We start from the raw sequence: 57671 nt of genomic DNA, 5'->3' as shown, positions 1-57671 counted from the left end.
AAAAGAGCTAGGCGCGTTTTTTATATCGGATCATAGAGCACCCTCGGTGTATGTCCACTTCTCGGTGCCCCAAGCGTGCATACGTAGACAGCCATAAAATCTGCGCATGCCACAATAATCCGGAAGCGTTTCCGTAGAACCGCTAAGTATGAGAATTTATCAGGGAAAAGAATACGGGACGGGCTCGAGTCAGAGCCGTCGGCATATGCCGGGAAACTATACGCATGTACATCTCCTCTGGAACTGAAGATAATTCAGTCCCTGTAGGTCCATCGTGTATACGTCCCCCGTATATCTGTTCTTAATCATACACCCTGGAGGGGGTGTGTCAAAGCTGAGAAGGGTGCCGTCACCGTGCTTCCGGTCAGATGGATTTGATGAAAAGATTGCTGGCCTCGGGCAGAGCGGTTTGCGCATCTCCGCTCCTCCTGGCTGAAGAGGACAAGCGGCACGTGCCTACTAAACAAGCTACCTGCTTGCTTGAATCAATAGGGTAGCTCGCATTGTTTCGTCGGGTCTATTTTCTAGGGGCGCCCTTGAATATATTGGGCCCTCAGAAACCGAAGGTATGTTCATTCTTGGACTTCAAAATCCAGGCATAACCACTTATTGGCATGAATATGACTGACACCTAGACGATGATCCTCGGCTGGGTACATCTTCAGTTGCGAATATTTCAACAGAAGAGTGTTATTGGTCCATAAATGATCAACCGTTGGCCTCAGATCTCTTATTGATGTTACTCGGCAGGCTGCTCCTTGTTTTCTCTCTTTTCCTTTCTGATCAAGTGCAAGTATCTATACACCGTTGGTGCTGAAATGCCCAGTGCACCAGCCACGGTATCTATTGCACCCTTGATCAGGAAGATACCCGAATCGTCAAGGTCGGTGATGAGCTTCAGTCGTTCTGATTTGTTCATCCGCTCGGGCTGAACCCTGTGTTCCGCTACAAATGTTTGGATGTGCTGGTTTGTCAGATCCTCCGCGTTCACGGATAGGGTTTCATGCGTCCCATCGGTGACCGCCTGCTGAACAGATGCATCATTCTGAATTATTGCATTGCCATGCTCATCGGGCGTATCCACAGTTTGTGTGTCAGAATCCGATTGATCTCTCATGATGCGATGTGTAGGGAATGGGGATCCGCTGGAACTGATGGAATCCAGATAGTCGCTAGCTGTTCGCAGAGCTTTACTGGTCTCTTTGAAGATGGAATTGTCAAAGTTGATGCAGAGAAAACCGATGACCTGATCTCCTGTATTGCGCAGGAAAAAGGTGGAGGAGACAATAGGGCGGCCTTCATGCGTGTAGCCAGCATAACGGACCAGGTAGTTTCGATGTTCGTATTCGCGGTTCTGCCAGATTCTCAGAACCAAGTCGGTGGCGGGACTGCCTACTTTGCGTCCGCTGACATGTCCGTTGGCGATTGCAACGACTGAGTGTGAGAAGTCCTTTACGTCCTGCAGAACGACCTCGGTGTCATGTCCCAATAGCTCGCCTAGGAAGTCTACCAAGGGAATAAAGGGTCGTAGGGATGTTGAGATGTTCTCTGCTCCGTTCATATTGCATTCCTTTCCCCCTGACGATCTGTATTTGCAACAGGAAACAATGCCGACATGTAGAAGGAATTCTATCACAATACAAAAAAGCTATTTTGTTAAAGACAAAATATTATTGATGTGATAAAATAATATAAACAACTCAAGGAGGAGGTGCTGCACATGAGTAGATCTGATTCGCAATCCAGTTCGGCCGAGAAATATGAAGATGAGGATTTGAAACGCAGCCTCAACACTCGGCAGATGGGGATGATGGCGATTGGCGGGGCAATCGGAGTCGGCCTATTCTACGGGTCCTCCGGGGCGATATCTTATGCTGGTCCATCCGTTCTGCTGGCATACGCACTGGCAGGCGCTGCTATATTTGTAGTCTGTCGGGCAGTGGGCGAAATGGCCACTGCTGAACCGGTATCAGGTGCAACCGTATCGTATGCCAGTAGATATATTCATCCTTTCGTGGGGTATGCAATAGGTTGGACCAGTCTGCTCGGCTGCGTGGCTGGTTCAGGAGCGGAATTTACAGCATTGGGGAAATATGTCCAGTTTTGGTTTCCCTCCTTTCCCATATGGGCCAGCGGCTTGATTGGCATGGTGCTGATGGGGGTCATCAACCTGATATCCGTCAGCTTCTATGGCGAGTCGCAGTTTTGGCTTTCGGCCGTGAAGGTAGTCACCATCGTCGTTATGGTCATCGGTGGCCTGATTATCATCTTCACCGGCATTGGCAACGGCGGGCATCCAGTCATGCTTAAAAACCTGACAGTCGATGGATTCATGCCGAATGGCCTGTCCGGGCTGCTGTTTTCTGTGGTCATGGTGGCTTTTGCCTTTGGAGGCTCGGAGTCGGTCGCCTATACGGCAGGTGAAGCAAAAGATGTCAAGAAAACCATGCCTCGCGCCGTCAACGGGGTGTTTTGGAGCATTATCCTCTTTTACTTGGGATCCACTTTTGTGATCCTGTGCATGTGGCCCTGGGATAAAATGAAGGGTGTGGGTTCTCCCTTTGTCCGTGTCTTCGCGTCATTGGGTATCCCGGCTGCGGCCTCCATCATCAACTTTGTCGTCATTACCGCGTCCCTGAGCGCCGTAAGCAGCGGCATCTTCATGTACAGCCGTCAGCTTTACAACCTTTCGCTCCAAGGCAGCGCTCCCTCTATACTCTCCAAGGTGTCAAAGAAGAAGATTCCATACGTCAGCGTGCTGACTGTAGTGCTTATGCAGCTGGTAGGCATAGCGCTGATGGCTGTTCTTCCTGAGCGTGCATTCGCACTTTTCTCATCGATCACGGTCTTCATGCTGGTCTTCAGCTGGGTGGCAGAGCTTGTCAGCGAGTATCACTTCCGTTCGATAAAGCGCCGTGAGGGCAAAGAGGACGAGCTGACCTTCAAGCTGCCTCTGTACCCCTTCAGCAATTTCTATGCGCTCGCATTCATGGGGCTGGTCATGATAATGATGGCAATAATGCCGGAATACAGAATCAGCTACCTGGTGACCATACCCTGGATGATTCTCCTTGCAGTTTTGTTCGTTCTTCAACGCAGAAGCAGCAACAAGCAGACTGAGACAACTTCGGATGAAGACTTGGGCAAACCGGCGCCCACTATCGGAGAAGCGGATTTGGACGCTACACTTTCAGGCGAGGGTCATGAGGCCATGGCGGATTCCTGATCGTATCGCCGAGGATCTGGCTAACTGAAAAAGACGGTCGGTTCGTCCGGCCAAAACATGGAAGGAATACAATGACCTACGATTTTACCAGCATCATGGATAGGCATGGCAAGGATGCCATTGCGGTTGACGGTCTGGGCGCCCAGCCTGGTTTCGCTCCCGAACCGCCCAAGGAGGGGTTCGATGTCATTCCCATGTGGGTGGCCGACATGAATTTCCCAACTGTGCCGACCATTCCCGAGGCCATCATTGAGCGTGCCAAGCATCCGGCTTTCGGCTACTTCGATCCGAGTGATGATTACTACAATTCAATTATCAACTGGCAGCGGACCCGTAACGGCGTGGAGGGCCTGACGGCCGAAGCCATCGGCTATGAGAATGGGGTTTTGGGCGGAGTGGTTTCCACCTTGACCGCCTTTGCGGCTCCTGGCGATGCTGTGCTGCTTCACAGCCCGACATATGTCGGCTTCACGATGTGCATCGAGAACAACGGCTACCACATCGTGCACAGCCCCTTGAAGAAGGACGAGCAGGGCGTCTGGCGGATGGACTTCGAGGACATGGACCGCAAGCTCAAGGAGAACAACATCCATGTGGCGGTCTTCTGCAGCCCGCACAACCCCTGCGGCCGTGTCTGGGAGAAGTGGGAGATCGAGAAGGCCATGGAGGTATATAAGGAGAACGACTGCGTGGTCATCTCCGACGAGATATGGTCAGACCTGATCCTGGCAGGCAACAAGCACATCCCTACCCAGTCGGTCAGCGAGGATGCCCGCAACAGGACGGCTGCCTTCTATGCGCCCAGCAAGACCTTCAACCTGGCCGGGCTGGTCGGCTCCTACCACATCATCTATAACAAGTACCTGCGCGACAGGATTGTGGCCAAGGGATCCAAGGCCCACTACAACGACATGAACGTTCTGTCCATGCATGCCCTGATCGGAGCCTACAAGCCCCAGGGCCAGGAGTGGGTGGACGAACTCCGGGAGGTCCTGACCGGAAATGTGGACTACGCCTACGATTACATCCGGCAGCATTTCGAGGGAGTCGAGCTTTCCAAGCCCCAGGGCACCTACATGCTCTTCCTCGATTGCACGCAATGGTGCAAGGACCACGATCTGAGCTTGGATCAGCTGCTCAAGCGTGCCTGGGATGTGGGTGTAGCCGTTCAGGATGGGCGGCAGTTCAAGGCTCCCTGCGCCATCCGCATGAACCTGGCCCTGCCTTTGAGCCGCGTCCAGGAGGCTATGGACCGTCTGGACAAGTACGTCTTCAACGCCTGAATGATCATGGACCCTCGCTGTCGGGCGGAACCGATCAGCGGGGGTCCATCATATGTGAGCGAATCCTTGCTGCAGACTCACTGGAATTGCATGCCGCCGTCCACAATCAGGGTCTGGCCGGTGATGTAGTCAGAGTCGTGCCCGGCCAGGAAGGCCACGGCATTGGCCACGTCCTCCGGTTCGGAAAGCCGTCCCAGGGCGATGCCGTCCGAGAAGGTGGACATGCCCCACTCGTCATCCTTCCCGGCGTTGACCCCCACCTGATGAGCGATGTCCATCATCATGGGCGTCTTGACAATGCCGGGGGCGTAGGCGTTGGCGGTGATGCCCTCCTTGGCCAGATCACGCGCAGCTACCTGAGTCAGGCCTCGAATGGCGAACTTGGTGGAGGAATAAAGCATGAGGTTGGGGTTGCCCACCACGCCGGCCTGGCTGGTGGCGTTGATGATCTTGCCCCCGTGGCCCCGGTCGCGGAAGGCCTGAACAGCGGCCTGCATGCCCCAGATGGTTCCTGCCACATTTACGTGGTAAACCTTGTCGAACAGCTCGGGGGTGATGGATTCGATGGGGGTGGTCGGACCCAGACCGGCGTTGTTGACGATCACGTTGAAGTCGCCCAATGTGGTAGCGGTCTTCTCGACGGCCGAGCGCACCTGGACACGGTCGGTCACGTCCAGGGTGACGGCCATGGCCCGCCCGTGCGATTGATTGATGGAGTCGGCCACAGCCTGGGCCTTGTCTGTATTCATGTCCGCCACGGCCACGGCGAACCCGTCCTTGGCGAGCCGACGGGCAATAGCCTCGCCGATCCCCTGAGCCGCCCCGGTAACGAACGCTACTTCCTGCTGCATTGCTGCCCTCCTTTGTTGCCTTGTCGGGCCGGCCGGTCCGACTGTTCGATTCTAAAGGAAGCTCGACTGGCTGCTCCGGGTTGGTGGATTCGGCGTGTGGCGCAAGGGGGTCGTATTTTCCCCGGGTTGCGCTAGACTATTACGCGGTTGCCGGTTCACGTCCGCCACAGGGGCGGTCGACCCGGGGCCCTTGAATCTAGGAGTAACCATGAAGCAGGGAATTCATCCCGATTATCATCCCGTTGAGGTCACGTGCTCGTGCGGCAATACCTTCATCACCCGTTCGACCGCTCCCGGCGATCATATGACGGTTGATGTCTGCTCGCACTGCCACCCCTTCTACACCGGCAAGCAGAAGATTCTGGATACCGGTGGTCGCGTGGCTCGGTTCGAAGCCCGTTACGGCAAGAGGACCAAGTAGCACTTCCAACGCCAGTCCCTTCCGGGTCGCTCTGCTATGCCCGGTGGGGACTGGCGTTTTTTATGACTTGAACCATGCGGATGAGCGGACGGGAAGGGTGTAGATGAGCGAGGAGCAGTTTCCGGCGGCGGTGGCTGCCGTCGAGGAGTACGGTCGCCTGGAAAAGCAGATGAGTCAGCCCGAAACGGCTTCAGACCCGGCGCAGATCCGCAAATTGGGCCGCAGACATGCTGAACTCGCTCCCATCGTTGAAGCTTATAAGGCCTACCAAAGCGCCTTGGAGGACAGTCAGGCGGCCGAACAGATGGCACGGGAGGATCCTGACTTCGCCGAAGAGGCCAAAGCCGTGGCTGACCGGATACCGGACCTGGAGCAGAATCTGCGTACAGCTCTTATTCCGCGTGATCCCGATGACAGCCGCGATACGATTATGGAGATCAAGGCCGGCAGCGGCGGCGAGGAGGCGGCCCTCTTCGCCGGCGATCTGATGCGCATGTATGTGCGGTATGCCGAAAAACGTGGCTGGACCACCGAGATCATGAGTGAGAACCGCACCCAGCTGGGAGGAGTCAAGGATGCCCAGCTGGCTATCCGCGCTCGCGGTCAGGTAGCTCCTGCCGACGGCGTCTGGGCCTCGCTCAAGTACGAGGGCGGCGTCCATCGGGTCCAGCGCATTCCCGTCACCGAGTCCCAAGGCCGCATTCAGACTTCAGCCGCTGGAGTCATCGTTTTTCCGGAGGCCGATGAGGACGACGACGAGATCGAGATTGACCCTAAGGATCTCAAGGTTGACATCTTCATGAGCTCCGGCCCAGGAGGACAGTCCGTCAATACCACCTACTCCGCTGTGCGTATGACCCACATCCCCACCGGCATCGTGGTCTCCATGCAGGACGAGAAATCCCAGATACAGAATCGTCAGGCTGCCCTGCGGGTACTCAAGTCCCGTCTTCTGGCCATGAAGCACGAGGAGGAGGCTGCCCAGGCCGCCGACATGCGTCATTCCCAGGTTCGTTCCCTGGATCGGTCCGAGCGCATCAGGACCTACAACTTCCCCGAGAGCCGGATCGTGGATCATCGCACCGGCTACAAGGCCTACAACCTGGAACAGGTGCTGGACGGCGACCTGCAGGCTGTCATCGACTCCGATATTCAGGCCGACGAGGCCCGCAGAATGGCATCACAGGAGTGAATCAGCAGGAGCACGGGGCCAGTCTGGCAGAGCTGGTTGATAGGGGCCATCGCCTGCTGGCCCAGGCGGGTGTGTCTACTCCGATCAATGATGCCAGGCTGTTGCTAGCCGATGCTTTGCGGTGTGATTTGCACCAGCTGGATCAGGCTCTGCTTATGGATTGGACTGCTGAGGAACTGCTGACGAAAGGTGCTGGTCGCACATACACTGATGGTTCCCAGTCGGCGGCCCTTGAACGTTATCAGTCCTATCTGCAAAGGCGAGCCGGACGCGAACCCCTGCAGTACATTCTTGGCCATGCCTACTTCCGTTATTTGGATCTTCGCCTGGGACCGGGGGTCTTTATCCCTCGTCCTGAGACTGAAACGGTTGTCCAGGCGGGAGTGGATGCCTTGGCTGGAATGGATCATCCACTGGCGGTGGACCTGTGCTCTGGCAGCGGGGCCATCGGGCTGTCTCTGGCCATAGAGGTTCCAGGGGTGCGGGTCCGGGCCGCGGAGGTAGACGAGCAGGCATATCGGTGGGGTGCAATGAACGCCGCCGCTCAGGAGGCTGCTATCCGGGAGGCTGGATCCGATTATCAGCTGCTGCTGGCTGATGCCACGGATCCCGCCACCCTGTCTGATCTGGATGCCCATGTGGATCTGGTTATCAGCAACCCACCCTACGTCCCCCTGGATGCGATTCCTAGCCAGCCCGAGGTGCGTGACTGGGATCCAGATCTGGCCCTCTACGGTGGTTCGGCTGACGGGTGCGCCTTGCCCTGCCGCATTCTGGACAGGGCCAAAATCCTGTTGGCTCCCGGTGGTCTGCTGGTTATGGAACATGATGCCTGTCAGGGACCGGCCATGGTTGCTGCCGCACAGGAGCGAGGGTACCTTGAGGCATGCACCCATCAGGATCTGGCCGGCCGAGACCGCTACCTTACCGCTCGGCGGCCAGTCTTTGCTTCCTAGCGGCCTGCCGTGGTCCTGGGATAGATTAGTAGCTGGTCACATGAACATGTCGAGCCGAAAGGTCGTGATGCAGGGTATGAGCCGGGTGATGACCTATGACAGTCGGTCGCCGCAGTTGCTGGCCCGGGTGGTGGCTGCCGGGGGGCTGGCGGTCATTCCTACCGACACGGTTTATGGCATCGTCTGCGATCCATGCAACGATGCGGCCATCGATCGGCTCTTCCAGGCCAAGCATCGTCCCAGAACAAAGTCAATCCAGGTGCTTTTGGATGGAGTGGAGGCCATGGATAAGCTGGACCTCCGCTTGCCCGCACCTCTGGATCGCCTGGCTGGTGCGCTCCTACCGGGGCCTTTTTCGCCCATTGCCCTTGTAGGACAGTCCTGCCCTCTGCGCACTCCTCGGATGGAGCCCGATGGTCTTACCCAGGCCGTCAGAGTGCCTGACTCGCCCATCTGCCGCGCACTCCTGCAGGTGACCGGCCCTTTGGCGGCTTCCAGTGCCAACAGATCGGGCAATCCCAGTGTGGAGACCGTCCAGCAGGCCAAAGCCGAGCTGGGTGATAGCGTCGACCTTTATCTGGACGGGGGGCCGACCCCTGGCTCAGTGGCCAGCACAGTGGTGGAAGCCGATAAGACTGATCCTGATGGGATACATGTGCTGCGGCAAGGCGTAATCGGCGAGGCCCGGGTCCGTGCACTTCTGTCGGACCAAACCGACGTAGGGGAGGGCCAGTGAGGGTATACCTGTTCATCGCTGCCATAGCTGGCGGGGCCACCTGGCTGGTCATGCCCATGGTCCGTCATCTCGCCATTCGGGTTGGTGCCGTGGGCGTGGTTCGCGCTCGCGATGTACATAAGGTGCCCACCCCTCGGATGGGCGGCTTGGGCATGTTGATCGGCTTTGCCGTGGCTATGTGCTTCGCATCCCGCATTCCCTTCATCACGGGCCTCTTCCAGTCCGGGCATCAGGCCTGGATTATTCTGGCCGGGGCAGTCGCCATCTGCCTGCTGGGTATAGCCGATGACCTTTGGGACCTGGACTGGATGCTTAAGCTGGCTGGCCAGCTGCTGATTTCAGTCTTCGTCTCCTGGGGCGGTATCCAGATCATCTCCCTGCCTTTGGGATCCCTGGTGGCGGCCTCGCCCAGCTTGTCCATGGCCATAACGGCATTCCTGATCGTGGCATCCATCAATGCGGTCAACTTTGTGGACGGACTGGATGGCCTGGCTGCAGGCATTGTGGCCATCGGGGGCATTGCCTTCGCCATCTACTCCTATATCATCGCCCGCATCTCGCCCGACTACGCCTCACTGGCCACCTTGATCGACGTGGCCATGGTGGGCATTTGCGTGGGTTTCCTCCTGCACAACTGGCATCCGGCCAAGCTCTTCATGGGCGACTCAGGATCCATGCTGCTGGGATACCTGATTACCTGCGCCTCTATTGTGGTCACCGGCCGATTGGATCCGGCCACTATTCATGCCAGCATCTATCTGCCGGCTTTCATGCCGATTCTTCTGCCCATCCTGGTGCTTTTCCTGCCTGTACTGGACATGTGCCTGGCCATCATCCGACGGCTCAGCCACGGGCAATCACCCATGCATCCCGACCGCATGCACCTGCACCACCGTATGCTGCGCATCGGTCACACGGTTCGTTCCGCTGTCCTTATTCTTTGGGGCTGGGCCGCCCTGATCGCCTTCGGTTCGCTCTTTATCCTGTTCTTCCGTCTGAGATATGTCCTGATTGGTCTGGCACTGGCCGCCATACTGCTGACCTTCGCCACCCTCTACCCCTATTACCGCCGTCGACTTCCCGAAATCAGGCGCGAGAACGCCCTTCTCGCCGCGCAAGGCTCGCGGCATGCGGCCAGACCGCCCTGGCACCACAAGAACCGACACGCTAAGGGTGAGGACGACTGATTCATTGGATGAAATAGTACGGACACGGTACCGTTAACGGTCAAGAAGCACTTGTAGCATGGTGCTATGGCTATGGAAAACCCACAAAGCAAACCCTCCTCCTACACTCAACTCCCCGACGCCTTCCAGAAAATCGGTCTGGCCTATGACGACGTCCTCCTGCTGCCCAACGAATCCGATGTCATCCCCTCCGAAGTAGACACCACCACCCGGCTGACTCGGAACATCACCATGAAGTCCCCGGTCCTTTCGGCTGCCATGGACACCGTCACTGAGGCCACCATGGCTGTGGCCATGGCCCGTAACGGCGGCATCGGCGTCCTCCACCGCAACCTCAGCATCGAAGATCAGGCCAATCAGGTCGACATTGTCAAGCGGTCCGAATCCGGCATGATCTCCGACCCCCTGACGGTAACCCCAGATGCCACACTGACCGACCTGGACAAGCTCTGCTCCACCTACAAGGTCTCCGGTCTGCCCGTGGTGGACCGTCGGCAGCGGCTGGTGGGCATCATTACCAACCGTGACATGCGCTTCGTCAATCCCGCGGACTTCGACCGGCTCAAGGTCAGCGACATCATGACCAAGGACCACCTGATCACCGGTCCGTCCAACATCACCAAGGAAGACGCGCACCAGCTTCTGGCCAAATACAAGGTGGAGAAGCTTCCCCTGGTTGATGATGAGGGCAAACTGACCGGGCTGATTACCGTCAAGGACTTCGTCAAGACCGAGCAGTACCCCGAGGCCACCAAGGATGAGCGCGGCCGTCTGCGTGTGGCTGCCGCCGTGGGCTTCTTCGGCGATGCCTGGCAACGTATCACCGCCCTGGCCGATGCCGGGGTCGACATTCTGGTCGTGGACACCGCCCATGGTCACGCCAAGCTCATGCTGGACATGATCCGCAGGATCAAGGCTGATCATGCCTTCGACCATGTGGATGTGATCGGCGGCAACGTGGCCACCCGCGAGGGGGCCCAGGCTCTGATCGATGCCGGTGTTGACGCGGTCAAGGTCGGTGTGGGCCCTGGCTCCATCTGCACTACCCGCGTGGTGGCTGGCGTGGGTGTGCCCCAGCTGACTGCCGTTTACGATGCCGCCCTGGCCTGCCGGCCTGCCGGGATTCCTCTGGTGGCCGACGGTGGAATCCATTACTCGGGAGACATTGCCAAGGCCATCGTGGCCGGGGCCGATTCGGTCATGCTGGGCGGTCTGCTGGCAGGCACTGAGGAGGCCCCTGGCGAGAAGGTCCTCCTGCATGGCAAGCAGTACAAGGTCTATCGGGGCATGGGCTCGCTGGGCGCCATGGCCCCGCGCGGCAAGAAGAGCTACTCTAAGGACCGCTACTTCCAGGCTGACGTCACCAGCTCCGACAAGGTGGTGCCCGAAGGCGTCGAGGGCGAGGTGCCCTACCGCGGTCCGCTCAACTACGTACTCTACGAGCTGGTCGGCGGCCTCCACCAGACCATGTTCTACACCGGTGCCCGCACCATCCCCGAGTTGCAGCGCAAGGGCCGGTTCATTCGGATCACCGATGCCGGTCTGCGTGAATCGCACCCCCACGACATTGTCATGACCAAGGAAGCCCCCAACTACTCAGGCTTCCACAACTGAGCCTACGTAGGCAGGTGATTGGCGCAGGATCTCATCAGGACCTGCGCCGATTGCATATTTCAAGTCAGTCATGGTCCGGTCGGACGGCCTGGCGAACCCTCCGCCAGTCACGTGCTGGCGGTATCTTGTAATGTTCCGCCCGAGGCGGCGGAAGGAGCGATCCGGTGCGCGACCCGGATCTGAAAGGCGTACAGATGAGCGACAAGAATGATCTGACCTTCACTGCGGAAGAATCCCGCATGATCTGGATAGACTGCGAGATGACCGGTCTGGATATCTTCCATGATGAGCTGTGCGAGGTCTCCGTGGTTCCCACCGACTTCAACATGAAGGTCCTGGACAAGGGCATCGACCTGGTCATCAAGCCCTCCCAGGCGGCCCTGGACCATATGGGGGACTTCGTCAGGAAGATGCACACCTCCTCCGGTCTGATTGAGGAGATGAAGACCGGTCTGGACCTGGAGGAGGCCCAGCGTCAGGTGATCGAGTACGTCAAGCCCTTCCTGCCCAAGAACGGCAAAGCCCATCTGGCAGGCAACTCAGTGGGCTCCGACAAGAAGTTCCTTGACAGGTACATGCCCGACCTTATGGCCCTTCTGCATTACCGGGTCATCGACGTGAGCACCCTCAAGGAGCTGTCCCGCCGCTGGTACCCGGATGTCTACAAGAACAAGCCGGCCAAGCATGGCGGCCACAGGGCTCTGGCCGACATCATCGAGTCCATGGACGAACTGCGCTACTACCGCTCCATGTTCTTCCTTCCGGCTCCCGGACCTGACGGGGCGCAGTCCAAGGCCGGAGCGGAACAAATCGAGCAGACCAGCCTTCTGCGTCACTACGAAGAGTCCGGCAATCCGGTAGAGGATGCCAACAAGCCTGAGAAGACCGACTACTGACAGGCGTGGCCATGTACCTCTGACGTGGCACCATGGAGGCATGCAGCAATCCGAAGCCCTGACCATATTGAGTGCGGGGGCCAATGCCTTCATCACAGGTGCCCCCGGGTCAGGCAAGACCTTTGTGCTCAATGAGTTCGTCGCCCAGGCTCGTCAGGCCGGAGCGGTTGTGGCGGTGACCGCTTCGACCGGCATCGCCGCCACACACATCAACGGCCAGACCATCCATTCCTGGAGCGGTGTGGGAATCGCCACCTGCATGACCGAATCACTCTTGAAGCGGATCAAGACCCGCCGTCGTAGACAGATAGAAGGCACCGACATCCTGGTCATCGATGAGGTCTCCATGATGCATGCCTGGCTCTTCGACATGGTGGACCAGGCCTGCCGGGCGGTTCGTCACAGCCCCGAACCATTCGGAGGGATCCAAGTGGTTCTTTCCGGGGACTTCTTCCAGCTGCCACCGGTGACTCGATCCAACCGAGCTGCAGGAATACTGCCCAGCCCTGAATTCCAGGCAGCACGGGAACGCTATGCCCAGGCCGGCAAGGACCCGGACGGGTTCGTCACCGAATCACTGGTCTGGCAGGACCTGGACCCGGTCGTCTGTTACCTGACCGAGCAGCATCGCCAGGACGATGGCCAGCTGTTGACCGTCCTGACTGACATCAGGGAGGGCGGCGTCACCCAGGAGGACCATGAGGTCCTGGCCTCCCGCGTCGGCGCAGTGCCCGCACCCGGTCAGGTGGCAGTCCACCTCTTCCCGGTCAACAAGCAGGCTGACACGCTCAACGACCAGCGCCTGGCCGCCATCGACGAAGAGGCCCACCATTACCAGGCCACATCCCGAGGCGAGGCCAGACTGGTGGAGCGGCTGAAGAAGAACATGCTGGCCCCCGAGGATCTGGCCCTGAAGACCGGAGCCGCAGTAATGGCCCTGCGCAACGACCAGGACCATCAATATGTCAACGGCTCTATTGGTACAGTCAGCGGATTCACCAGCTCGGCCAAGGGGGGATGGCCGATCGTCTCCTTCCAGAACGGCAACATAGTCACCATGAAGCCGGCCGCCTGGGAGACTATGGATGGGGACACTGTCTTGGCCGCCGTCAACCAGGTGCCTCTTCGCTGCGCCTGGGGAATCACCATCCACAAGTCCCAGGGGATGACCTTGGACAGGGCGGTCATGGACCTGAGACGGACCTTCGCGCCGGGGATGGGCTACGTGGCCCTCTCCCGTGTGGAAAGCCTGGATGGGCTCTACCTGACGGGCATCAATGAGCATGCCTTCCTGGTCTCTCCCGATGCCGTCGTTCTGGATGCGGGATTGAGGGCCGAGTCCAAGGCGGCCTGCTCCCGTCTGAAGGATGAGGGTCCTGAGTCCTTCACCAAGCGCGCCGTCGGTCAGGAACCAGAAGACGAATTCAGCCAGGACGAACTTTTCTGATTGGTCGCCCTTACCGGTCTTGGCCCGGTGTAGTCATCCGGGTCGCTAGAGGCACCATGACAGGCGGACCATGTCTCTAAGGATGATTCCGTTCTCGACAATGGGCTGCTGGTAGCGGTCTACAAAATAATCCCGTTCAATGCGGTCCATGCGAAACCCGCATGTTTGGTAGAAGCAAAGGGCTCCAAAACTGGTGGATCCGGTGCCTACTTCCAGTCTTCTCAGACCCAACCTGACGGTCTCCATCTTGGCTCGGTCTATTAATCTGCTTCCAAGTCCCTGCCGGCGATAAGCACGGCCCACACTGATATTGGCGATTTCCAAGGTATCCGTGTTTGGTCTGACAAGCAGCATGACACCAGTCAGAGCTTGTCCCACTCGGATTTCAAAAGCACAGGAATGGGTGAAAACGTCATGGATTATCGGTTCTGAAGGATCGGCCTCCAGGAGGAGTGTCATGTGTTCTGCGTCAAGGTTGGTAAAGGTCTGGATGGTCACACCTGGCTCTGATGACATAGGTGCCCGCCTTGTCCTTGTAAATCAGAAAACCTGTTCGATATACAACTATCATATCTTGGCTGTCCGTAAGGGGAGGGTAGGGCTTGAGAGATGTCAGGTTGCGAATTTACTGACCTTTTCCTGTATGCGCCATTTGGCTTCGGTTTCGGTTGTGCTGGTCATATATGTAGGTCCTGTTGACGGCTAGGTGGAATCGGACAAACTCTTGCGCCGCCAAAGTCGGTAGGGTCTCACACATCTCACAAGCAGTTGTGCTGGCTCTTTATTTCTTGTCCAAGATCATTCCCCGGCCTCCGGTGACCGTCCAGAGTAAGACGGCGAAGACTGTCAAGACCGCTGCAATCGCCGACCAGGTCCCCTGTCCAGGAACGGGCGGTTTGATGTCCTCGGGGTATAGACGGAGCGTCATTCCCATGCCTACCTGCATACCTTGGCTGGCGATATTGATCACTGCCAGCCCTACGCCCAGGCCAAGCCCGTAGAAACGACCAAGCAATGCGATGCCGAGCATGACCAAGGACGCGTCGACCAGGCCATTGCAGGCTGCCAGCCTGAGTAGCGACTGTGCGCTGGTTGGGCCGCCGTGGGAGCTCAGTATGGCAGGGGGGAGGCTGAGAAAAAACGGCAGCATCAGCACGCCTGTCCCCGCGGCCAGGGCTCGCCAACGGACGCGTGCCAGGTTCAGGCGCTCCCAGGTGGGCATAAGCGGGGCAAGCATGACCAAGGCGCACGCGCTGAACGCTGCGTAGGCCAGCTCGGCCATAGGCACCATACTGGGCACGGCGCTTTTGCCTTGTGGGCATTGGGTATGCACGGCGCCGTTGAATACCACTGCATGTGGATCAGGAACGCAGACGTACCCGTAATAGGCTGGCCGGGCATAGATCTCCCCGCCGGTAGCGGAGGCCGCGGCGGAGGCAAGCAGGAAGGGCACGGTCGCAGCCAGCACGACAAATGCCAAGGCCGCCCATGGGCGGCGCCCAGCCAACCATCCGACCAAGATCCCGCCTTCCATGGAACCACGTCGATGCCGGCCGCCCATCAGTGGTTCTTTCCCAGATCGTCGATGACATCGGACGGCATGACGGCGCAGCGTTCGATCCCGGAGAGGTTGCGACGCACATAGGCATGGAACTCTTCATTAGTGGCATCGTTAAGCAGATCGGCGGCAGAGCCTCGGGCGCTTCCCAACCCGGAGATTGCGCTTCCTCCGCCCAGCGACTCGTAGACGGTCTCTCTCATGCGCTGGGGCATCTGCTCCAGCACGAAGGCGGACACGCTGGCACCATCATCCAATGTCCATTGTTTATACACGTTTTTAAGTGCGGTAGCCGCGCAGTCGGCATGAATAAATTCCTTCACGATGGCCTCTGTGACATCAGCTAGGTCGCTGTATCGTCCAGTGCGTTCGGTGACTGTGTCGGTCATTATCTGTATCTTCTTGCCGCCCAAGTGTTCCAGTTCGGCCAGGCCTTGGCCGGTGAGATTCCACGCCTGGCCGTGGGATGTAGGGGTAAAGGCGTTGCCCAGCAAAAGCACAAGACCCGAGCTGCTTTCCACACTGTCTTTGGGGAACCATGAGGCGACCGACCGCATATACCGCATGTAGCGTCTCAGGTGGGCGCCATCATCCGGGTGGGAGCACACTGACAGCGGCACGCCGTCTATGCTTTTGCACACCGGGGTGAACGGAGCGGACCGTCGCCATTCCGCCGGGCCGGACATGGCTACCAGGCCCCCGGCAGCAGTCGGAACTAAAAGAAGCACAGCCAATGGGGCGACCATCCATGACAGGCCGGGCTGCCACTGGTGTGCGGTCAGCATGCATGCCGCTGTGGATGCGGCCAGCACTACTGCGACCAAGATCCAGCGCACTGTCACCGCTGAAAGGTTAATACTGAGTCCCGGCTCGGCACCGATGCCCGTGTCCATCATCGGCATCACCACGGCCAGCGGCGACCCCCAGGCTCGGGGAAACACGTCACCCTTGGGTATGCGCGGCATCAGCAGCACTAAGCTGCCCCAACACAGGGCAGCAGGCAAGAGCGTGGCCGGCACCAGGGACCAGCGGCTGCCCATGATGGCCCCGAGCGCATAGCCGAGGGCGAACATGGCCGCCGGCACTGCCATACCCATGAGCAAGGCTCCCACGGGAACCGACCCGCCTGTGAACCGCAGTGTCTGGACGATGGCGGGAAGACAACCTGCCGCATAGGCCAGGGAACTCAATGCGGTACCCTTGAGGACAGGCACGCCATATCTGCGGACAGACGGGCCCCCGATCCAGGGCGGCGCGACCATGGATCGCGGGGAACACGCTTTCCAGGCGCTCCATGCGCCGAACATGCAGGCGATTACATCCGTCACCAGATGCATCCAGGTCAGGTCGAACTGCAAGGCCGCATCTGTCAGTGCCCACGGGGACGCATCTGATTGGCCGACTCCGTAGTTGCGCACCGATAATGCGGCCGGATATGCCATCATTGACAGAAAGAACACCAGCGAGCTCACCGGTGACAAGGGATTGAGCAGACGGGCCATCATGAGACCTCACCCTGGTTGAATGGCAGGTGTCCGGATCCCGTCAGCAGCCGTCGATAACCGGATTCCCAAGGCGATGCCATTGAGTCCTCAGGATCGGCCAAGGCGGCGAGGTCATCCATGCGTCCGTCCAGGAGCAGATGCCCGTGGTCGAGTACCAGCACGCGGTCGGCGATTGCGGCCAGATCCTCGACCAAATGCGTGCTCACCAGCACTGTGTGGCTGTCCGCATATGCGTCGAGGAATTTACGCACCTCAATACGTTGCACTGGATCGAGGCCGACGGTTGGCTCGTCCAAGACAAGCACGTCGGGACGGGCCACAATTGCGCACGCGATGCCCGCACGTTGACGCATGCCACCGGACAGGCTGCGCACCGGGCGGCGAGCTTCCCCGGACAATTCCACCTGCTCCAGGGCCCACACCGCTGCATCACAGGACGCCTTCCATGACAGACCGCGCGCCCATGCGGCGTACCGTACATTGCGCATCAGGCTGGAAGCATTCATCAACTCGAACGATTGCGGCAAATATCCGATCCGGCTCCTGGCCCGACGTCGTCCAGCGCTTGTCAGCACATTCGCCCTGGCTATCCTTACACTGCCCGAGGAAGGACGTGACAAGGTGGTCACAATATTCATCAGCGTCGTCTTGCCGGCACCATTGGGACCCAAGAGCCCGAATACGCCGTTGCCGAAGCTCAAGGACACATCCGACAGCGCCTGTTTACGGCCGTAGGAGAAAGACACGTGCGAGAGGGAAACATCTACTTTATAATTCACCATTGAACCAAACTAATAAAAGTTGAATCTTTACTTCAAAGTTAAATCAAACGTACATTACATAACTGCTTGAGTCAAATCAATGTGCTTGGCAAGGCGCATGAACGGTGTTCGGAAATGTTCAAAGAAGATGCAATCGCGGTGTTCTGCAGCGTCATGATTGATCACAAGTGATGATCCGGGGCGTGGCTGCCAGAACTACGTATGATTGGCGCGATGAATAATGTTGGTTTTCAAGAGCTTCCACCTGCTAGCGGTGAGCGCGAGTCAACCCACCGCCTCAACTTCGAAATGGTGTCCAGGCGAGCATTGTTTTTTGAGGGTGATTCGTCCTCGACGTTGTCGAGCGGCCGTATGCGACCATAGCGACCTTCTCTGAGAAAGCGTCCATAATCATAGGGGTTTCTGGCTTGCTTTCAACAAATTGTCATAAGTCGTTCTCTATGGTTGCTTGTCCCTTTGAGCGCATATCTTTAGGAGGTATGAGAACCACCAAAGCCATGCGCATGTCAACCCTCTTTTTGCGGACCCTCAGGGAGGATCCGGCCGACGCCGATGTGGACTCGGCCAAACTCCTGCAGCGGGCAGGATACGTCCGCAAGGTGGCCCCTGGCATCTTCACCTGGCTGCCACTGGGTCTGAAAGTTCTCGACAAGGTCCAGGCCGTGGTCCGGGAGGAGATCGACGGCATCGGCGCCCAGGAGGTTCACTTTCCGGCTCTGCTGCCTCGCGAGCCCTACGAGGCTACCCACCGCTGGGAGGAGTATGGTGAGAATCTCTTCCGCCTCCAGGACAGGCACGGCGCTGATTACCTGCTGGCTCCCACCCATGAGGAGATGTTCACCCTTTTGGTCAAGGACATGTATTCCTCATACAAGGACCTGCCAGTCGTTCTCTACCAGATCCAGACCAAGTACCGCGACGAGTTCCGTCCCCGCGCAGGGCTGATCAGGGGTCGCGAGTTCATCATGAAGGACGCTTACTCGTTCACTGTGGACGAGGAGGGGCTGAAGAAGGCCTACCAGGATGAACGCGGCGCCTATGAGCGAATTTTCAAGCGTCTGGGCGTCAACTACGTAATCGTCCATGCGGTCTCCGGACCCATGGGGGGATCCGAGTCCGAGGAATTCCTGGCTCCGTTGCCTATAGGCGAGGACACTTTTGCTCTGGCGCCCTCGGGTAAGGCGTGGAATGTGGAGGCGCTGACCACCCCGCGTCCTGATCCCGTCGACTACACTAAGATTCCCGCCATGCAGGAGCTGGATACCCCTGACTCAACCACTATCGATACCCTGGTGGAGCGGTTCAACCAGCTGCATCCTCGCGAGGATGGCCGGGACTGGACCGCTGCCGATACTCTGAAGAACCTTATTGTGGCCGTCAAGCATCCTGCAGATGATGACCATCCCGAGGGCTGGCGGGAACTGGTGGCCGTCGGCCTGCCGGGTGATCGTCAGGTGGACATGAAGCGGTTGGAGGCCCAGTTCGCTCCGGCCGAGATTGAGGAGGCCAATGAAGCTGACCTGGCTGCCCACCCCGAGCTGGTCAAGGGATATATTGGCCCCCGTGTTCTGGGTCCTCAGCGTTCGGATACTGAGTCCGCCGCCCATATCCGCTACTTCCTCGATGCCCATGTGGCGCTTGGATCTGCCTGGGTGACCGGGGCTGATTCTGAAGGCGTACACCTTGCCAATGCGGTTTATGGGCGTGATTTCCAAGCCGACGGAGTAGTGGAAGCCGCCGAGGTCCGTCACGGGGATATGAGTCCTGATGGTTCCGGGCCGCTCAGCTTCGAGCGTGGTGTGGAGATCGGGCAGGTTTTCCAGCTTGGGCTGAAATACTCTGACGCATTGGGGCTGAAGGTCCTGGACCGCAACGGCAAGGCTGTGCCGGTCTGGATGGGCTGCTATGGCATCGGCATTTCCCGTGTGCTGGCCTGCATCGCTGAGATGCATCACGATGATAAGGGGCTGGCTTGGCCCAAGGCTGTCGCTCCTGCCGCGGTCCATGTGGTGGCCACCGGCAAGAAGCAGGAGGCCTTCGATGCCGCTGAGAAGCTGGTCACCGACCTGGAGGACCGCGGCGTGGAGGTCATCTACGACGACCGGCCCAAGGTATCTCCCGGGGTCAAGTTCAAGGATGCCGAGCTAATCGGGGTCCCCCTGGTCGCTATTGCTGGTCGCGACACCATCGCCAACGGCACTATTGAGATTCGCAACCGCGACGGCTCGGATGTGCAAGCTGTTCCTGCCGATCAGGCCGCTCAGATGATCGTGGATCGGATTACAGCTCTCCAGTAGGTTATGCCACACTCATAGTTGCTTATTAGCAATCAATATAGAGGGGTGGGGCTTTGGTCGTGTCATGATGCACGCGACCAAGGACTCACCCTTTTGTATGCATTGGTTTAGTTTTAGAAATCTAACCAGTCAGATGCGCAGAAGAATGGGCAGATGGTCCTGGCGCTCGCCTGTGTCCACGGGTTCGCTGGTGCTGACCTGGTCAGCAATCCGGTTGGAGGTCAGCCAGTAGTCGATGCGCCAGCCGGAGTTGTTGATCTTGCTCTTTGGGGCACGCTGTGCGAACCAGGTGTAGACGCTGCGGTGATCGTCGTAGAAGCCAGCGGCATCGCCATGAATTTTTCGGAAGGTGTCGGTGAAGCCTGCATCCAGCAGAAGGCTGAACTTTTCGCGTTCCTGATCGGTGAAGCCGGCGGAATGGTGGTTGGAGGCCGGGTTGGCAATGTCGATCTCCTCGTGGGCCACGTTGAAGTCGCCACAGGCCAGGACCGGTTTGCGGGCATCCAGTTCCTGCAGGTAGCGACGGTAGCAATCATCCCAGACGCCGCGCGGCTTGAGCCTTACCAGTCCCGATCCGGAATTGGGAGTGTAGACCGTGGTGACGAAGCAGTCCGGGAACTCCAGAGTGAGCATGCGGCCCTCGTCATCCATGGTTTCGGGAGCGCCGATGCGGGGGCGGGTCACGGTAGGTTCTGGTAGGCTCTTGCGGTAGAGCATGAGCGTGCCTGCGTAGCCTGTACGGGCCGGGGCCTCGGAACGGCGGTCCACCTCCTGATAATCGGGAAAGTAGCGCATGAGCGCCTTAAGGATACCTGCCGATTTCTTCTGATCACCGTTGAGTTTGGTTTCCTGGATGGCTACGACATCGGGGCCCAGATCCCGGATGGTCTCCACCACCTTCAGGGAGAGGGCGCTGCGGCTGCTCTTGCCCAGTAGGGCGGCGTTGAGCGAATCGATATTCCAACTGACCAGCGTGTGAACCATGACTGCGGGTCCTTCCAAACCGTGCCGATGTATCTGCTCTCACAGTTTAGCCTAGGACCAATGCTCGATGGTCCTGGGCAGTGAAGGGGACATTGCGGATCCAGTTATGGTTTCCGCTGATGTGTCCTTCGGCATCAGCACAAAAAGCATCGATAAATCAGGCCTCAATCGAGATACTCGGGTGAATGCCATCTTCGAACGTAGCTCACCTGGCTCCTTTCGTCGATCTTGCGGCCTTGTCTTCACGTCTGCGCGTCAGCCTCGGCCAGAATGATTCACGCCTAGTGACTGTTCGAGGAGCCTGCGGCCTTCTCTGGCTCGGAAAGGAGTTGCCTGAGTCTTGAGTCTCTCATTCTTTTTGTATAGTCGTGTGTTTCCTGACGGATAGTGACTGGTTACGATTGTCCACCTGGAGTGTTCATAAGGTAATCGGAACAGCATCACTGTAAGCGGCCGGGAACAAGATAATGAGTGGCAGCTTGTCCTTATAGCGCAGGCCGCCACCCATTATCGGTGATGAAGTCATAGGAATTAAAAGCCGGTGCCGCCCATAGGATATTGCCTGGATTTATGTATGCTGTGTCCTGTTCTTCCTGAAGTACCGAATCAACAATGTAACGGGTATGGCAACTGCCGCTATCCCTGCTACTCATCCCACTATCGCTATACGCCCACAATCGCTCCTGTAATCATGTTGTGTCCACCTCTCTCCTTGAACAATCAGCAATTATGAGTCGTTGACGCATTATCGCCATTGACGCCTGCCTGCATCCGAGCCGTTCATTTTTCGTTATCAAGTTTTCCTCTGTTCTCGATTTTCATAATTATGGGTAAATCCACCCCGCTTTACCTGATGAGATAGGTATTACTGACAAGAGACCTATCTCAAGTTTTTTATGGAGGAAGGTTGGTTTGTCCACAATCTGAATCAGTCCGAGTTCGTTCGACCACAATGGTCTGCAGGTCGTGTACGGGGACGTGGGCGGAGGCAGGATGGACTCACCGTTCGACGGAGGGTTCCTGGCCGGGGCCAGTCCCTTCCCCCGCTCCGATTATCCGCGCTCTGGTCGGGGATTCTCCGTCGAATGGCCTCGCCGCTGCAAAATCAGGAATCCAGGAATCGACTGGCAGATTTACAGCGTCGGATTCATAACATCAACAGAGAGGTTTCGGTATGGCCATCAACGAAATAAAAACGACTGTCTTCGGCTTTATGGGGACCCAACCAACGCGTCTGGGACAGCCGGGGTCTACGCCTGTCTGCTCCTTCAGGCTGGGCTCTACTCCGGCCCATTACGATGCTGCGGCTGGAGTGTGGAAACGAAAATCCACTACTTGGCTTACTGTCAAAGCTTTCAGGACTCTGGCGGTCAATGCCCTGGCCTGTCTGCATAAGGGCGATCCGGTCATGGTGACGGGATCTTTGGTGACGGAGGAGTGGATCAGCGATGGCCAACCGCACAGCAGTCTGATTTTGGTGGCAGATGGCATCGGTCACGACCTAGCCCGGGGGCAGGATACCTTCACCAGGACCCGATCGGATACCGCGCCTATTGATGAGGGAGCTGACGGTCCGGACCCTTGGACCACGCCGCCATCGTCTTTATCGTCCGAAACTGCATCTGCCTCTGCATCATCTGCGTCATCTGCAGCCAAGGAGACATCGGTGAAGGCTTCCGATGCCGAATGAGCACAGGTTGTTTCGGCCTAGCAAAACGAAAGCGGGAGACCGACTGATTTTCGTCGGCCTCCCGCCTTGAACAGTAGGCTGATTAAAACCGTCAACCAACGGTTTTAATCAGAACAGGTTTACCAGATCTTGACTCGTGCGTCGGGTTCCAGCCACATGCCGTCGTCGGCGGTGACTCCGAAGGCCTGATAGAAGCGATCCACGTTCCTGACGATGCCGTTTGTGCGGAATTCAGCAGGGGAGTGGGGATCGATCTGCAGATACTGTTCGGCCAGCTGATCCCTGTTCTTGGTCCTCCATATGGAGGCATAAGACAGGAAGAACCGTTGCAGGCCAGTGTAGCCGTCCATGACTGGAGCCGAGGCTAGCGCCTGGTCCATGGCAGCATCGTCTGTCTCGGCTGTGCCGCCCTCCTTCTTCTGCAAGGAGATGGCATAGGCCTTGATGGCGATGTTGACGCCTCCCAGGTCCCCGATGTTCTCGCCAATGGTCAACGCTCCATTGACATGAGGTGCTTGCTCGGGCTTGTCGGCGTACTTCTCGGCAAGTTGCTGGGGAACAAATCCGTTGTACTGCTCAATGAGTGCTTTGGTCCGTTGTTCGAAGTTTTCGCGGTCCTGCGGGGTCCACCAGTCCTGCAGACGTCCGTCACCGTCGTACTTGGAGCCCTGGTCGTCGAATCCGTGGCCGATTTCGTGGCCGATGACCGACCCGATGCCTCCGTAGTTGACGGCGTCGTCGGCGTCTGGGTCGAAGAAAGGCGGCTGCAGGATGGCTGCGGGGAAGACGATGACGTTCAGGGTGGGCTCGTAGTAGGCGTTGACCGTCTGAGGGTTCATCAGCCACTCTTCCTTGTCCACAGGCTGACCGGCCTTGCAGAACTGGTAGCCGGACTCGTAGAGGTTGGCCTGCCGCACGTTGTCGACCAGACCCAGCTTTTCGTCCACAGCCAGGGCCGTATAGTCGCGCCAGTGCTCGGTGTAGCCGATCTTGGGCGAGAATTTGTCCAGCTTGGCCAGAGCCTTGACCTTGGTCTGTTCTCCCAGCCAGTCGCTGGAGGTGATGGAGACCCGATAGGCATCGATCAGGTCTGAGACCAGGGCCTCCATGCGGGCCTTGCTGGAGGCAGGGAAGTGCCGGCGTACATATTCGCGTCCGACCTCCTCGCCGCAAATGCCATTGACCAGGGAGACAGCCCGCTTCCAGCGGTCACGCATCTTGGTCGTGCCTGAAAGAACCTTGCCATAGAAGTCGAACCTGGCCTGATCGAAGTCGCTGCTGAGCAGGCCTGCCCACTCGATCAGGGTGTGCACGCGGGCCCAGAGTTTGAGATCCTCCAAATCGCTGGTTTTCCAAAGCTCGTTCAAACCCTGCAGGAAGGAGGGTTCGTGCACTATGGTCCTGGACAGGGCTGAGCTCAGATCGACCGGTTGCAGATTGGCGACAGGACTGGCTGCATATGCATTCTGCCAGGACTCGATCCAGGTGTGCAGATCGAAATCGGCGAGTGTAGACTCCAGGTCGGCCAGGGTGGTGGGATTATAGGTGCGATCTTCGTCTCGGGTCGACACGTTGTCCCAGTGGCGTGCCGCTATGCGCGTCTCGATATCAAGGAAAGACTCCGCCTGTCTGTGGGCAGCCTCCTGGTCATCGGCGTAGCCGGAGAGCCTGAGCAGGGAGGCCACCATGTCGGTGTAGGCCTGACGGACCGGAGCGTAGCTCTTCTCCCGGTAGTAGGCTTCGTCGGGAAGTCCCAACCCGGCCTGTTCCATATGAGCCACGTTGACGCCAGCGTTGCCCGGATCGCCATAGATGGCGATGCCGAACAGATCAGGTCCGCCAGTGGGGTTGAGCCGGCCCAGCAGGCTGGTCAGCGCCTTTTTGTCGGACACAGCGTCAATGGCCTGCAGGTCTGGGCGGATGGGTTCCATTCCCGCGGCTTCTATGGCATCAGTATCCAGGAAGCTGCGGTAGAGCAGGGCTGATTTGACTGCCGGGGATTCCGGGTCCTCGAGGATTTCACGGATCTGTGCTTCGGCATCCTCGGCAAGCTTGTCGAAGGAGCCGAACCGGGAGCGGTCCTCGGGCAGACTGTAGGTGTCGATCCAGGGACCGTTGACAAAACGAAAGAGATCGTCCTGCGGCCGAATGACAGAGGAGAAGGAGGCCGGATCAAGTCCGGAGGAGGTCTTGGGTTCAGTAGATTGTGCCATGCCACAAGCCTAGCCATCTTTGGTGACATGCCATGCCCTGGGTTGCCGGGATCGGCGGATCGGCGAACCATCCGCCGAAGGGGAAAAGCCGCGATTGCCTCCTTGGTGATTTAAACTTGACAGACGGTAACAGGACGGCCGCTCGGCCGCCTTGAGCGAGTGAAAGAGGACGGTATGACGGATCCCATGCAGGGCGGTCAGCCCAATCAGTTCGGCGGTCAGAATTCTGGACAGAATGGCGGCCAATACCAGAATAATTATGGTCAGTACGGGCAATACCCCGGCTATCAGGGGCGCCCGCCACGCATGGATCCATTTTCCATGATCGCCGAAGATCTAGGATTCAGGACCCTGCGGGCCATCCGCATCATCATGGGTGTCATGGGCGTGATCGGAGTCATCCTGGGCCTGGCCCTGCTGCTCAGGCCGGACAAGACCCTGATTGCCGTGACTGTGGTGCTGGGCATTTACTTCATCATCTCCGGCGTGGTCCGTCTGGCCACTTCCATCGTGTCAAAGGGCCTTCCCGGTGGATGGCGGGTGTTGGGTGTCCTCTTTGGCGCCCTGATTGCCGTCGGCGGCATTGTCATCGTCAGGAACACGGCCCTATCCGCTTCAGCGCTGACCCTGCTGGTCACCATCATTGTGGGCATCAGCTGGATCATGGAGGGCGTGATGAGTCTGGCAGCCTCCTGGGGGCTCCCGCATTCAGGCTGGGCCATCTTCTCAGGCGTCGTCTCCATCATCGCCGGGATCATCGTCATGATCTACCCGCTGAGCTCCGTCATCTTCCTGGTCATCTTCAGCGGGTGCGCTCTTCTGGTGCTGGGAGTCGTTTCCATTATCAGGGCCTTCACCTTCGGCCGGAACTGAGAGCCGGACTCGTCCGACTGACCCGATAATACTGAGTGGTAGTACTTGGGCAGGATCCTGAGGGGCGGCACCCGCGGGCACCAATCATGAAAGGACGCAGAGGATGATCGAGCTCAAAACCAAGCAGGAGATCGAACAGATGAAGCCGGCGGGCAGGTTTGTCGGCAGCATCCTCAAGGAGCTCAAGTCCATGAGCAAACCCGGGGTCAACCTGCTGGAGCTGGATGACTACGTCAAGGACAGGATCAACGCCCGCAAGGGAGCCACATCCTGCTACGTGGACTACGCGCCTGACTTCGGCACCGGCCCCTTCGCGCACTACATCTGCCTATCCGTCAATGATGCCGTCCTGCACGGGGTGCCCTATGACTACAACCTCAAGGATGGCGACCTGCTCTCCCTGGATCTGGCCATCAACGTGGACGGCTGGGTGGGCGACTCGGCCATCAGCTTCGTGGTGGGCGAGCATGCCGATCCAGAGGATCTGCGGCTGATTCGAACCACTGAAGAGGCCCTGAAGGCGGGCATCGCCCAGGCCCAGCCCGGTAACCGCCTGGGTGACATCTCCGCTGCAGTCGGTGAGGTTGCCCATGAAAACGGCTACAGCGTCAATCTAGAGTTCGGCGGACACGGGGTAGGGCGGATTATGCATGGTGATCCCCATGTGCCCAACGACGGCACTCCTCATCACGGTTACAAGCTGCGCCCGGGTTTGGTCATTGCCATTGAGCCCTGGTTCCTGGCGACCACCGATCAGATTTACCAGGATCCCAAGGATGGGTGGACCCTCCGTTCTGCAGACGGATCGCGCGGCGCCCACAGCGAGCACACCATCGCCATCACTGAGCAGGGGCCTGTCATCCTGACGACCAGGGACTGAGTTCGAGGCTGTTCGAGGCTGAAGTAGGACTATAAGGGACCCAGGGATGTCCACAATGTGGATGCTCCTGGGTCCCTCTTTGATGCTGGCCCTATTGGATACCTGCACTTTCTTCCCTGGCCTTGTGCCCGCAGGCTGGTGCGGAAACGAAGAGGGCACCGGCTTGGACCTGTGCTTCATTGGTGGAGGTGACGGATTCATGCCTGTGGTTACAAGCCGGTAATCGAAGTCGTGGTTGTTTCTGCTAGCATGTCGGCAATTCCACGCCGGTACAGGTGCCGGTAGCCTGATCTGGCATGGCCGTCGACTCCCACTGGCACCTCACTGGTTGATTAACAGGAGGTGCGTGGTGTCTACAGCACGGTTGTCCATCGATTCCGAACAGGTTGATCTTCCTCTGGTTCGTGCCACCGAAGGGCCCGACGGCATTCTGGTCTCCTCCCTGCGCAACGACGGTTGGGTTACGCTGGATCCCGGCTTTCAGACTACGGCCCAGTGCGTCTCGGGAATCACCTTCATTGACGGCAAGCGTTCCATACTGCGCTACAGGGGCTATGCCATAGAGGACCTGTGCGCCCAGTCCAATTTTCTCGAAGTAGCCTGGCTGCTGTCCCACGGTGAGCTGCCTGATGCCGAGCAGTACCAGCGGTTCCGCCGCCATGTCCTGGGTTACACGGTCGTAGGGGAGGACTTCCGCCATCTGCTCTCGTCCTTCCCTCGCCAGGCTCATCCCATGAGTGTGCTGGCCGCTGCGGTCAACGCGCTTGCTGGCTTCCACCCGGACACCTGTGACGTAGACGATCCCGATCAGCTGGATGAGGCCAGCTCCATCATCATGGCCAAGGTGCGCACCATTGTCTCATTGATCCACCGGCGTCGCCGTGATCAGCCTCTGCTCTACCCGGACAGGACCTGGGGCTATGTGGAGGACTTCCTGCGGATGAGCTTCGCCATGCCCTACCAGCCCTATCAGGCTGACCCTCTCAAGGTACAGGCCCTGGACAAGCTCCTGATCATCCATGCCGACCATGAACAGAACTGCTCCACTTCAGTAGTGCGGATTGCTGGATCAGCCCGGGCCAATCTGTATTCGGCAGTGGCTGCCGGCATCAATACTCTGTCAGGTCCCTTGCACGGCGGCGCCAACGAGGCCGTGTTGCGCCAGCTGAAAAGCATACGGGATTCCGGTCTGGGTGTGCGAGGCTATGTGGACCAGGCCAAGAAGGAGGGTCGGAAAATTGCGGGTCTGGGCCACCGGGTCTATAAGTCCTATGACCCGCGCGCGGCCATAGCCAAGCAATGGCTCTACAAGCTCATGGATGAACCCGACCAGAATAAAAATGCCGAGGATGCGGAGCTTTTCGACGTGGCCTTGGAGCTGGAGGATCTGGCCCTGCATGACGACTACTTCGTCGAGCGCCACCTCTATCCCAATGTGGACTTTTACACTGGACTCATCTACCGCGACATAGGCTTCGACCCGGAGATGTTCACCACGCTCTTTGCATTGGGTCGCATCCCCGGATGGATCGCCCAGTACAGGGAGATGCTGGACGATCCAGACACGAAAATCGGTCGTCCCAGGCAGGTCTATACCGGGCAGGGCCCGCGCGACTACCTTCCCATGGAGCAGCGCTGAGTCCGATGACCGACTGGGACTCAGTTGGCGTGCAGCCGCTCATTCAGCTCGATGCCCTTCTTGCGGGGCAGGGCTTTGACCTGGCCGGTGCGGGAGTCGCGGATGAAGAGCAGATGATCCCGTCCGCTCAGTTCCGCTCCCTTGACCACTTGGTCGCCCAAACCGATCTTGGTGCCGGCGGTGACGTAAAGACCGGCTTCGACCACGCAGTCGTCGCCCAGGGAGATGCCGATGCCGGCGTTGGCTCCCAACAAGGAGTGCTGACCGATGGAGACCCGATGGCGGCCTCCGCCAGACAGGGTGCCCATGATGGAGGCTCCGCCGCCGATGTCCGAACCGTCGCCGACCACAACCCCTTGGGAGATCCGGCCTTCGACCATGGAGTGGCCCAAGGTTCCGGCGTTGAAGTTCACAAAGCCCTCATGCATGACCGTCGTTCCTGGAGCAAGATGGGCGCCGAGCCGAATACGGTCGGCGTTGCCGATGCGTACCCCCTCGGGAACCACGTAATCCACCATGCGGGGGAACTTGTCCACGCTCAGCACCGTTACCTGCGTCACCGGGATGCCTGGCATGGACCGGCTGGCTGCAGCCATGACCTCTGACCTGCGCAGGGCGAAGTCCTCCACGGCGAAGGGGCCGTAGTTGGTCCACACCACCGTGGTCAGCTGTTCGAAGATTCCATCAAGGTTCATGCTGTTGGGCTGGGTCAGACGCATGCTGAGCAGATGGAGCCGCAGATAGGCATCGGCGGCATCCGCTATCGGGCCATCCAGATCGGCCACGGTGAAGACCGGCACCCGGCGGATGCCGCGTGCGTCGGGCTGGTTGTGGACTTGGTCGCCGAAGTCGTGATTGGGACGGTTCCCCGGGGTCGGCGGCGTCGAGATCTCGGCCTTCGGATACCAGACGTCCAAGGTCCGGCCCTGCTCGTCCTGGCTGGCCAGGCCCCAACCCCATGCGGTGCGTGCTTTACTCATCGTTCCTCCTTCAGGCGGTGCAGTCAATTGATATAAGTTGTCTTACAGAATAAACCGGTCGACGTTCAAACAGACACTATCCGTCCGACAGTTGGGTCTGGATCGTCGCCAGCCAGGTCCCAGCCGATAGGTAAAATTATCAACTATGAGTGCCTACAGTCATGAGCGTGAGCGCCGAGAGCGTCGGCGCCGCAATACGGCCAGGGTGGTCTGCCTGGTCATCGCCGTGGCTTTGCTGGCCAGTCTCGTCATCCCCGCCATCTTCAGCGGCCTTTGACCGGGCCCGTCCGGTCGGCGGGAATTCGGCCGTCACAGGCAAAGGCAAATAGGAATGAAGACGGTGGCCGGCTCGTGCGGAGCCGGTCCGGAAAGCGGTGAGACGGTATGGCAGAGATGGATTTTGCTCAATCATTGGAGCAGGCCAAGGCCAAGTACGAGATGATTTCCAAGGCGCTGGACCCGGAGGGCTTGCGCTCGCGAATTGCTGATCTGGAGCGTCAGGCCAGTGCGCCTGGACTCTGGGACGATCAGGAGAACGCCCAGAAGGTGACCAGCAGGCTCTCGGCCTTGCAATCCCAGCTCAAGCATCTGGAGTCTGCATCCTCCCGGCTGGACGATGTCCAGGCTCTTGAGGAGCTGGGCCAGGAGGAGCATGATCAGGACACTCTGGTGGAGGCCCGTAAGGAGATCGACTCTTTGAGGTCCGACCTGGCTGACATGGAGATTCAGACCCTGCTGGACGGTGAGTACGACGAGCGTGCTGCCGTGGTCACTATCCGCTCGGGTGCCGGCGGAGTGGATGCAGCCGACTGGGCGCAGATGCTCCTGCGAATGTACATGCGGTGGGCTGAGAGGCATGGTTTCTCTACCAAGGTCATGGACACCTCCTACGCGGAGGAGGCCGGTATTAAGTCGGCCACCTTCCAGGTGGACGCCCCCTACGCCTACGGCCGTCTGTCGGTGGAGGGCGGCACCCATCGTCTGGTGCGGATCTCGCCGTTTGACAACCAGGGCAGGCGGCAGACTTCTTTCGCTGCCGTTGAAGTCATCCCCCTGGTGGAGCCCACCGACCACATCGACATCCCCGACTCGGACATCCGAGTGGACACCTACTGCTCCTCCGGCCCGGGGGGCCAGGGAGTCAACACCACCTATTCGGCCGTGCGCATCACTCACCTGCCGACCAACATCGTGGTCACCATGCAGGATGAGCGCAGCCAGATTCAGAACCGTGCGGCTGCCATGGCTGTTCTGCAGTCCCGGCTGCTGGTTTTGCGGCACGAGGAGGAAGCCAAGAAGAAGAAGGAGCTGGCTGGCGACATCAAGGCCAGCTGGGGGGACCAGATGCGTTCCTACGTGCTGCATCCCTACCAGATGGTCAAGGATCTGCGCACCGGATACGAGACCTCTGACACCCAGGGGGTTTTCGACGGTGACATTGATGCCTTTATCGAGGCCGGCATCCGTTGGCGGCACCAGCAGCGGGTCCAGGCTCGCGAGGAGGAAGCCAGTAAGTAGAGCTTCTTCCGGCCGTGGTTTGGTCGGTGTTTCATGAGTGAGTAGTGTCAGTCTTCTTGATAGCCTCTGTAGGTGAATACCGAGGAACGGAGTGTCAATGGCGTTGATTTCGCTCAAGGACGTGACCAAAATCTATCCCAAGGGGTCCCGCCCAGCCTTGGATGACATCAGTCTGGATGTCAATCGTGGGGATTTCGTTTTTCTGGTAGGCGCCAGCGGATCGGGCAAGACCACATTGCTGCGCCTGCTCCTTCGTGAGGAGGAGGCTACCGAGGGCGAGATCCGTGTGGCCGGCAACGACCTAAGACGTCTGCGTAACCGCGAGATCCCAGGGTATCGGCGCTCCATCGGTTTCGTTTTTCAGGATTACAAACTGCTCAACAACAAGACCGTATGGCAGAACGTAGCCTTCACGCTGGAGGTCATCGGTGCCCGTCGGTCCACCATCAAGACTCTGGTGCCGCAGGTGCTCAAGACTGTGGGTTTGACTGGCAAGGAGCACAACTACCCCCACGAGCTTTCCGGCGGTGAGGCCCAGCGAGTGGCTCTGGCCCGGGCCTACGTAAACGACCCGGAAATTCTGCTGGCGGATGAGCCCACTGGCAATCTTGATCCCACCACCTCCCTGGGCATCATGGAGGTCTTGGACGCCATCAACAGGACCGGCACCACCGTGGTCATGGCCACCCACAACGAGGAGATCGTCAACTCCATGCGCAAGCGGGTGGTGGAGTTGCATACGGGTCGGATCATGCGCGACGAAGCCCACGGTTCCTATGATTCTTCGCGATTTTTCCCAGATGCCGAGGTTGCGGCGCGCTCTCATCACGCCATCGGGGATCCAAATGACGGCGATGCCCTGGACCGTGCACGCGAGGCTGGAGTTGCAGGGCGCCGTCCGGTGCAGATCGTCGTGCAGGATGGGAACAACTCGGCTACCGGGCCCATCGCGGATGGAACCAAGGGGGCCAAGCAGGTAGTCCAGGCGGCAGCACAGGCTGTCAACCAGGGCCAGTATGGCGACGAGGGAATCGCACGTCTAGCCAAGTCCATGCATTCGGGGAGAACCGGACGCTATGGAAAGGTCTTCACCTCGGTGGAGGACACCCTGACCTGGGGCAAGGGTCTGGGCAGTCTTGAATCCGCGCAGGAAGATTCCAATCGGCATGAAGATGCGGCTGCAGGGCAGCCCAATCAAGGGAACGACTCTGGCTCGGATGAGCGATTCCGCAGGCCTGCGACCCATGGCGGCCAGGATCGGTCAGGTCAATCAACTGACGGTTCCGGCCACAGAGGACACGACAAGGCAGGAACTGATCGTGATGAGTCTGCGAAACACCTCCAGGCTGAACATACAGCTTCCCGGAAATCCCGGAAGTCTGCCCCTGATTCCGATGCTGCTCGGCCTAAGCCGACTGCCGAAAGCAGGTTCCAGGATCGGCAGACTGGAGATTCGAACAGTCGGAATCGGGACAAGAACCAAGACGATTACCGCAATCGTGATCGTGGCGAAAAAGCGTCTCAGAAAAACGTCAACGCCAAAGATCGCCAACCGATGAAGAACTCCTCTGCCAAGACTTCTGCTTCTGGGCAACAGAATAAGAGGCCCGATCAGCCTTCGAGGTCCGATGGTTCCAGCCCAGCAGAACCGACCGGCAAATCCGGTCAGACTGCAGGCCAGATGAAGCAGGACGTCGCGAAATCCTCAAAACAGACCTCCAATAAGAGCAGGACCAATGCAAAGGGCTCAATGAGCGAAAATCATCATGGTGTCGAGTCCATGGGGGCCCCACCGGCACCTCCTGCTCCGCCTGAAGCCCCCAAGCAATCAAGGAAGTCCCAACGAGATAATGATGCATCGGCTCGGGATGAGCAAGATGACGAGAAGAAGGCGGCACGATGAGACTGCGGTTCATCCTTTCCAGCACCTGGGACAACCTGCGTCGCAACGGGTCCATGATTCTCTCGGTCATGCTGGTCACCTTCATCTCCTTCCTGTTCATAGGCGCCTCAGGCCTCATGCAGGCTCAGATCAGCAAAGCTAAGGGAGACTGGTACGACCAGGTGGAAGTAGTGGTCTGGCTCTGCCCGGATGGCACCAGCCAGGCGGCTTCATGCGCGACCGGCAAGGCACCCACCAACGACGAGATCGTCAAGCTGGAGAACACCATCAATACCGAGTTGCGCGACTCCGTAGCCAAGATCACCTACCAGAGCCGTGAGGACTTCTTCAAGAACACCTTCCTCAAGCAGTACCCTGAAGGCACTTATGAGGGAAGGACCATGACTGCGGCAGATATGCAGGCCTCCCTGCGTCTAAAGCTCAAGGACCCGACCAAGTACCAGGTGGTCTCCGAGGTGCTGTCCGGACGCGATGGGGTGGAGGAGGTCTCCGATCAGCGTCAGATATTCGACCCGGTCTTCAAAATCCTCAATAGAGCCACAGCGGTCACCTTGGTCCTTGCTGTGGTCATGGTGATTGTGGCTATCCTGCTGACCGGCACCACCATCAGGATGAGTGCCGCCTCCCGTCGAAACGAGACGGAGATCATGAGACTGGTGGGAGCATCCAACTGGACCATCAGGTTGCCTTTCATCCTGGAGGGGGTGGTGGCATCCTTGCTTGGTTCTCTTCTGGCTGTCGGCGCTTTGAGCGCCATCGTCAAACTTTTCATCACGGATTGGCTGGCCCAGACGGTCCAGTGGATGCCCTACGTGGACCAGTCCACAGTCCTGCTCATGGCTCCGGTACTGATCCTAGGGGCCATGCTGTTGTCCGCATTGGCCTCTTCCATCTCCCTGCGGAGGTACCTGCGAACCTGATCCGCAGCGACGGGCCGACCGACCTTATGGGCACGAGCTCTGCCATAATGATGACTAGCATGGATGAGTGATAGTGAGGACTTGACCATGAATCGCACGAAACATTTGGAAGCCATCTGTGGCCTGGTGGGGTCGTTGGCCATGATGTTCGGGGGAGGAATACTGGGATTGACAGTGGCCCCCGCACCGGCGCAGGCTGATTGGAGCAGCTATCAACAAAAGGTACAGAACCATGAGGCCCTGAAGAGCAAGCTGGCGGGTGTCAGCAACGAACTGGCTAACCAAATTTTGAGTCTCAACGATTTGACCGCTAACCAGATTCCGGCGGCGCAGCAGAAGGCAGTCGAAGCCCAGCAGCAGGCCGAGCAAGCAGACAGCCTGGTTCAGGCCACCAACGATCGTCTGCAGGCGGCCCGGAAGGATCGAGCCGACTTGGAGACCAAGATCCGTCAGACCGGCATCGACTATGACGACGCCAAGGCTGGTGTGGCGCAGATGGCAAGAAAGAGCTTCCGCGGCTCTGAGGTCTCCCAGGTCATGGACGTGGTGACTAAGTCTTCCAGCACCAAGGACTTTGTGGACAAGATGCAGGCTGATGCGGCCGTGACCCGGTCCGAGGCCAACGCCGCCAATGATGCCGCCAACACACTCAATTCCTCCATGAACCGTAAGCAGCGCCTGGAAGCCATTGAGGAGCAGATCAGCACCTTGAAGGCCAAGGCCGACCAGCAGCAGGCGGCAGCCCAGCAGGCTGCAGCCGAGGCACAGGCCAAGCAGGACAGCCTGCAGGCCTTGCGCGACCAAGGAACCGCAGCACGCAAGCGGCTGGAGGGTCAAAAGGCTGCCCTGACCACGCAGTCGGCCCGTGAGGCCGCTGATATTGTGGCCACCGAGTCTATGATCGATTCCTTGAACACAGGCAATGCCGGCGGCGGTGCTGATCCCCATGCCGGCGGCGCCCAGCAGATCGGCGGAGGCGGTTCCGCACCATCGCCGGCTCCGCGGCCTTCTCAGCCGAGCAACGGGGGCGGTGGAGGTGCTTCCGGCATGAACTATGGGGTACCCGGTAATTGCCCTGAGGGCTCGGGGTTCTGCTATGGCCATCCCACCGGCAACTCGGTGGGCGGCAGTGCCTATCCTGCTCGTCAGTGCACGCTCTGGGCATACATCCGTCGCTCGCAGCTGTCCCTGCCTGTGGGATCCTATATGGGAAACGGGGCTGATTGGGCTAATACGGCACGTAGTCTGGGCTACCTGGTCAACAACACTCCGCATGTTGGCGCCGCCATGGTCTTCGCCCGTGGCCAGCGGGTCGGTTCCTGGAATGCGGACTGGACCTATGGTCACGTGGCTGTGGTTGAGCGGGTCAATGCAGATGGATCGGTGCTTATCTCCCAAGGAGGTACCGGCTTCGCATCCTTCCCCGCTTATGAGACGGTCTATGGGGCCGGCAACTACCAATACATTCATTACTGATGTCGTTGCGGGCCAGGTCCGCCGCTTGGAACGTTACTATCGCTGTCCGGAGTGCCAGGTAGCCTCCTTGGCGCGATCAAGAGGAGGATATTATGGCTAAGGAAACCGGTACATCCATGATCGCCCAGAACCGCAGGGCCCGTCATGACTACCAGATCGAGGACCGGTACGAGGCCGGCATCGCGCTGACCGGGACTGAGGTCAAGTCCCTGCGCGAGGGGCGTGCCTCCTTGGCCGAGTCTTTCGTCAGCATTGACAGGCGGCACGAGGTCTGGTTGGAGAACGCCAATATCCCTGAATACCTCAATGGCACCTGGAACAACCACGCCCCCAAGCGCAAACGCAAGCTGCTCCTCCACGCCAAGCAGATCTTTCGCCTGGAGCGACAGATTCAGGCCAAGGGCTACACGATCGTCCCCTTGAGCATGTACTTCAAGGATGGCAGAGTCAAGGTGGAGATCGCCGTGGCACGAGGCAAGCGCGAGTATGACAAGCGCCAGTCTCTGCGGGAGGAGCAGGACCGACGCGAGGCTCAACGAGCCATGCGCTACCGCAACCGGCGAGGCTGAGCTTCAGGTTTAGTCTCTTCTTGATTTTCAGATAAATCTACTGAATTTTCCCGGTCTCATAACAACCGACAGTCGTCTGCTGAGAGCTTCCCGTTCTATGCAGATCCGACACGCCCGGGGCCGATGTCGATAAGCAGCCCTCGATGGCGCCTTTGGCTTGTTACAGAGCCAAAACATCAGAGTATGTAGTTTGCAAAGACGGAGCAAGTCTTCATCTGTATGCATAAAAATACAAATGTGTGCATAATAGTGCATGTCAATCAAGGGCAATGAGGGGTCGCTTCGGGGCGGTCCGGAAAGAGGAGAAGACATGGGCAAGATCAAGGCGGTGTTGGCGGCGGCTCTGAGTGTCACCCTGCTGGCCTCCATCGGGGCCTGCGGAACCACCGACGAGGCGGACACCAGTAGTGCATCGGGCAAGGCCACCACAAGCTCACATCCAGCGGCTTTTGACGTCAGCGGCATCAAGAAGGATCCTGCCATTGCGGCCAAGGTGCCTGAGTCGGTTTCCAAGGACGGTAAGCTGACTGTGGGCATGGAGACCTCATATGCGCCTGGCGAGTTCATGAATGAGGACGGAAAGACCCCCATTGGCTATGACGTGGACCTATCGAACGCCATTGCCAAGGTCATGGGGCTCAAGGGGGAGATGGTCAGCGCCTCCTTCGATACCATCATCCCAGCCATCGGCAGCAAGTATGATGCTGGCATCTCCAGCTTCACCATCACCAAGGAGCGGATGCAGTCGGTTGACTTCGTCACCACTTTCAAGGCGGGTACGGCCTTTGCTGTCAAGAAGGGCAACCCCTCAAAGATCAATCCCGACGACATCTGCGGTGTCAAGGTCGGAGTACAGACTGGGACCATCGAAGAGCAGCAGGCTGCCGACAAGATCTCGGCCGAGTGCAAGGCCAAGGGCAAGAAGCCGGTGGATGTTCAGTCTTACAAGCAGCAGACTGATGCCGCCACGGCAGTGGTCAACGGCAAGATCGACGTTTTCTACGCCGACTCCCAGGTGACCGGGTATGCCATCAAGCAGACCGATGGACAGCTGGAGAAGCTGGGCAAGGATACCGACATCGTCCTTCAAGGCGCCGCACTGAAGAAGGGCAGCGGCATGGCCGAGGCCACCCAGGCGGCTCTTCAGAAGCTGATCGACGACGGCGTCTACACCAAGATCCTCAAGAACTGGGGCGTTCAGAGCGGCGCGGTCGAAAAGGCTGAGATCAACCCTGCGGTCTCTGATTAAGGCAAGGCCAGGCGCGGGTCGTCACATCGGGCGACCCGCGCCTAAGCAGGTGATTCAGCCAATGGGCTAAGCCGAAATAAGTTCAGCGGTGCGGAAGGAAGCAGGAGATGCATACCAAGAAGGGGACGGACCAGATTCAGATCCCCGGGAGAATACATGCCAGGCCGGTGCGCAAGCCAGGGCCTATCGTGGCTGCGGTCATCGTAGCCATTTTCGTGGCCATGCTGATCCACGGCATGGTGACCAATCCCAATTTTGATTGGCCCACGGTCTGGAAGTATCTTTTCAACGAGCACGTCCTTGACGGCATCAAGTGGACCCTTCTGCTGACCGTCTACGCCATGGTCCTGGCTACAATCCTGGCCATCATCCTGGCGGTCATGCGCAAGTCATCCAATCCGGTGCTGCGCTGGGTCAGCTGGTTCTTCATCTGGTTCTTCCGTGGCACTCCTGTGTACACCCAGCTGGTCTTCTGGGGCCTGCTTTCCGTGTTGATTCCTAAGCTGGCCATCGGCATCCCCTTCGGGCCTGAATTCTGGAGCATCGACACCAAGACCGTGCTGAACGCCACCGTGGCTACGGTTCTGGGCTTGGGACTGAACGAGGCCGCCTATCTTTCCGAAATCGTCCGTGCCGGCATCGAGGCTGTGGATCCCGGCCAGGAGGAGGCCGCCAAGGCTCTGGGCATGCCTCCGTCCATGATCATGCGGCGAATCGTCCTGCCCCAGGCCATGCGCATCATTGTGCCGCCTACCGGCAATGAGACCATCGGCATGCTTAAGACCACATCCTTGGCTCTTGCCGTGCCCTTCACCCTGGAGCTCCAGTTCGCCACCAACGCCATCGCCAACCGCATCTACAAGACCATCCCGCTGCTGATTGTGGCCTGCATCTGGTACCTGGTCATCACCTCCGTTCTGATGGTCATCCAGGCTCAGCTGGAGAAACACTTCGGCAAGGGTTTCGACTCGCGTCCCCTGGCTGGGTCAGAGGCCAAGGACGGCAACAAGGATGGCGGTGACCCGCAGACCCGTCAGGAGACCGACAAAGTCAACAAGGTCATGATGGCCGGACTGAACGCCTGAGGGCAGAAGGAGAATCATGGACGAGGACAGGCTGACCAGGAAAGACGGTCAAGGCGGTAAGGGTCCGGCCATTGTCATCAGGAATGTGCACAAGGTATTCGGCGATCAGCATGTGCTGCGGGGAATCAACCTGGAGGTCATGCCCGGCACGGTAACGGCTGTTCTAGGACCTTCCGGCTCAGGCAAGTCAACGTTGTTGCGGCTGATCAACCAGTTGGAGACCCGTACAGCCGGCGAAATCTACGTGGACGGCGAACTGACCGGTTACCGGAAGGTCGACACCGGCAAGGGTCCCGTGCTGCAGACCCTGGATGATAAGGCCATTGCCAGGCAGCGCTCCAAGATCGGCATGGTCTTCCAGCGTTTCAACCTCTTCCCCCACATGACTGCCTTGGAGAACGTCATGGAGGCGCCGGTCCATGTGGGTAGGGTTCCCAAGACCGATGCCCGCAAGGAGGCTCAGGCCCAGCTGGAACGTGTAGGGCTCGAGGACAGGATGGACTACTATCCCGCTCAGCTCTCCGGCGGCCAGCAGCAGCGTGTGGCCATCGCACGAGCCTTGGCCATGCACCCTGACATCATGCTCTTTGACGAGCCCACCTCAGCCCTGGATCCAGAGCTGGTGGGGGAGGTTCTAGGGGTCATGCGGCAGGTTGCTCAACAGGGTATGACCATGGTGGTGGTCACCCATGAGATGGGCTTCGCCCGCGAGGTGGCCGAGCAGATCGTTTTCATGGACCAGGGTGTCGTGGTGGAGCAGGGAGGCCCTGACATCATCGACCATCCTCGCACCGAGAGGTTCACTGAGTTCCTGCATACCGTGCTCTAGGAGCAGGCCATTGTTCAGGTTGTAGAAATTCCGGCAAGAAGCCTTCTGGATGGTCGGCGGCCGAGCTCCCATGGTTAGACTGGGGCCCATGTGCGGAATCGTCGGTTATGCTGGATCAGTACGGACGGCCTGTGGCAGGCCCTTGGAGGTCTGCCTCAAGGGTCTGGAACGCTTGGAGTACCGTGGTTATGACTCGGCTGGAGTGGCCCTGGCTGCCCCTGGGATGGCGCGGGTGGCCGTGCGCAAGAAGGCCGGGCGCCTGGGCAATCTGGTTGCAGATCTGAAGGCCAAGCCCATGCCCGAGGCCACTGTGGGCATCGGCCACACCCGTTGGGCCACCAATGGCGAACCCACTGACGTCAACGCCCATCCCCACATCAGCCGTGACGGCAAGGTCGCGCTGATCCACAACGGGATCATCGAGAACGCCTCCAGGCTGCGGCTGGACCTGGAGACCGAAGGTTATACTTTCGTATCCTCCACGGACACCGAGGTGGCTGCCAAGCTTCTGGGCAAGATCGCCCAGGAGATTATCGATGCCACTGGCCGGCCCGACATCTTCGAGGCCATCAGGCGGCTGGCCCGCATGCTCAAAGGGGCTTTCACCATCCTGGCTGTGGATTCACGTCAGCCTGATCTGGTGGTGGGCATCCGACACGATTCACCGCTGGTGGTCGGCCTTGGGGACGGAGAGAACTACCTGGGCTCCGATGTCGCTGCCTTCGTGGCATATACCCGCCAGGCCATGGAGCTGGGGCAGGATCAGGCCGTCTGCATCAGCGCGGACCAGGTCTTGGTCACCGACTTCCAAGGGCATCCGGTGGAGCATCCCCGCCGCTATACCATCGACTGGGATGCCTCGGCTGCCGAAAAGGGCGGGTGGGACTCCTTCATGGACAAGGAGATCCACGAGGATCCGGCGGCGGTTTCCAACACACTGCTGGGCCGGTACGACGAGTCGGGCGACCTGGACCTGGACGAGGTCCACATCGACGAGGATGTCTTCCGCCAGATCGACAAGATCATAGTTGTAGCCTGTGGAACGGCCTCCTACGCAGGGCTGGTGGCCAAGTACGCCATCGAGCACTGGGTACGTATTCCGGTGGAGGTCGAACTGGCCCATGAGTTCCGCTACCGTGATCCCATTCTGACCCCGCGCACCTTGGTCGTGGCCATTTCCCAGTCCGGGGAGACCATGGACACGCTGATGGCGCTTCGGCATGCACGCGAGCAGGGCTCCCGGGTTCTGGCCATCTGCAACACACAGGGGTCCACCATCCCCAGGGAGTCCGATGCTGTGCTTTACACGCACGCCGGTCCTGAGGTGGCTGTGGCTTCCACCAAGGCTTTCCTGGCTCAGATTGTGGCGGCCTACCTGCTGGGGCTCTACCTGGCCCAGGTCAAGGGAACCATGTATCGAGACGAGATTCACCAGACCATCGACAATCTCAAGGCCATGCCTGCCAAAATCCAGAAAGTGCTGGACAGTCAGGCCGATGTCATCAATCAGACGGCCCAGCGCATGTCCAAGGCCCGTTCCTTCCTTTTCCTGGGGCGGCATGTGGGTTATCCGGTAGCCCTGGAGGGGGCGCTCAAGCTCAAAGAGATCGCCTACATCTTTACCGAGGGGTTCGCCGCCGGCGAGCTCAAGCACGGGCCCATCGCCCTGGTGGAGCCGGGGGAGCCTGTGGTGGTCATCGTCCCCAGCGCCCGGGGCCGCAATGTGCTGCACGACAAGGTTATCTCGGCCATCGAGGAGGTCAAGGCACGCGGTGCCTTCACCATCGTCGTAGCCGAGGAGGGCGATCCGGATGCCGACCGCTATGCTGATGTGGTCTTTTGGCGTCCGCCATGCCCGACCCTGCTCAGCCCTCTGGTGGATGTGGTTCCCCTGCAGCTGTTCGCTCTGGACATGGCCCGGCTCAAGGGCCTGGATGTGGACAAGCCCCGCAACCTGGCCAAGTCGGTCACTGTGGAATAGAGGTTGTCCATGGTCGTCGGGTCCGAGGAGTGGGGGCATCGGATCGTTCTGGAGGAGCCGCAGATCCCTTTTGAGCCTAAAGTCATCTACGAGGATCGCCGCATCATTGTGGTCGACAAGCCCCACTTCCTAGCTACCATGCCTAGGGGGATGTGGTACGAGGGTACCGTGCTTATTCGAATGCGCCAGCAGTACGGGGAGCCCGACATCATACCTGCCCACAGGCTGGACAGAGCCACCGCAGGTGTGCTGGTCCTGGTGCGCGACCCGGCTGCCAGACGGGCCTATCAGATGCTCTTCCAGGAGCATCGCGTGCGCAAGGTCTACCAGTGCCTGGCGCCGGTACGACCCATACTTCATCCGCGGACCGGTACAGTGCAACACCTGGATCCGCCCAGGGTCTTCCCGCTAGAGCGCCGCTCCAGGGTGATCAAACGCCGAGGGATTCTCCAGGCCTGGGAGGAACGCGGACCTGTCAATGCCATTACCAGGGTCGAGCTGACAGCGGGCCAGGGATGTCTTGCCACCTACACGCTCTACCCGCAGACAGGTAAGACCCATCAGCTTCGCGTGCACATGAACGCTCTGGGCCTGCCCATAGTGGGTGACGATCTTTACCCCAGAATTCAGACCCGGGCCTATGACGACTTCTCCCGGCCACTGCAATTGGTGGCTCGTCGCCTGGAGTTCACCGACCCGTTCACCGGGGTTGAGCGCATCTTCACCTCCTCCGTTCCCTTGGAACCTCAGGGAGAGGCCTGAACAGTCAGCCTGGTGGGACATAATGGTCTGGGGATCCCGGAGCCGTGGGACGACGTGGACGCGGCAGGCATCCCCGTCCGAAAATTGAGACGGACCAGGAGGTTCTACCCATGAGCAAACCGACACGGCGGGCCTATCGATGGCCCAAGCATCTCAAGGGTCAGCAGTCCCTCTGGTACGGCTGTGATTACAACCCCGACCAGTGGCCCGAGGATGTTTGGGATGAGGACATCAGGCTGATGACCAAGGCAGGGGTCAACGTGGTGGCCCTGGCGGTCTTCTCTTGGTCGCGCATTGAGCCCAGCGAGGGTGTTTTCGACTTCGATTGGTTGGACCGGATCATCGACAAGCTCGGTCGGGCGGGCATCGGGGTCAACCTGGCCTCGGCCACGGCCTCGCCGCCGCTCTGGCTGACCCAGGCCCATCCCGAAGTCCTGCTCAGGGACGAGCGTGGCGACACGGTTTGGCCCGGTGCCCGCCAGCACTGGCGGCCCACCTCGCCGATCTTCCGCTCCTACGCTTTGAAGCTCTGCCGGGCCATGGCCGAGCACTACCGGGACAACCCCTATTTGGTGGCCTGGCATGTGGGCAACGAATATGGCTGCCACAATCGCTTCGACTATTCCGACGATGCCATGAGGGCCTTCCAGCGGTGGTGCCGTCGCCGCTACAAGGATATCGACGCCGTCAACCAAGCCTGGGGGACGGATTTCTGGTCGCAGAGGCTGAGTGATTTTTCGCAGATTCTGCCACCGCGTTTCATCGGCAAGGGGAATTTCCAGAATCCGGGACGCATGCTGGACTTTGAGCGGTTCAGCTCCGATGCCCTCAAGGATTTTTATATGGCCGAGCGTGACACCCTGGCTGAGATCACCCCGGATATACCTTTGACCACCAACTTCATGGTCAGCGCCGGCGGATTCACCCTGGACTACGACGACTGGGGCGACCAGGTGGACTTTGTGGCCAATGACCACTATGCGATGCCGGGCAGGGATCATCTGGAGGAGCTGGCCTATTCTTCCAGCCTGGTGGATGCGATTGCCCGTCGGCGTCCCTGGTGGCTTATGGAGCAGTCCACATCGGCGGTCAACTGGCGGCCGGTCAACCCCCGCAAGGAGCCTGGACAGCTGGAGCGTGATTCCCTGGCTCATCTGGCGTTCGGTGCTGATGCCATCTGTTACTTCCAGTGGAGGCAGTCCCGGGCTGGCGCGGAAAAGTTCCACTCGGCCATGCTGCCTCATGCTGGTGAGGACACGGCGGTCTTCCGGGATGTCTGTCAGCTGGGAGGGGACCTGCAGGGGCTCTCGCAGGCTGGTCTGGCCGGCAGCACGCTGGCCAATGCTCCGGTGGCTCTGGTCTTCGACTATGCAAGCCAGTGGGCCAGCTCTCATACAGCCTCACCCAGCGACAGGGTCGGGCATGGCCAGGAGCCGCCGGTCTGGTACCGGGCCTTTCTGGACAACGCCATCCGGCCTGATGTCCTGCCCGTCAGGGCTACCTGGGAGGAGTATCCGCTTGTGGTCCTGCCGGCCCTCTACCTGATTGATGCCGATCTCTCCAAGCGGTTGCACAAGTATGTACACAGTGGAGGGCGGCTGATCGTCACCTGGGGCAGCGGTATCGCCGACGAGCAGGACCGCGTTTGGACCGGCGGGTATCCGGGGCCCCTTCGGGACCTGCTGGGTCTGTCGGTTGAGGAGTTCGCACCCATGGCTCCCGGCACGCCTGGTCTCTTGGACCATCTGGACCTGACCAACGGGGTTACGGCCCACGACTGGGCCGATGTCATCGGTTACCTGGACAAGGGTACCAAGGTCCTGGCAAGCTACCGGGCGGATCCTTGGACGGGGATGGACGGCATGCCGGCCATGACCGTTCATAACTGGGGTCATGGCAAGGCCGCCTACCTGGGTTGCCGTATGGATGCCCAAGGTCTGGCCAAGGTTATTCCTGCCCTGCTGGAGGCCCTGGATGTCGCCGAAATGAGGTCGGCCCAGGGCGATTCCGATCTGTTGAGAGTTGAGCGAGTCAGCCAGGATGATCGGACGCGCTTCGTCTTTCTGTTCAACCGGACCAGGCATCCGGTGCAGGTTCAGCTGGAGGGCCAGGTTCTGGTGGGCTCACTGGCCAGCATCGACGGGGATGGCCAGCAGGCCAGTCTGCAGGTCAATGGCGCTTTGGTGCAGCGTGTGGTCGGCCATCGGCATTGAGCTGGTGAATCCTGTACATGCCGGCGAATATCAGCTCGGGATCGTAGACCTCGATCAGGTCAGTGTCCTGTGAGAATGTACGGCCCATGCCGCCCGTGGCCACCACGTGAAAGTCCCGCCCTATCTCGCTACGGTATTGGCGGATGATTCGCTCCAAGCCGCCGAGGAAGTTGTAGTAGAGTCCGGCCTGCATGGCGGTCCTGGTGCCCGTCGCCATGATGGTCTGAGGGCGGGTGATCTCCACCTGGGGCAGCTGGGCGGTCTGACCGGCAAGGGCCTGGGCCCCCGAGCGGATGCCAGGCACGATCAGGCCTGAGCGAATGGCGCCCTTGTCATCCACATAGTTGAATGTTGTGGCTGTGCCGAAATCGATGACCAAAACCGGCCCTCCGTAACGGTTGAATGCGCCTACGCAGTCGGCCAAGCAGTCGGCGCCCAGGGAACGCGGGTCGTCCAAACGGATGTTCATGCCTGTCTTCACGCCGGGGCCTACCACCATGGGGTCGATGGAAAAGAAACGGATTAGGCAGGACCTGACGGCATGCATGACCGCAGGAGCCACCGAGGAGATGATGACATCCTGAACATCCGCAGTCTTGTAGCCGGCCAAGGCCATGAGCTGCCCCAGCAGAAGCCCGAACTCGTCGGCCGTGTGGTCGATTCTTGTGGTCAGCCTGTAGGAGGCGGCGACCTGGTCGCCCTCCATGAATCCGACCTCGATGTTGGTGTTGCCGATGTCGATGGCCAGCAGCATGTCTCTTCCTCCCTGCCGTCGTCCGGGCGCATGACGCTTTCCGAATCCATCCTAAGCGCATAAGCCGGGGTGATGGCTTCGGGGAGTATGCTGGTGGGCGGTGATCGACCAAAAATGGCGGTCAACCGCAGCATAAGGATTCGTCAATGAATGCAGATCGACACGGCACGCATGCCCATGGCAGCGTGACCGCAGCAGATATGGATACGGCCCAGGAGCCAGGCCCCAGCACTGACCCCGAACTCAATGCCAGGATCAGGCCCATGAGGTCGGGCGGCAACACCTTGCCCTGGAAGCTGCTCAGTCTCCTGTTGGCCTTGGCCTTGGCTCTCTCCCTGTGGACCGGGCATCGTGGAGCCTCCGGTCAGGCTGGAGGCGGGACTGTGGCCGATACAGTCACGGTGGGGCTCAAGCTGGCTCCCACCAATCTGGACATTCGCAACCAGTCAGGCACGGCGTTGGATCAGCTTTTGATCGGCAACGTCTATCAGGGCCTGGTGTCGCGGGATTCCCGGAATCGGGTGCGTCCGGGGCTGGCCAGGAGCTGGAATGTCTCCGAGGACGGCCTGGTCTACACCTTCCACCTGCATGAGGGCATCCGCTTCTCCAACGGCCATGCTCTTCAGGCGCAGGACGTGGTCGACTCCATTCGTGGGCTCATGGCAGGCCATTATCAGGGCAGCGAGATGCTGGAGGGCTTCCAGGGCGTTCAGGCCACAGATCCGCTGACGGTGCGCCTGGCGCTGTCCAGACCATACCAGGATCTGCTCTGGCAGCTGAGCGGCCGGGCTGGTCTGGTCTTTGACCGGCGGGCCGATTATGACATGAAGACCCAGGCCGTGGGATCCGGCCCATACCTGCTGGAAAGCTTCCGACCAAACGATTCGGTCACGCTCAAGGCCGATCCTCACTATTGGGGCAGCGACAAGCCTAAGACGCCAACCATCGTCATCCGCTACCTCAATGACGACAACGCCGCCGTCAACGCCCTGCGCAGCGGGGATGTGCAGGTGCTGGCTCCTGTCACCGAGAACCTGGCCAGCCCATTCCGCAACAGCCCCGACTTCCAGGTCAAGGCGGGCGACGACACCGACAAGTACGTCCTAGCCATGAATGGCAAGGGTGCCGCTACATCCGACCCGCGGGTACGTCAGGCCATCCGCCATGCCATTGACCATCGGCAGCTGATTGCCTCCCGAGGCGGATCGGACAGGGCCTTAGGCGGACCCATACCCTCTCTGGATCCCGGCTATCAGGATTTGACCGGTCTCTACCCCCACGATCCGGAGCGGGCGAGGGGGCTCCTGGCCCAGGCCGGGTATGGTCCCGACCACCGTCTCAGGCTGCGGTTGACCTACGCCAACACCTACGGCAGCGAGTTGGGTGATCAGCTGCGCTCGCAGCTGCGCCAGGTGGGCATCGACCTGGATGTGAGGGTGGTGGAGTTTTCGGTATGGCTGCAGGACGTACATGCCAACAAGGACTATGACCTGTCTCTGGTGGATCATGGCGAGAGCCACGACTTCCATCAGTGGGCCAATCCTGGCTACTACTACAACTATGACAATCGTCAGGTCCAAGAGCTTTACCAGAAGGCCATGGCCACGACCTCCACCGATGACTCCGACAAGCTCCTGGCCCAGGCTGCCCGGATCGTCAGCAGCGATGCGGCGGCGGACTGGCTCTTCAACTACCGGGTGACCACGGCCTGGCGGACAGGGTTGGAGGGCTTCCCGGTCGATCTGAACCAGTCCCTCATGCCCCTGTCCGACGTGACTTATAGGCGGGGATGACCATGGTCAGATTCCTGATGCGGCGTCTGGTGCTCTTCGTTTTGGCGTTGATGGGCATCTCCCTGCTGATCTTCCTGGCCCTGCGCATTCTGCCCGGGGATGTGGCCGCCGTCATGGCCGGACTGGATGCCCCGCCCGAGCGTGCCGACCGGCTGCGTCGGCAGATGGGTCTGGACCGCTCCTACCCAAGGCAGTATCTGGATTGGATCAGCGACTTTCTGAAAGGGGACCTGGGCAGGTCCATTCTGACCAACCGTTCCATCGCCTCCCAGGTGGGCATCCGGGCCCAGATCACCTTCCCGCTGATTCTTTTAGGCCTGTGTGTGGCTCTGCTGCTGGGCATTCCCCTGGGCTGTGCGGCGGCTCTGGCGCGCTCGCCACGGATGCAGTCCTTCAGCCACATGGCAGCCATCGTGGGCGGATCCGTACCGGCCCTCTGGTCAGGACTGCTGCTGATCATGCTCTTTGCCAAAGGCAGCGGTCTGATCGGTCTGCTGCCCTCCCAGGGCTTTCCTGCTCCCGGCTGGGCCCAGCCGGGGCAGGCTCTGGCGGCCTTAATTCTGCCTGCTCTATCCACCGGTATCATCGTAGGCGCCGGCATCATGCGATACACCCGCTCGTTGTTGGGCGACATGCTTTCATCGGGGTATGTGGACATGGGTATGGCCTGCGGGATGACCCGAACCCAGGCCGCCCTGTGCATCGGTCTGCGGCTGTCCTCCCCCCAGTTGGTCTCGGTGGTCGGGCTGACCATGGCCGAGATGATCACCGGGGTCATGGTCAGCGAGAACCTGTTCGCCCTACCGGGACTGGGCTCCATGCTGATCACCGATGTGGGCAACCGGGATCTTCCGGCTGTTCAGTCCGAGCTGCTTCTTCTGGCGGCCTTCTTCCTCTCCCTGGGACTGCTGGTGGACGTTATCCATAGGCTGATCGATCCGCGTTTTCGAGGTGCGGCCAGACAGGAGGTGGCTGACTGATGAGCTGGGAGCATGCAGACAGGCCTCGTTTGGGATTGAAAGCAGCCTTCCCCGGCCGGCTGGGATTTTTCGAACGGATGCGGGTGGTGCTGGTCAGCATGTGGCGCAAGGCCTCGGGGCGATACTCCCTGATCGTTCTGGCCATTTGGATTCTGGTCTCCCTGGTCTCCAGGTTCCGGACCCCGGTCCCTATCTGGAACACCGATGGTTATCGGATCTGGCAGGCCCCCAGCCGCGCCCACCTTCTGGGTACGGACGGCACCGGGGCAGACATTCTCTCCTGGCTGATGGCCGGGTCAGCCACCAACCTCGTCATCAGTCTTCTGGCGGTCGTCCTGTCAGGCGTATTGGGACTCCTTCTGGTCATGGCTATGGTCTCGCGCCGTTCAGGAGTATCGCAGACGGTCGTAGTCCTGGTCGACGCTCTGATTTCCCTGCCCACAGTTCTGCTGGCCCTGATCCTGGCCGTCCCCCTGGGTCCCAGCATTGCCGTGGTCGTCGTAGCCTGCGGGTTCGGCTACGGACTCAACCTGGCCCGGATTGTACGGCCCCAGGCGCTCCTGGCGGAAGAGTCGGACTACGTGCAATCCGCCCGGCACAGCGGGGTCGGGTCCTTCAGAATATTCTGCACCCACCTGGTGCCCAATGTCGTTCCTGTCCTGTGCGTGCAGCTTTCCATGTCGGCGGGTACCTCCGTTCTGGCTGAGGCAGGGTTGACCTACCTGGGGGTGGGCGTTCCCTCTGGCCTGCCCTCCTGGGGTCATTCGCTGACTACCTCGGTCAAGTTCATCAACGTCTTTCCGTTGACCGTGCTCTGGCCCGGCTTGGTGGTCACCATGGTTGTGGTGGCGCTGAACCTGTTCGGTGATGCCCTGCGTGATGCCATCGATCCGGTTACCAACCCCACTCTCAGAGCAGCCGTGGCTGCCGCTGGACGATCCGCTCTCCCGTCTGCGGAGCGCCAGGAGATGTCTGCACAATTAGATGACTCCGGTCGTCATGTCGAGAATGCAATCCATGCAGGCGAGGGAGGTCGATGATGTCCCTGAGTATTGACGGCCTGAGCCTGTCCATCAATGGACGCACCATTCTTGACCAGGTGGACCTCAAGGTGGCAGACGGCCAAAGGGTCGGCCTGATCGGCTCCTCTGGCTCCGGAAAGTCGATGATAGCCCGCAGCGTTCTGGGCACCGCACCGCTGACGGCCTCCCTGTCGGGATCCATTCTGGTGGACGGGTTTCAGATTCTCGGTTCGGATGACCGGTCCCTGGCGGACCTTCGCGGTTCCCGGATGGGCATGATCTTTCAGAATCCTTCTACGGCCCTGAACCCGGTCAAGAAAATTTACAGTCAGGTCGAGCTGCCTCTCCGTCGCCACTACCGTCTGAGCGCCCAGGAAAGGCGCAGACGAGTCATGGAGATATTGTCCCAGGTCGGGTTGGATGCGGAACTGGCCGGCTCCTATCCACATGAGCTGTCCGGGGGTCAACAGCAGCGGGCGGCCATAGCCACAGCCCTGGTCACCAAGCCCAGACTGATCCTTGCGGACGAGCCGACCACGGCCCTGGATGCCATCACCCAGCGGCAGATTGTGGACCTGCTGGTCTCGCTGGTTGATCAGAGTGGGGCCTCCCTGCTGTTCATCACCCATGATTTCTCCGTCCTGGCCCGGGTTGCTGATTACTGTTACATCCTTGACGCGGGCCGAGTGGTGGAAAGCGGACAAACGCAGAGCATTCTGCGCAATCCATCCAGTCCACAGGGCAGGACTTTGGTGACAGCGGCCAAGGAGTTGACGCTGAGCGCAGATGGAGGCAAGCATGAGGACGACTGACGATGCGCATGCCGATCCGATCCTGACCGGGAAGGGCCTGATCAAGGTCTATGCCTCCAACGGCAGCGGCATGGCTCGAAAGGCTGCGGTTGACGGAATCGATGTCTCCCTCCAACCGGGGGAGTGCTTGGCGATTATAGGGGAGTCAGGTTCTGGGAAAACCACACTTTCCCGTCTGCTTTTGGGTCAGTTGAGGCCTGATGCCGGACAGGTGACATATCAGGGCAGGCCAGTTCTGCATGGTTCCCCGGCCGCCAAGGCGCTTGCCCGGGACTCTGCTCTGGTCTTCCAGAACCCTTTTGCCTCCTTGGACCCTCGGTGGACCATCGGCCGGTCGGTCGCCGAGCCTCTTTTGGCTGTCAAGCGCAGGGAGAGTGGGCGCATATGGTATCGATATCAGAAGGAGCGAGACCTCGCTGATCAGGTGGCCGAGGCGTTGTCAGAGGTTCAACTTGATCCGGACAGGATCATGACGGCTTATCCCTCCGATCTATCAGGCGGCCAGGCCCAGCGGGCGGCCATAGCCCGGGCCCTGGTCGTCAGGCCTCGGATACTCTTGGCCGATGAGCCTATGAGCGCCATCGACGTCTCAGCACGCGTGGGGATTCTCCATACCCTTCAATCCATCATGGCCCAGTCAAGACAGCAAAGCGATTCGTCAAGTGGCATGTCCATGATCATCATCTCCCATGATTTGGGTGTGGTCCAGCACATCGCGGACAGGGTCATGGTGCTCAGCCAGGGGAAGGTGGTGGAGGAGGGGCCTGTGAGGACCATCCTCGATCACCCAAATCAGCCCTATACCCGTCAGCTACTGGCAGCTGCAACCCTCTAGGTACCGGAGCCCGTGCGGCATCCTGCCCAAGCGGAATCGGGTGAAAGCAGTGGGATGAGCCGTGCAGAGCCAACCGACGGATTACGGCTGCATATGATTTGACGGTTGGGAAAGCAAATTGTAGACTGTTAGTTAGTTACTTAAGTAACTAAGTAATAAACAGTAGTAAAGGTCCTAACTCGACGCCCTGATTCAAGGCAGACAAGGCGGTCAAACGATGGCGATCGAAATACCGGATGGTCGGCCCGTTTTCGTGAAGGTGGCGGACAGGTTGGCCGAAGCCATAGCCGAGGGTTTGGTCGCCGACGGTGAAAGGATTCCCAGCACCACGGAAATCTCGACCGCTTACCAGATCAACCCGGCAACCGTCCTCAAGGGGATGAACCTGCTGGTCGACCGGGGTCTTCTGGAGAAACGGCGGGGGCTGGGCATGTTTGTCACTGCCGGTGCGGGCCGAAGCGTTCGTGAGCGTCGCAGGAGTGAACTCCTGAACGGAAGGTTTCAGGATCTGGTCGAGGAAGCCAAGTCTCTGGACGTATCCCGTGAGGACCTGGACGCCATCATAGAAAGGGTCTACCAATGAGTCTGACAGTTTCCAAGGTGGACAAATCGTACGGAAAGCTAAAGGCCCTGGATGAGATCTCGCTCTGCTTTGAGCCCGGCAATATATACGGACTCTTCGGGCGGAACGGGGCCGGCAAGTCCACCCTGTGCAACCTGATGACGGGCAGGGCACTTCCGGACCAGGGGCTGATTCACCTGGATGGAAGCGATCTGGTCAGCGACTCAAGAATCATTCGCCGCGTGGCCTTGGTCAACGAAACCTGGCCCTATCCATCCCGACGGCACATTAGGCAGGCATTTGCCATGGCCGAGGGGTTTTACGGTGATTTCGACTGGCACTTGGCTGAGAGTATTCTTAAGAGCTTCGCATTGAGGCTGACTGACACTTTTGCCTCCCTTTCCACAGGGCAGCGTCAGGTGGTCAAGGACATCATCGGACTCTGCCTGCCTGTGGAATACCTCATTCTGGATGAACCGACGACAGGAATGGATGCGGCGGCCAGGGAGAGGATCTACTCCTTCCTTCTGGAGGCCTATCAGCGCCGTGGACCGACCATGATCATCGCTACACATATCATCAACGAGGTCAGCCAGCTCATCTCCCGCGCTACGATCATCCACCAGGGGCGGGTCCTGCGATCTATCAGCGTGGATGATCTGTCAGTCCTGGGGACCACTGTCACTGGACGTCCGCGTGATGTAGAGGGATACCTTGCCCAGGGCGACCCGCAGCTGCTGAGCAGGCAGCGCATCGGCGACCTGCTGCGCGTCAGCTTCGAGGGGCCGGTGCCTGACGAGCAGCCCAAGGGTCTTATTGTCGCCCCCATGGATCTGCAGACCTACTTCGTCCAGATTACGGAAGGTGCGACACAATGAATAACATGCAAGTTGCAGAGGCAGTGCGGACGAAGACCAAGCCAGGGCCAGACAGGCCCGACATCGGTGCGGGACCGGCTGAAGAATGGGCCCGAATCAAGCGCTTCCTGTCGCCTGCGGTGCAGACCCGGATGGCCCTGCGCGTACAGGTGATGCCGAGGCTGATCGTCTTTTTGATTTGGGCTCTCGTCCTCGCTCTGGGAGTTGTGGGGTTCATTCCCCTAAGCTCCGGCTTCACCGGTCTGTTCACCGAGATGGTGTTCATGGCCACCGCCCTTGTCTGCTCACTGACGACTTTCCGGCCCCTGATCTCCAACGCCGTGACCCGGTCCACGATCGCTTGGACCCAGATCATCTCCAATGTGGTCATGGCCCTGGCGACAGCTACTTTTATGATTGGGGTCGCCATTATCAGCAACCTGGGCCAAATTGGATGGATGCCCTTTACGGAAAGTTACCAAAGGTTTCTCGAGCAGGGCTGCTCACCTTGGAGGCTCACTCTTGATCCCTGGAGTGTTTCATGCTTTAACCGGTCGTATGACCAGCAGCCGTCCCGTTGGCTGGCTCTGGCGCTGCATATCTTCATGGTGCAGGTAGCCTTTATTCTGCTTGGCCAGGTGCTGGGTGACCTCGCCGTCCGTCTTGATCGAAAAGGCGGATGCCTGTTGCTGGCAGGGCTGTTGATCTGTGTTGGTTTCTGGCATTCGATTTCCGGCTGGAATTTCTGGGGGTGGCAGCAAACGGCGGTTCAGATGATCAACCTTATGCGCGGCCATTGGATGTACAAGACCTTAAGCCCCTTCATGAATGTTGACTTATGGGGATACGTCACCGTGTATTTACTCTGGCCCCAAGTGGTCTTCACATTAGTCTTCTCCGCCATATGCATCCTGTTCAGCTACTGGCTCACCAGCCGTCGGCAGCTACCAGCTATCCAGGGGATCAGCATTCTGGGTTAGTGGCAGGATAGCTAAGAATTCCAGCGACGATTGACCACATGGTCGTTCGCCCACTGCTTGACTCCTGCCGGGGCAATAGACTGGGGAATCATGGTGGACATCCAGGATGCAGGGCAGGCGCTGAAGCGGTATTTCGGATATGAGTCTTTTCGCCCGGGTCAGGAGGATCTGGTCAAGGCCATCCTGAACGGGCAGGATTGCTTGGGTGTTATGCCGACCGGTGCCGGCAAGTCCATCTGCTATCAGATTCCTGCCACCCTTCTGGACGGTTTGACCATCGTCATCTCTCCCTTGGTCTCCCTGATGAAGGACCAGGTGGATGGGCTGGAGGATGCCGGCATCCAGGCCTCATTCGTCAATTCCACCCAGGACATGGATGAGCAGTCCCTGGCTCTGGCTCAGGCTGCCCAGGGACGCAGCAAAATCCTCTACGTGGCCCCCGAGCGGCTGGATGCCCCCAGATTCAGGGAATTCGCCCAGCATACGAGAATCTCCCTGCTTGCTGTGGATGAAGCCCATTGCGTATCCCAGTGGGGTCAGGACTTCCGCCCTGCCTACTTGGGTATCGGGGACTTCATAAGATCCCTGCCTAACCGGCCCACGGTGGCAGCCTTCACTGCTACGGCGACCGAGAAGGTCCGGCGCGACATCGTCTACATGCTGGGCTTGGATGACCCCTACGTGGCGGTGACGGGATTCGACAGGCCCAACCTCTTCTTTGACGTGATCAAACTGGAGAGCAGATACAAGAATCGCTGGGTGGTCCAATACGCTCTGAAGCATGGGGACGATTCGGGCATCGTCTACTGCGCCACCCGCAAGGAGACCGAAGCTCTGGCCGATGATCTGACCAAAGCTGGTGTAAGCGCTGTCAGCTACCACGCTGGTATGGATGCCCAGGACAGAGAGCAAGCGCAGCGGGACTTCGTCAACGACAAGGTGCAGGTGGTCGTGGCCACCAATGCCTTCGGCATGGGCATTGACAAGTCCAACGTGCGCTATGTCATCCATCACAACATGCCCGAGAGCATCGAGGCCTACTACCAGGAAGCTGGCAGGGCAGGACGTGACGGTGAGCCCGCCCGATGCTCCCTGCTGTGGAACGAGAGCGATATCGTCACTCGCAGGCGCCTGCTGGACATGGACAATGGCAATGACAGACTGACCGGTGAGCAGGCTGAAGCGGTCAGGGCCGAACATCGGCGTCTGCTCAACGTCATGATCGGCTACTGTCGGACCACCAGCTGCCTTCACCGGTACATGCTGCGGTACTTCGGCGAGGAGGTGGACCAGGCTGCCGCGGGTCTTTCGCCTGCGGAGGCCGACAAGGGCAAACCCGTCCCAGTCGGACATCCCGACACCGGCAGCACCGGCTGCCAGAACTGTTCCAACTGTCTGAGTACCTTCAAAACCATCGATGTCAGCGATGTGGCCCGTGCCATAAGCAGGTGCGTGCATGACGTGAATCAGGGGTTCGGCTCCGGCAAGATCGCCCAGATTCTCCGGGGCTCGCGCTCGCAGGACCTTCTTCGGCGAGGGCTGGATCGGTGCCCCAGCTATGGCGTTCTGGCCCAGATTCCGGAGGCGCGCATTCGCGACGTGCTCAACCAGATGGCCTCGGACGGATATCTGTATATCACCGAAGGACGGTTGCCCATGGTCCATTTCGGACCCAAGGCTGCGCAGACGGTCAGTCCGGACTTTCATTATGAGATCAAACGGACGGAACGCCCGAGTACTTCAGGCAAGGTCTTCGGCGGCGGGTCTTCTTCGACCGTCGATGATGACGGTCTCGAGCAGGCCGGCGCAAGCGATGCCAGCCCAGAGGACGAGGAACTTTTCCAGAAGTTGCGCGATCTGCGGACCAGCATAGCCCGCGAGATCGGTAAACCTCCCTACATTGTCTTCTCCGACAAGGCGCTGCGCGATATGTGTCGTCTGCGTCCAGTTGATGATGCGACCTTCTTGGCCGTCAACGGGGTGGGACAGCACAAGCTGGAGCAATATGGGCCCCGGTTCATGGGGGTCATCTCCGAATTCTCGGCGGGAAAAGGAGCGAATGTGGTCTTAGGTGCTGCCGGATCTGATAGGTAGGTCCGCCTACCATGAGGTATACATGACTTCATCGCGGCTGCCTTTCACATTAGGCGCCCGAGAGGAAAGGAAACAACAATGGCTGACAAACCAATCGTAGAGAGCTTCCAGCTGGATCACACCAAGGTCAAGGCGCCCTACGTTCGCCTGATCGACGAGGAGAAGGGCCCTCAGGGAGACATCATCTCCAACTATGATCTACGCCTGGTTCAGCCCAATCAGAACGCCATTCCAACTGCCGGGCTGCACACCATAGAGCATACGATTGCCGTGCTCCTGCGCGAGCGCATCCCTGGCTATATCGACTGCTCGCCTTTTGGCTGCCGGACGGGCTTCCACCTGCTTGCCTGGGGCCGTCATTCGACCGAAGATGTGGCCAAGGCTCTGAAGGAGTCGCTGGAATTCATTGCCGAAAAGGCCACCTGGGACGACGTGCCAGGCACCGAGATCACCTCCTGCGGCAACTACCGCGACCATTCGCTCTTCTCGGCCAAGCAGTGGAGCCGTGATATTGTCGCTGCCGGTATCAGCTCCGATCCTTACGAGCGCAAGCTGGTCTGAGCGCGGACAGGCAAACAATAGGGCCTGAGGAGGGGGTAGGTTCCTCTTCTCAGGCCCTATTCGATGCAACAGGTGAAAGCTCAACTACGCAGTATGGTCTCGATCTGTTTCATCTGGTCGTCATCAATCTGCATAGCCGGTTCGCGGATGCGTGTGCTGATGGGCAGACCCTGCAGTCGCACAGCTCCCTTGATGGCCGACACGAACAAATCCGCAGTGTCGTAAATAGCCATCAAGTGGTTGATGCGTCGGGCCTTGTCTAGTGCGGTTTGGTAATCGCCATCTTGATAGGCCTTATGCATGGCAACGAAGGTTTCCGGCTCCACGTTGGTCAGGCCTGATAAAACACCGTTGCCTCCACAGATGCGGTTGACCATATAGTATTCGTCGAATCCTGAGAACACAGAAAACTCAGGGCTGACATGCCGGACTGCCGCAACGACTCGACGTGTGTGGCTGATTGTGTCCACGGTGTCTTTGATGCCAACGATATTCGGGCATTCCTGGGCAAGTCTTGCGACCAGCTCCGGGGAGCAGTCGTTGCCTGTACGGGCAGGGAAGTTGTAGAGGATCACCGGCACAGTTGAGGCATGGGCGATGCTGGTGAAATACCTATAAGCGGTTGGTTCCGAAGGGCCGAAATAATAGGGGCTGACAGCCACCACGGCATCGGCGCCGATTTGTCCGGCAAACTTGGTCAGATCCATGACCCGGTCCATATTCGTATCGCCAACTCCGACGAATACCTTCATGCGTCCTTGTATATGGTCGACGGCGAATTGCAGGGCCGAGCGCTTCTCTTGGAGATCATAGGCATAAAACTCGCCGATGCTTCCGAACAGGAGCACCCCGTTGATGCCAGCCCGGATCAGATGGTCCAGATGTCGTCCCCACAGGTCGGTGTCGATGACTCCTTGATCGTCGCTGACGGTTATCGACGGGCAGAAAATTCCCTCAAATTTGGCTGATAATGTGCTCATGTTCACCCTTCCGAAGTAAGCGTATCGGTATCGATTCCATAGGCCCTCATGGCATTGTGCTTGAAGAAGTCCTCATCCGGGCCAAAGGTATCCAGCATCAGTTGCCAGTGTTCCCTGAGCGAGGAGTGTACGGTGACTACCGGCCAATTGGAGGCGTAGAGGATCCTGTTCGGGGGAAAGGTGTCCCTGACGAAGGCGACGATGTCGCGATCGACCGGCTGGTCGCCTGACACCTTGATATAGCAGTGCGGCAGGGCCGCCATAGCCCGCATGGCTTTTTTGCAGGCCGGTGACAGGTTGGGCATGTTGCCCATATGATCCATGATGACAGTCAGGGAAGGAACCTGAGAGAATGCCTGGGCCATGTCCGGCAGTTCTGCGCCCCTGTTGCATAGCTCGAAGGGCATCCCCTTATCAGCCATGGCGTGGAGCCCGGCGATGAAGGAGGGTTCAAGGCAACGGCCGCGCGGGGCAGAGTCAGTATGCAAGGGCTCTCTGATGCCCGTAGCATTGATAGGTACCCTCATATAGGGCCCTACCTGTGCCCTTAGCATTCGGGCGAGAATTTTCGGGTCATCGTTCTCATAGACCAAGCGGTCCTCTAATAGGGGGTCATCCGAGTCAACTTCCACATAGACTCCGCCCCAAAATTCCACTCCCAACTGCCCGTACTCGTCTTCCAGCTCGTGGAGGGGAAAGCTCCGATTCAGTGATGGCATTCCTTCCAGCCAAGGCAGATGTTGCCGTTCAAGATTCCACATGTGGAAGTGAGCATCGATGACCTGCAATTGTCGCGTCATCTCAGGCTCCCTGCTCAAGGCATATGCGGCACCCACGAAAGGCATACAAGGCGATGTAGAGGAATCTGGGAGCGGTTACCAGCATGGCGACGGTGGCCTGGGAACCGCCTTTGCTTTGCGTATTTGGATTTTTCATAGCAGAGCTCAATTCAGTGCCCGGTCCAGGTGGACGTATCCGCCATCGACAAACACCCATTGGCCGGTGGTGTGTGATGCGCGATCAGAGAGCAGGAAGGTGGCGGTGTTCCCGATCTCCTCGGGTGTGGTCATGCGATGTTCCAGGGGGATCTTGTCTGTGATGGCTGAAAGACGGGCTTGCTGGGCCTTTTCATCGCCAAACGTCTTGATCCAGTCGGCGTAGAGGGGGGTCCAGCATTCCGAGACCACGATGGCATTCACTCGTACGTCATCGTGGACCAAGGCTGCGGCCCATTCTCTGGTCAGGCCCAGAACTGCGCCCTTGGCCGCCGCATAGGCGCTGGTCTTGCCCTGACCGGTCACGGCGGTTTTGGAAGTGATGTTGATGACGGATCCGTGGCTTTTCTTCAGATAGGCACAAGAGGCGTGCATGAGTTCGTAGTAGTGGGTGAGATTACCGTGTACGGAACGCTCGAACTCCCGCCAGTCAGTAGTTTCCAAGGCCTTGTTGTCGTTGACTCCAGCGTTGTTGACTATGCCATCGATATGGCCGAATTCCTTGTGCACCTGCTCCACAATAGGGGCTATGCCGTCGGTGTCATTCAGATCCAGAATGAAGGTCCGGTAGGTATCGGTATAGGCCTCGATGTCTTTGCAGAACTGGTCCCTGGCTGACTCGTCACGGTCTATGACTGCGGTTATGGCGCCCTCCTGGGCCAGTTGTAGGGCGATGCCCCTGCCGATGCCCTTGAAGCCACCGGTGATGATGAATACCTTGTTTTTGAGAT

Annotated in this window: 50 protein-coding genes and 1 pseudogene (1 of these 51 cut by a window edge); 37 read left to right on the top strand and 14 right to left on the bottom strand. The window is 59.2% G+C overall.

The features are described from left to right. Positions 1-739 precede the first annotated feature (739 nt). Complete coding sequence (locus H3V09_RS04405; protein ID WP_198191066.1) at positions 740-1561, bottom strand: helix-turn-helix transcriptional regulator; 822 nt, start codon at positions 1559-1561, stop codon at positions 740-742. Positions 1562-1720: 159 nt separating this feature from the next. Here H3V09_RS04405 and H3V09_RS04400 point away from each other — a divergent pair, with 159 nt between their 5' ends. Together H3V09_RS04400 and H3V09_RS04395 are read left to right on the top strand one after the other, a co-directional pair. Further along, the gene (locus H3V09_RS04400) at positions 1721-3226 is read left to right on the top strand and encodes an amino acid permease (protein WP_198191065.1); all 1506 of its coding nucleotides are present in this window, start codon (positions 1721-1723) and stop codon (positions 3224-3226) included. Positions 3227-3297: 71 nt separating this feature from the next. Further along, positions 3298-4509: a MalY/PatB family protein gene (locus H3V09_RS04395; protein WP_198191064.1), complete on the top strand. Its 1212-nt coding sequence runs from the start codon at positions 3298-3300 to the stop codon at positions 4507-4509. 77 nt (positions 4510-4586) lie between these two features. Here the strand turns inward: H3V09_RS04395 and H3V09_RS04390 are convergent, their stop codons facing one another. Next, positions 4587-5360 carry a (S)-acetoin forming diacetyl reductase gene (locus H3V09_RS04390; protein ID WP_144177517.1) on the bottom strand — a complete coding sequence of 258 codons (774 nt, stop codon included), beginning with the start codon at positions 5358-5360 and terminating at the stop codon, positions 4587-4589. Between the two features lie 208 nt (positions 5361-5568). Here H3V09_RS04390 and rpmE point away from each other — a divergent pair, with 208 nt between their 5' ends. The 8 genes from rpmE (at position 5569) to H3V09_RS04350 (ending at position 13809) form a co-directional block, all read left to right on the top strand. Then, positions 5569-5781, top strand: a complete 213-nt coding sequence (gene rpmE, locus H3V09_RS04385) for a 50S ribosomal protein L31 (protein ID WP_015022244.1) — start codon at positions 5569-5571, stop codon at positions 5779-5781. 103 nt (positions 5782-5884) lie between these two features. After that, positions 5885-6973, top strand: a complete 1089-nt coding sequence (prfA, locus tag H3V09_RS04380; protein WP_198191063.1) for a peptide chain release factor 1 — start codon at positions 5885-5887, stop codon at positions 6971-6973. After that, entirely contained in the window at positions 6970-7929 is a 960-nt protein-coding gene (gene prmC / locus H3V09_RS04375) for a peptide chain release factor N(5)-glutamine methyltransferase (protein ID WP_198191062.1), read from the top strand. Before prfA ends, prmC begins: the two co-directional genes overlap by 4 nt. A gap of 76 nt (positions 7930-8005) precedes the next feature. Then, positions 8006-8665: an L-threonylcarbamoyladenylate synthase gene (locus H3V09_RS04370; RefSeq protein ID WP_198191146.1), complete on the top strand. Its 660-nt coding sequence runs from the start codon at positions 8006-8008 to the stop codon at positions 8663-8665. After that, positions 8662-9852: an MraY family glycosyltransferase gene (locus tag H3V09_RS04365; protein ID WP_198191061.1), complete on the top strand. Its 1191-nt coding sequence runs from the start codon at positions 8662-8664 to the stop codon at positions 9850-9852. Before H3V09_RS04370 ends, H3V09_RS04365 begins: the two co-directional genes overlap by 4 nt. A gap of 66 nt (positions 9853-9918) precedes the next feature. Next, positions 9919-11466, top strand: coding sequence for an IMP dehydrogenase (gene guaB / locus H3V09_RS04360; RefSeq protein WP_408610697.1), 1548 nt, complete (start codon positions 9919-9921; stop codon positions 11464-11466). A 194-nt stretch (positions 11467-11660) separates the two neighbouring features. Further along, positions 11661-12362, top strand: a complete 702-nt coding sequence (gene orn, locus H3V09_RS04355) for an oligoribonuclease (protein WP_198191060.1) — start codon at positions 11661-11663, stop codon at positions 12360-12362. 40 nt (positions 12363-12402) lie between these two features. Continuing rightward, positions 12403-13809 (top strand): PIF1 family DEAD/DEAH box helicase, encoded by a 1407-nt coding sequence (locus H3V09_RS04350; RefSeq protein ID WP_198191059.1) that lies wholly within the window; start codon positions 12403-12405, stop codon positions 13807-13809. Between the two features lie 45 nt (positions 13810-13854). Here the strand turns inward: H3V09_RS04350 and H3V09_RS04345 are convergent, their stop codons facing one another. From H3V09_RS04345 to H3V09_RS04330, 4 genes are all read right to left on the bottom strand, one after another. Further along, the gene (locus H3V09_RS04345; protein WP_198191058.1) at positions 13855-14325 is read right to left on the bottom strand and encodes a GNAT family N-acetyltransferase; all 471 of its coding nucleotides are present in this window, start codon (positions 14323-14325) and stop codon (positions 13855-13857) included. A 265-nt stretch (positions 14326-14590) separates the two neighbouring features. Further along, positions 14591-15328: a hypothetical protein gene (locus tag H3V09_RS04340; RefSeq protein WP_198191057.1), complete on the bottom strand. Its 738-nt coding sequence runs from the start codon at positions 15326-15328 to the stop codon at positions 14591-14593. 41 nt (positions 15329-15369) lie between these two features. After that, positions 15370-16872: a hypothetical protein gene (locus tag H3V09_RS04335; RefSeq protein WP_198191056.1), complete on the bottom strand. Its 1503-nt coding sequence runs from the start codon at positions 16870-16872 to the stop codon at positions 15370-15372. Further along, the gene (locus H3V09_RS04330) at positions 16869-17654 is read right to left on the bottom strand and encodes an ABC transporter ATP-binding protein (RefSeq protein WP_046323215.1); all 786 of its coding nucleotides are present in this window, start codon (positions 17652-17654) and stop codon (positions 16869-16871) included. Before H3V09_RS04330 ends, H3V09_RS04335 begins: the two co-directional genes overlap by 4 nt. A gap of 479 nt (positions 17655-18133) precedes the next feature. Between H3V09_RS04330 and H3V09_RS04325 the strand changes: the two genes are divergently transcribed. Next, entirely contained in the window at positions 18134-19951 is a 1818-nt protein-coding gene (locus H3V09_RS04325) for a proline--tRNA ligase (RefSeq protein ID WP_198191055.1), read from the top strand. Between the two features lie 129 nt (positions 19952-20080). Here the strand turns inward: H3V09_RS04325 and H3V09_RS04320 are convergent, their stop codons facing one another. Further along, complete coding sequence (locus H3V09_RS04320; RefSeq protein WP_198191054.1) at positions 20081-20935, bottom strand: exodeoxyribonuclease III; 855 nt, start codon at positions 20933-20935, stop codon at positions 20081-20083. 1174 nt (positions 20936-22109) lie between these two features. Here H3V09_RS04320 and H3V09_RS04315 point away from each other — a divergent pair. Further along, positions 22110-22625 (top strand): single-stranded DNA-binding protein, encoded by a 516-nt coding sequence (locus H3V09_RS04315; protein WP_052733362.1) that lies wholly within the window; start codon positions 22110-22112, stop codon positions 22623-22625. A 119-nt stretch (positions 22626-22744) separates the two neighbouring features. Here H3V09_RS04315 and H3V09_RS04310 read toward each other — a convergent pair whose 3' ends face one another. Further along, the gene (locus tag H3V09_RS04310; protein ID WP_198191053.1) at positions 22745-24838 is read right to left on the bottom strand and encodes a M13 family metallopeptidase; all 2094 of its coding nucleotides are present in this window, start codon (positions 24836-24838) and stop codon (positions 22745-22747) included. A gap of 174 nt (positions 24839-25012) precedes the next feature. On the opposite strand from H3V09_RS04310, the gene H3V09_RS04305 reads away from it, so the two are divergent. The 3 genes from H3V09_RS04305 to H3V09_RS04295 all read left to right on the top strand — a co-directional run bounded on the left by H3V09_RS04305 (position 25013) and on the right by H3V09_RS04295 (position 28230). Beyond that, positions 25013-25711 carry an HdeD family acid-resistance protein gene (locus H3V09_RS04305; RefSeq protein WP_046323211.1) on the top strand — a complete coding sequence of 233 codons (699 nt, stop codon included), beginning with the start codon at positions 25013-25015 and terminating at the stop codon, positions 25709-25711. A 103-nt stretch (positions 25712-25814) separates the two neighbouring features. Then, positions 25815-26591 carry a type I methionyl aminopeptidase gene (map, locus tag H3V09_RS04300; RefSeq protein ID WP_046323210.1) on the top strand — a complete coding sequence of 259 codons (777 nt, stop codon included), beginning with the start codon at positions 25815-25817 and terminating at the stop codon, positions 26589-26591. Between the two features lie 349 nt (positions 26592-26940). After that, complete coding sequence (locus tag H3V09_RS04295; protein WP_198191052.1) at positions 26941-28230, top strand: citrate synthase; 1290 nt, start codon at positions 26941-26943, stop codon at positions 28228-28230. A 20-nt stretch (positions 28231-28250) separates the two neighbouring features. On the opposite strand, the gene dapD is transcribed toward H3V09_RS04295, so the two are convergent. Next, positions 28251-29210, bottom strand: a complete 960-nt coding sequence (gene dapD / locus H3V09_RS04290; RefSeq protein WP_198191051.1) for a 2,3,4,5-tetrahydropyridine-2,6-dicarboxylate N-succinyltransferase — start codon at positions 29208-29210, stop codon at positions 28251-28253. Between the two features lie 145 nt (positions 29211-29355). On the opposite strand from dapD, the gene H3V09_RS09080 reads away from it, so the two are divergent. The 12 genes and pseudogenes from H3V09_RS09080 to H3V09_RS04235 all read left to right on the top strand — a co-directional run bounded on the left by H3V09_RS09080 (position 29356) and on the right by H3V09_RS04235 (position 43715). Next, positions 29356-29487: a hypothetical protein gene (locus H3V09_RS09080; RefSeq protein WP_258326683.1), complete on the top strand. Its 132-nt coding sequence runs from the start codon at positions 29356-29358 to the stop codon at positions 29485-29487. 107 nt (positions 29488-29594) lie between these two features. Next, positions 29595-30728 (top strand): peptide chain release factor 2, encoded by a 1134-nt coding sequence (gene prfB, locus H3V09_RS04285; RefSeq protein ID WP_198191050.1) that lies wholly within the window; start codon positions 29595-29597, stop codon positions 30726-30728. A 97-nt stretch (positions 30729-30825) separates the two neighbouring features. Next, positions 30826-31857: pseudogene (gene ftsE / locus H3V09_RS08995) on the top strand (cell division ATP-binding protein FtsE); the annotation flags it as partial. A gap of 770 nt (positions 31858-32627) precedes the next feature. Further along, on the top strand, positions 32628-33551 hold the full coding sequence (ftsX, locus tag H3V09_RS04275; RefSeq protein ID WP_046323206.1) for a permease-like cell division protein FtsX: 924 nt from the start codon (positions 32628-32630) through the stop codon (positions 33549-33551). Between the two features lie 87 nt (positions 33552-33638). Next, positions 33639-35027 (top strand): CHAP domain-containing protein, encoded by a 1389-nt coding sequence (locus tag H3V09_RS04270; RefSeq protein WP_110425660.1) that lies wholly within the window; start codon positions 33639-33641, stop codon positions 35025-35027. Positions 35028-35119: 92 nt separating this feature from the next. Next, the gene (gene smpB, locus H3V09_RS04265; RefSeq protein ID WP_046323204.1) at positions 35120-35596 is read left to right on the top strand and encodes an SsrA-binding protein SmpB; all 477 of its coding nucleotides are present in this window, start codon (positions 35120-35122) and stop codon (positions 35594-35596) included. A 310-nt stretch (positions 35597-35906) separates the two neighbouring features. After that, positions 35907-36845, top strand: a complete 939-nt coding sequence (locus H3V09_RS04260) for an ABC transporter substrate-binding protein (RefSeq protein WP_046323203.1) — start codon at positions 35907-35909, stop codon at positions 36843-36845. A 107-nt stretch (positions 36846-36952) separates the two neighbouring features. After that, the gene (locus H3V09_RS04255; RefSeq protein WP_198191048.1) at positions 36953-37930 is read left to right on the top strand and encodes an amino acid ABC transporter permease; all 978 of its coding nucleotides are present in this window, start codon (positions 36953-36955) and stop codon (positions 37928-37930) included. 16 nt (positions 37931-37946) lie between these two features. After that, on the top strand, positions 37947-38759 hold the full coding sequence (locus H3V09_RS04250; protein ID WP_198191047.1) for an amino acid ABC transporter ATP-binding protein: 813 nt from the start codon (positions 37947-37949) through the stop codon (positions 38757-38759). 88 nt (positions 38760-38847) lie between these two features. After that, positions 38848-40740: a glutamine--fructose-6-phosphate transaminase (isomerizing) gene (gene glmS, locus H3V09_RS04245; protein WP_198191144.1), complete on the top strand. Its 1893-nt coding sequence runs from the start codon at positions 38848-38850 to the stop codon at positions 40738-40740. A gap of 9 nt (positions 40741-40749) precedes the next feature. Further along, positions 40750-41502: a pseudouridine synthase gene (locus tag H3V09_RS04240; RefSeq protein ID WP_198191046.1), complete on the top strand. Its 753-nt coding sequence runs from the start codon at positions 40750-40752 to the stop codon at positions 41500-41502. A 110-nt stretch (positions 41503-41612) separates the two neighbouring features. After that, complete coding sequence (locus tag H3V09_RS04235; RefSeq protein WP_198191045.1) at positions 41613-43715, top strand: beta-galactosidase; 2103 nt, start codon at positions 41613-41615, stop codon at positions 43713-43715. Here the strand turns inward: H3V09_RS04235 and H3V09_RS04230 are convergent. After that, positions 43672-44469 (bottom strand): type III pantothenate kinase, encoded by a 798-nt coding sequence (locus tag H3V09_RS04230; RefSeq protein WP_198191044.1) that lies wholly within the window; start codon positions 44467-44469, stop codon positions 43672-43674. The genes H3V09_RS04235 and H3V09_RS04230 overlap by 44 nt on opposite strands. A gap of 200 nt (positions 44470-44669) precedes the next feature. On the opposite strand from H3V09_RS04230, the gene H3V09_RS04225 reads away from it, so the two are divergent. The 10 genes from H3V09_RS04225 (at position 44670) to H3V09_RS04180 (ending at position 54965) form a co-directional block, all read left to right on the top strand. Then, positions 44670-46262, top strand: a complete 1593-nt coding sequence (locus H3V09_RS04225) for an ABC transporter substrate-binding protein (RefSeq protein WP_198191143.1) — start codon at positions 44670-44672, stop codon at positions 46260-46262. A 2-nt stretch (positions 46263-46264) separates the two neighbouring features. Beyond that, the gene (locus H3V09_RS04220) at positions 46265-47242 is read left to right on the top strand and encodes an ABC transporter permease (protein WP_198191043.1); all 978 of its coding nucleotides are present in this window, start codon (positions 46265-46267) and stop codon (positions 47240-47242) included. 77 nt (positions 47243-47319) lie between these two features. Next, positions 47320-48282: an ABC transporter permease gene (locus tag H3V09_RS04215; protein WP_232339440.1), complete on the top strand. Its 963-nt coding sequence runs from the start codon at positions 47320-47322 to the stop codon at positions 48280-48282. Further along, entirely contained in the window at positions 48282-49076 is a 795-nt protein-coding gene (locus H3V09_RS04210) for an ABC transporter ATP-binding protein (RefSeq protein WP_144177628.1), read from the top strand. Before H3V09_RS04215 ends, H3V09_RS04210 begins: the two co-directional genes overlap by 1 nt. Then, positions 49063-49911 carry an ABC transporter ATP-binding protein gene (locus tag H3V09_RS04205; RefSeq protein ID WP_198191042.1) on the top strand — a complete coding sequence of 283 codons (849 nt, stop codon included), beginning with the start codon at positions 49063-49065 and terminating at the stop codon, positions 49909-49911. Before H3V09_RS04210 ends, H3V09_RS04205 begins: the two co-directional genes overlap by 14 nt. Positions 49912-50128: 217 nt before the next feature. Beyond that, positions 50129-50494, top strand: a complete 366-nt coding sequence (locus tag H3V09_RS04200) for a GntR family transcriptional regulator (protein WP_015022206.1) — start codon at positions 50129-50131, stop codon at positions 50492-50494. Next, positions 50491-51351, top strand: a complete 861-nt coding sequence (locus H3V09_RS04195) for an ATP-binding cassette domain-containing protein (RefSeq protein ID WP_198191041.1) — start codon at positions 50491-50493, stop codon at positions 51349-51351. Before H3V09_RS04200 ends, H3V09_RS04195 begins: the two co-directional genes overlap by 4 nt. 131 nt (positions 51352-51482) lie before the next feature. Further along, positions 51483-52310, top strand: a complete 828-nt coding sequence (locus H3V09_RS04190) for a hypothetical protein (RefSeq protein WP_198191040.1) — start codon at positions 51483-51485, stop codon at positions 52308-52310. A gap of 90 nt (positions 52311-52400) precedes the next feature. Next, entirely contained in the window at positions 52401-54404 is a 2004-nt protein-coding gene (locus H3V09_RS04185) for a RecQ family ATP-dependent DNA helicase (RefSeq protein WP_198191141.1), read from the top strand. Between the two features lie 78 nt (positions 54405-54482). After that, positions 54483-54965 carry an S-ribosylhomocysteine lyase gene (locus H3V09_RS04180; protein ID WP_029678668.1) on the top strand — a complete coding sequence of 161 codons (483 nt, stop codon included), beginning with the start codon at positions 54483-54485 and terminating at the stop codon, positions 54963-54965. Between the two features lie 80 nt (positions 54966-55045). Here H3V09_RS04180 and H3V09_RS04175 read toward each other — a convergent pair whose 3' ends face one another. The 4 genes in view from H3V09_RS04175 to H3V09_RS04165 are tightly spaced (at most 8 nt apart) and all read right to left on the bottom strand, a layout consistent with a single transcriptional unit that may run on beyond the window. Continuing rightward, positions 55046-55945: a dihydrodipicolinate synthase family protein gene (locus H3V09_RS04175; protein WP_110425565.1), complete on the bottom strand. Its 900-nt coding sequence runs from the start codon at positions 55943-55945 to the stop codon at positions 55046-55048. 2 nt (positions 55946-55947) lie between these two features. Continuing rightward, positions 55948-56745, bottom strand: a complete 798-nt coding sequence (locus tag H3V09_RS04170; RefSeq protein ID WP_198191039.1) for an amidohydrolase family protein — start codon at positions 56743-56745, stop codon at positions 55948-55950. 1 nt (position 56746) lies between these two features. Beyond that, on the bottom strand, positions 56747-56881 hold the full coding sequence (locus tag H3V09_RS09075; protein ID WP_269748570.1) for a hypothetical protein: 135 nt from the start codon (positions 56879-56881) through the stop codon (positions 56747-56749). Between the two features lie 8 nt (positions 56882-56889). Continuing rightward, positions 56890-57671, bottom strand: partial view of an SDR family oxidoreductase gene (locus tag H3V09_RS04165; protein WP_110425563.1) — the 3' portion only. It continues 10 nt past the right edge of the window; 782 of the gene's 792 nt are visible here — the last part of the coding sequence; the start codon falls outside the window, past its right edge; its stop codon occupies positions 56890-56892.

The sequence above is a fragment of the Bifidobacterium sp. M0399 genome (genome assembly GCF_016100595.1).
In the GTDB taxonomy this organism is placed as follows: Bacteria; Actinomycetota; Actinomycetes; order Actinomycetales; family Bifidobacteriaceae; genus Bombiscardovia; species Bombiscardovia polysaccharolytica.
The sequence above is the reverse complement of the archived record's forward strand: the minus strand, read 5'-3'. Positions and strand labels throughout refer to the sequence as shown.

Coding starts and splice junctions, on each gene's coding strand:
- H3V09_RS04405 (WP_198191066.1), bottom strand. CDS start 1,561: ATGAACGGAGCAGAGAACATCTCAACATCCCTACGACCCTTTATTCCC.
- H3V09_RS04400 (WP_198191065.1), top strand. CDS start 1,721: ATGAGTAGATCTGATTCGCAATCCAGTTCGGCCGAGAAATATGAAGAT.
- H3V09_RS04395 (WP_198191064.1), top strand. CDS start 3,298: ATGACCTACGATTTTACCAGCATCATGGATAGGCATGGCAAGGATGCC.
- H3V09_RS04390 (WP_144177517.1), bottom strand. CDS start 5,360: ATGCAGCAGGAAGTAGCGTTCGTTACCGGGGCGGCTCAGGGGATCGGC.
- rpmE (WP_015022244.1), top strand. CDS start 5,569: ATGAAGCAGGGAATTCATCCCGATTATCATCCCGTTGAGGTCACGTGC.
- prfA (WP_198191063.1), top strand. CDS start 5,885: ATGAGCGAGGAGCAGTTTCCGGCGGCGGTGGCTGCCGTCGAGGAGTAC.
- H3V09_RS04370 (WP_198191146.1), top strand. CDS start 8,006: ATGAGCCGGGTGATGACCTATGACAGTCGGTCGCCGCAGTTGCTGGCC.
- guaB (WP_408610697.1), top strand. CDS start 9,919: ATGGCTATGGAAAACCCACAAAGCAAACCCTCCTCCTACACTCAACTC.
- orn (WP_198191060.1), top strand. CDS start 11,661: ATGAGCGACAAGAATGATCTGACCTTCACTGCGGAAGAATCCCGCATG.
- H3V09_RS04350 (WP_198191059.1), top strand. CDS start 12,403: ATGCAGCAATCCGAAGCCCTGACCATATTGAGTGCGGGGGCCAATGCC.
- H3V09_RS04345 (WP_198191058.1), bottom strand. CDS start 14,325: ATGTCATCAGAGCCAGGTGTGACCATCCAGACCTTTACCAACCTTGAC.
- H3V09_RS04335 (WP_198191056.1), bottom strand. CDS start 16,872: ATGATGGCCCGTCTGCTCAATCCCTTGTCACCGGTGAGCTCGCTGGTG.
- H3V09_RS04330 (WP_046323215.1), bottom strand. CDS start 17,654: ATGGTGAATTATAAAGTAGATGTTTCCCTCTCGCACGTGTCTTTCTCC.
- H3V09_RS04325 (WP_198191055.1), top strand. CDS start 18,134: ATGAGAACCACCAAAGCCATGCGCATGTCAACCCTCTTTTTGCGGACC.
- H3V09_RS04320 (WP_198191054.1), bottom strand. CDS start 20,935: ATGGTTCACACGCTGGTCAGTTGGAATATCGATTCGCTCAACGCCGCC.
- H3V09_RS04315 (WP_052733362.1), top strand. CDS start 22,110: ATGGCCATCAACGAAATAAAAACGACTGTCTTCGGCTTTATGGGGACC.
- H3V09_RS04310 (WP_198191053.1), bottom strand. CDS start 24,838: ATGGCACAATCTACTGAACCCAAGACCTCCTCCGGACTTGATCCGGCC.
- H3V09_RS04305 (WP_046323211.1), top strand. CDS start 25,013: ATGACGGATCCCATGCAGGGCGGTCAGCCCAATCAGTTCGGCGGTCAG.
- map (WP_046323210.1), top strand. CDS start 25,815: ATGATCGAGCTCAAAACCAAGCAGGAGATCGAACAGATGAAGCCGGCG.
- dapD (WP_198191051.1), bottom strand. CDS start 29,210: ATGAGTAAAGCACGCACCGCATGGGGTTGGGGCCTGGCCAGCCAGGAC.
- H3V09_RS09080 (WP_258326683.1), top strand. CDS start 29,356: ATGAGTGCCTACAGTCATGAGCGTGAGCGCCGAGAGCGTCGGCGCCGC.
- prfB (WP_198191050.1), top strand. CDS start 29,595: ATGGCAGAGATGGATTTTGCTCAATCATTGGAGCAGGCCAAGGCCAAG.
- ftsX (WP_046323206.1), top strand. CDS start 32,628: ATGAGACTGCGGTTCATCCTTTCCAGCACCTGGGACAACCTGCGTCGC.
- H3V09_RS04270 (WP_110425660.1), top strand. CDS start 33,639: ATGAATCGCACGAAACATTTGGAAGCCATCTGTGGCCTGGTGGGGTCG.
- smpB (WP_046323204.1), top strand. CDS start 35,120: ATGGCTAAGGAAACCGGTACATCCATGATCGCCCAGAACCGCAGGGCC.
- H3V09_RS04260 (WP_046323203.1), top strand. CDS start 35,907: ATGGGCAAGATCAAGGCGGTGTTGGCGGCGGCTCTGAGTGTCACCCTG.
- H3V09_RS04255 (WP_198191048.1), top strand. CDS start 36,953: ATGCATACCAAGAAGGGGACGGACCAGATTCAGATCCCCGGGAGAATA.
- H3V09_RS04250 (WP_198191047.1), top strand. CDS start 37,947: ATGGACGAGGACAGGCTGACCAGGAAAGACGGTCAAGGCGGTAAGGGT.
- glmS (WP_198191144.1), top strand. CDS start 38,848: ATGTGCGGAATCGTCGGTTATGCTGGATCAGTACGGACGGCCTGTGGC.
- H3V09_RS04240 (WP_198191046.1), top strand. CDS start 40,750: ATGGTCGTCGGGTCCGAGGAGTGGGGGCATCGGATCGTTCTGGAGGAG.
- H3V09_RS04235 (WP_198191045.1), top strand. CDS start 41,613: ATGAGCAAACCGACACGGCGGGCCTATCGATGGCCCAAGCATCTCAAG.
- H3V09_RS04230 (WP_198191044.1), bottom strand. CDS start 44,469: ATGCTGCTGGCCATCGACATCGGCAACACCAACATCGAGGTCGGATTC.
- H3V09_RS04225 (WP_198191143.1), top strand. CDS start 44,670: ATGGATACGGCCCAGGAGCCAGGCCCCAGCACTGACCCCGAACTCAAT.
- H3V09_RS04220 (WP_198191043.1), top strand. CDS start 46,265: ATGGTCAGATTCCTGATGCGGCGTCTGGTGCTCTTCGTTTTGGCGTTG.
- H3V09_RS04215 (WP_232339440.1), top strand. CDS start 47,320: ATGCGGGTGGTGCTGGTCAGCATGTGGCGCAAGGCCTCGGGGCGATAC.
- H3V09_RS04210 (WP_144177628.1), top strand. CDS start 48,282: ATGTCCCTGAGTATTGACGGCCTGAGCCTGTCCATCAATGGACGCACC.
- H3V09_RS04205 (WP_198191042.1), top strand. CDS start 49,063: ATGAGGACGACTGACGATGCGCATGCCGATCCGATCCTGACCGGGAAG.
- H3V09_RS04200 (WP_015022206.1), top strand. CDS start 50,129: ATGGCGATCGAAATACCGGATGGTCGGCCCGTTTTCGTGAAGGTGGCG.
- H3V09_RS04195 (WP_198191041.1), top strand. CDS start 50,491: ATGAGTCTGACAGTTTCCAAGGTGGACAAATCGTACGGAAAGCTAAAG.
- H3V09_RS04190 (WP_198191040.1), top strand. CDS start 51,483: ATGGCCCTGCGCGTACAGGTGATGCCGAGGCTGATCGTCTTTTTGATT.
- H3V09_RS04185 (WP_198191141.1), top strand. CDS start 52,401: ATGGTGGACATCCAGGATGCAGGGCAGGCGCTGAAGCGGTATTTCGGA.
- H3V09_RS04180 (WP_029678668.1), top strand. CDS start 54,483: ATGGCTGACAAACCAATCGTAGAGAGCTTCCAGCTGGATCACACCAAG.
- H3V09_RS04175 (WP_110425565.1), bottom strand. CDS start 55,945: ATGAGCACATTATCAGCCAAATTTGAGGGAATTTTCTGCCCGTCGATA.
- H3V09_RS04170 (WP_198191039.1), bottom strand. CDS start 56,745: ATGACGCGACAATTGCAGGTCATCGATGCTCACTTCCACATGTGGAAT.
- H3V09_RS09075 (WP_269748570.1), bottom strand. CDS start 56,881: ATGAAAAATCCAAATACGCAAAGCAAAGGCGGTTCCCAGGCCACCGTC.